This window comes from Stenotrophomonas sp. YJH_SMC_138, from assembly GCF_059369855.1.
This window is the reverse complement of sequence record NZ_JCAFTB010000001.1, coordinates 110,629-168,088: the sequence shown is the minus strand read 5'-3', so window position 1 is coordinate 168,088 and position 57,460 is coordinate 110,629. Positions and strand designations below refer to the sequence as shown.

Annotated in this window: 45 protein-coding genes and 1 riboswitch; of the genes, 27 read left to right on the top strand and 18 right to left on the bottom strand. The window is 66.8% G+C overall.

Going from position 1 to position 57,460, the window contains the following annotated elements; all coding sequences use genetic code 11:
* Nucleotides 1-77: 77 nt before the first annotated feature.
* From prpB to AC5P7I_RS00735, 7 genes are all read left to right on the top strand, one after another.
* The gene (gene prpB, locus AC5P7I_RS00765) at nt 78-971 is read left to right on the top strand and encodes a methylisocitrate lyase (RefSeq protein WP_262088046.1); all 894 of its coding nucleotides are present in this window, start codon (nt 78-80) and stop codon (nt 969-971) included.
* A gap of 35 nt (nt 972-1,006) precedes the next feature.
* Nucleotides 1,007-2,164 (top strand): bifunctional 2-methylcitrate synthase/citrate synthase, encoded by a 1,158-nt coding sequence (gene prpC, locus AC5P7I_RS00760; protein ID WP_005418357.1) that lies wholly within the window; start codon nt 1,007-1,009, stop codon nt 2,162-2,164.
* Nucleotides 2,165-2,261: 97 nt separating this feature from the next.
* On the top strand, nt 2,262-4,880 hold the full coding sequence (acnD, locus tag AC5P7I_RS00755; protein ID WP_262088045.1) for a Fe/S-dependent 2-methylisocitrate dehydratase AcnD: 2,619 nt from the start codon (nt 2,262-2,264) through the stop codon (nt 4,878-4,880).
* 100 nt (nt 4,881-4,980) lie between these two features.
* On the top strand, nt 4,981-5,238 hold the full coding sequence (locus AC5P7I_RS00750) for a type II toxin-antitoxin system ParD family antitoxin (protein WP_032957090.1): 258 nt from the start codon (nt 4,981-4,983) through the stop codon (nt 5,236-5,238).
* On the top strand, nt 5,225-5,551 hold the full coding sequence (locus AC5P7I_RS00745) for a type II toxin-antitoxin system RelE/ParE family toxin (protein WP_134809175.1): 327 nt from the start codon (nt 5,225-5,227) through the stop codon (nt 5,549-5,551). Before AC5P7I_RS00750 ends, AC5P7I_RS00745 begins: the two co-directional genes overlap by 14 nt.
* Before the next feature lie 23 nt (nt 5,552-5,574).
* Nucleotides 5,575-6,753 carry a 2-methylaconitate cis-trans isomerase PrpF gene (gene prpF / locus AC5P7I_RS00740; protein ID WP_046431995.1) on the top strand — a complete coding sequence of 393 codons (1,179 nt, stop codon included), beginning with the start codon at nt 5,575-5,577 and terminating at the stop codon, nt 6,751-6,753.
* A 146-nt stretch (nt 6,754-6,899) separates the two neighbouring features.
* Complete coding sequence (locus AC5P7I_RS00735) at nt 6,900-8,360, top strand: bifunctional 2-methylcitrate dehydratase/aconitate hydratase (RefSeq protein ID WP_180834797.1); 1,461 nt, start codon at nt 6,900-6,902, stop codon at nt 8,358-8,360.
* Nucleotides 8,361-8,546: 186 nt separating this feature from the next.
* Here AC5P7I_RS00735 and AC5P7I_RS00730 read toward each other — a convergent pair whose 3' ends face one another.
* A complete protein-coding gene (locus tag AC5P7I_RS00730) occupies nt 8,547-9,569 on the bottom strand; it encodes a WD40 repeat domain-containing protein (protein ID WP_180834798.1) in 1,023 nt (340 codons plus the stop codon).
* 504 nt (nt 9,570-10,073) lie between these two features.
* Between AC5P7I_RS00730 and AC5P7I_RS00725 the strand changes: the two genes are divergently transcribed.
* Both AC5P7I_RS00725 and pbpC read left to right on the top strand, forming a co-directional pair.
* The gene (locus tag AC5P7I_RS00725) at nt 10,074-14,981 is read left to right on the top strand and encodes an alpha-2-macroglobulin family protein (RefSeq protein ID WP_262088044.1); all 4,908 of its coding nucleotides are present in this window, start codon (nt 10,074-10,076) and stop codon (nt 14,979-14,981) included.
* Between the two features lie 49 nt (nt 14,982-15,030).
* Entirely contained in the window at nt 15,031-17,412 is a 2,382-nt protein-coding gene (gene pbpC / locus AC5P7I_RS00720; RefSeq protein ID WP_111206446.1) for a penicillin-binding protein 1C, read from the top strand.
* 116 nt (nt 17,413-17,528) lie between these two features.
* Here pbpC and AC5P7I_RS00715 read toward each other — a convergent pair whose 3' ends face one another.
* Complete coding sequence (locus AC5P7I_RS00715; protein ID WP_262088043.1) at nt 17,529-18,104, bottom strand: ferritin-like domain-containing protein; 576 nt, start codon at nt 18,102-18,104, stop codon at nt 17,529-17,531.
* Nucleotides 18,105-18,133: 29 nt separating this feature from the next.
* Nucleotides 18,134-18,616 (bottom strand): peroxiredoxin, encoded by a 483-nt coding sequence (locus AC5P7I_RS00710; RefSeq protein WP_142235294.1) that lies wholly within the window; start codon nt 18,614-18,616, stop codon nt 18,134-18,136.
* Between the two features lie 261 nt (nt 18,617-18,877).
* Between AC5P7I_RS00710 and AC5P7I_RS00705 the strand changes: the two genes are divergently transcribed.
* Complete coding sequence (locus AC5P7I_RS00705; RefSeq protein WP_012511838.1) at nt 18,878-19,765, top strand: DnaJ C-terminal domain-containing protein; 888 nt, start codon at nt 18,878-18,880, stop codon at nt 19,763-19,765.
* Between the two features lie 98 nt (nt 19,766-19,863).
* Here the strand turns inward: AC5P7I_RS00705 and pilH are convergent, their stop codons facing one another.
* Together pilH and AC5P7I_RS00695 are read right to left on the bottom strand one after the other, a co-directional pair.
* Complete coding sequence (gene pilH, locus AC5P7I_RS00700) at nt 19,864-20,235, bottom strand: twitching motility response regulator PilH (RefSeq protein WP_014648033.1); 372 nt, start codon at nt 20,233-20,235, stop codon at nt 19,864-19,866.
* 88 nt (nt 20,236-20,323) lie between these two features.
* Nucleotides 20,324-21,319: a YhdH/YhfP family quinone oxidoreductase gene (locus AC5P7I_RS00695; RefSeq protein WP_262088042.1), complete on the bottom strand. Its 996-nt coding sequence runs from the start codon at nt 21,317-21,319 to the stop codon at nt 20,324-20,326.
* A 154-nt stretch (nt 21,320-21,473) separates the two neighbouring features.
* Between AC5P7I_RS00695 and hflK the strand changes: the two genes are divergently transcribed.
* From hflK to AC5P7I_RS00670, 5 genes are all read left to right on the top strand, one after another.
* Complete coding sequence (gene hflK, locus AC5P7I_RS00690) at nt 21,474-22,607, top strand: FtsH protease activity modulator HflK (RefSeq protein ID WP_072168589.1); 1,134 nt, start codon at nt 21,474-21,476, stop codon at nt 22,605-22,607.
* Nucleotides 22,604-23,467 carry a protease modulator HflC gene (hflC, locus tag AC5P7I_RS00685; protein ID WP_019660037.1) on the top strand — a complete coding sequence of 288 codons (864 nt, stop codon included), beginning with the start codon at nt 22,604-22,606 and terminating at the stop codon, nt 23,465-23,467. Before hflK ends, hflC begins: the two co-directional genes overlap by 4 nt.
* 67 nt (nt 23,468-23,534) lie before the next feature.
* Complete coding sequence (locus AC5P7I_RS00680) at nt 23,535-23,720, top strand: DUF2065 domain-containing protein (RefSeq protein WP_005414170.1); 186 nt, start codon at nt 23,535-23,537, stop codon at nt 23,718-23,720.
* 511 nt (nt 23,721-24,231) lie between these two features.
* A complete protein-coding gene (locus AC5P7I_RS00675) occupies nt 24,232-25,524 on the top strand; it encodes an adenylosuccinate synthase (RefSeq protein WP_262088041.1) in 1,293 nt (430 codons plus the stop codon).
* Nucleotides 25,525-25,640: 116 nt separating this feature from the next.
* Nucleotides 25,641-26,303, top strand: coding sequence for a hypothetical protein (locus AC5P7I_RS00670; protein ID WP_049407584.1), 663 nt, complete (start codon nt 25,641-25,643; stop codon nt 26,301-26,303).
* Here the strand turns inward: AC5P7I_RS00670 and AC5P7I_RS00665 are convergent.
* Both AC5P7I_RS00665 and AC5P7I_RS00660 read right to left on the bottom strand, forming a co-directional pair.
* Complete coding sequence (locus AC5P7I_RS00665; protein ID WP_053495714.1) at nt 26,233-26,910, bottom strand: M23 family metallopeptidase; 678 nt, start codon at nt 26,908-26,910, stop codon at nt 26,233-26,235. The genes AC5P7I_RS00670 and AC5P7I_RS00665 overlap by 71 nt on opposite strands.
* Before the next feature lie 4 nt (nt 26,911-26,914).
* Entirely contained in the window at nt 26,915-27,877 is a 963-nt protein-coding gene (locus AC5P7I_RS00660; RefSeq protein WP_041863687.1) for a L,D-transpeptidase family protein, read from the bottom strand.
* 233 nt (nt 27,878-28,110) lie between these two features.
* Here AC5P7I_RS00660 and AC5P7I_RS00655 point away from each other — a divergent pair, with 233 nt between their 5' ends.
* Nucleotides 28,111-30,234 carry a methyl-accepting chemotaxis protein gene (locus AC5P7I_RS00655; protein ID WP_262088040.1) on the top strand — a complete coding sequence of 708 codons (2,124 nt, stop codon included), beginning with the start codon at nt 28,111-28,113 and terminating at the stop codon, nt 30,232-30,234.
* Between the two features lie 86 nt (nt 30,235-30,320).
* On the opposite strand, the gene AC5P7I_RS00650 is transcribed toward AC5P7I_RS00655, so the two are convergent.
* Nucleotides 30,321-30,608, bottom strand: a complete 288-nt coding sequence (locus tag AC5P7I_RS00650; protein WP_053495719.1) for a hypothetical protein — start codon at nt 30,606-30,608, stop codon at nt 30,321-30,323.
* 133 nt (nt 30,609-30,741) lie between these two features.
* On the opposite strand from AC5P7I_RS00650, the gene AC5P7I_RS00645 reads away from it, so the two are divergent.
* Nucleotides 30,742-31,443, top strand: a complete 702-nt coding sequence (locus AC5P7I_RS00645) for an alpha/beta fold hydrolase (protein WP_262093015.1) — start codon at nt 30,742-30,744, stop codon at nt 31,441-31,443.
* 8 nt (nt 31,444-31,451) lie between these two features.
* Here the strand turns inward: AC5P7I_RS00645 and AC5P7I_RS00640 are convergent, their stop codons facing one another.
* Together AC5P7I_RS00640 and AC5P7I_RS00635 are read right to left on the bottom strand one after the other, a co-directional pair.
* The gene (locus AC5P7I_RS00640; protein WP_262088038.1) at nt 31,452-31,940 is read right to left on the bottom strand and encodes a hypothetical protein; all 489 of its coding nucleotides are present in this window, start codon (nt 31,938-31,940) and stop codon (nt 31,452-31,454) included.
* A 22-nt stretch (nt 31,941-31,962) separates the two neighbouring features.
* Nucleotides 31,963-34,053 carry a catalase gene (locus AC5P7I_RS00635; RefSeq protein WP_049441934.1) on the bottom strand — a complete coding sequence of 697 codons (2,091 nt, stop codon included), beginning with the start codon at nt 34,051-34,053 and terminating at the stop codon, nt 31,963-31,965.
* A gap of 114 nt (nt 34,054-34,167) precedes the next feature.
* Between AC5P7I_RS00635 and AC5P7I_RS00630 the strand changes: the two genes are divergently transcribed.
* The 3 genes from AC5P7I_RS00630 to AC5P7I_RS00620 all read left to right on the top strand — a co-directional run bounded on the left by AC5P7I_RS00630 (nt 34,168) and on the right by AC5P7I_RS00620 (nt 36,889).
* Nucleotides 34,168-34,890, top strand: coding sequence for an AraC family transcriptional regulator (locus AC5P7I_RS00630; RefSeq protein ID WP_014038112.1), 723 nt, complete (start codon nt 34,168-34,170; stop codon nt 34,888-34,890).
* An 82-nt stretch (nt 34,891-34,972) separates the two neighbouring features.
* Entirely contained in the window at nt 34,973-36,340 is a 1,368-nt protein-coding gene (locus AC5P7I_RS00625; protein ID WP_014648020.1) for an amino acid permease, read from the top strand.
* A 138-nt stretch (nt 36,341-36,478) separates the two neighbouring features.
* Complete coding sequence (locus AC5P7I_RS00620) at nt 36,479-36,889, top strand: VOC family protein (RefSeq protein ID WP_005418291.1); 411 nt, start codon at nt 36,479-36,481, stop codon at nt 36,887-36,889.
* A 91-nt stretch (nt 36,890-36,980) separates the two neighbouring features.
* On the opposite strand, the gene gcvP is transcribed toward AC5P7I_RS00620, so the two are convergent.
* Complete coding sequence (gene gcvP, locus AC5P7I_RS00615) at nt 36,981-39,848, bottom strand: aminomethyl-transferring glycine dehydrogenase (RefSeq protein ID WP_014648019.1); 2,868 nt, start codon at nt 39,846-39,848, stop codon at nt 36,981-36,983.
* Nucleotides 39,849-39,910: 62 nt separating this feature from the next.
* A riboswitch (glycine riboswitch) is annotated at nt 39,911-40,013 on the bottom strand.
* 299 nt (nt 40,014-40,312) lie between these two features.
* On the opposite strand from gcvP, the gene AC5P7I_RS00610 reads away from it, so the two are divergent.
* The 3 genes from AC5P7I_RS00610 (at nt 40,313) to AC5P7I_RS00600 (ending at nt 43,034) form a co-directional block, all read left to right on the top strand.
* A complete protein-coding gene (locus AC5P7I_RS00610) occupies nt 40,313-41,539 on the top strand; it encodes a multidrug effflux MFS transporter (protein WP_032960036.1) in 1,227 nt (408 codons plus the stop codon).
* Nucleotides 41,540-41,679: 140 nt separating this feature from the next.
* Nucleotides 41,680-42,573 carry a siderophore-interacting protein gene (locus AC5P7I_RS00605; RefSeq protein WP_014648017.1) on the top strand — a complete coding sequence of 298 codons (894 nt, stop codon included), beginning with the start codon at nt 41,680-41,682 and terminating at the stop codon, nt 42,571-42,573.
* Between the two features lie 68 nt (nt 42,574-42,641).
* Nucleotides 42,642-43,034, top strand: coding sequence for a hypothetical protein (locus AC5P7I_RS00600; protein ID WP_014648016.1), 393 nt, complete (start codon nt 42,642-42,644; stop codon nt 43,032-43,034).
* Nucleotides 43,035-43,153: 119 nt separating this feature from the next.
* Here AC5P7I_RS00600 and AC5P7I_RS00595 read toward each other — a convergent pair whose 3' ends face one another.
* From AC5P7I_RS00595 to AC5P7I_RS00580, 4 genes are all read right to left on the bottom strand, one after another.
* Nucleotides 43,154-45,121, bottom strand: a complete 1,968-nt coding sequence (locus AC5P7I_RS00595) for a M2 family metallopeptidase (RefSeq protein WP_262088037.1) — start codon at nt 45,119-45,121, stop codon at nt 43,154-43,156.
* A gap of 597 nt (nt 45,122-45,718) precedes the next feature.
* Nucleotides 45,719-47,368, bottom strand: a complete 1,650-nt coding sequence (locus AC5P7I_RS00590) for a phosphoethanolamine transferase (RefSeq protein ID WP_197621824.1) — start codon at nt 47,366-47,368, stop codon at nt 45,719-45,721.
* Nucleotides 47,365-48,132, bottom strand: coding sequence for a phosphatase PAP2 family protein (locus AC5P7I_RS00585; RefSeq protein WP_069116217.1), 768 nt, complete (start codon nt 48,130-48,132; stop codon nt 47,365-47,367). Before AC5P7I_RS00585 ends, AC5P7I_RS00590 begins: the two co-directional genes overlap by 4 nt.
* A gap of 111 nt (nt 48,133-48,243) precedes the next feature.
* Entirely contained in the window at nt 48,244-49,947 is a 1,704-nt protein-coding gene (locus tag AC5P7I_RS00580; protein ID WP_050483544.1) for an ArnT family glycosyltransferase, read from the bottom strand.
* A 131-nt stretch (nt 49,948-50,078) separates the two neighbouring features.
* Here AC5P7I_RS00580 and AC5P7I_RS00575 point away from each other — a divergent pair, with 131 nt between their 5' ends.
* Both AC5P7I_RS00575 and AC5P7I_RS00570 read left to right on the top strand, forming a co-directional pair.
* Nucleotides 50,079-50,792, top strand: a complete 714-nt coding sequence (locus AC5P7I_RS00575; RefSeq protein WP_014648011.1) for a response regulator transcription factor — start codon at nt 50,079-50,081, stop codon at nt 50,790-50,792.
* The gene (locus AC5P7I_RS00570; RefSeq protein ID WP_014648010.1) at nt 50,779-52,065 is read left to right on the top strand and encodes a sensor histidine kinase; all 1,287 of its coding nucleotides are present in this window, start codon (nt 50,779-50,781) and stop codon (nt 52,063-52,065) included. Before AC5P7I_RS00575 ends, AC5P7I_RS00570 begins: the two co-directional genes overlap by 14 nt.
* A gap of 86 nt (nt 52,066-52,151) precedes the next feature.
* On the opposite strand, the gene AC5P7I_RS00565 is transcribed toward AC5P7I_RS00570, so the two are convergent.
* Nucleotides 52,152-52,541 carry a VOC family protein gene (locus AC5P7I_RS00565; protein ID WP_014648009.1) on the bottom strand — a complete coding sequence of 130 codons (390 nt, stop codon included), beginning with the start codon at nt 52,539-52,541 and terminating at the stop codon, nt 52,152-52,154.
* 158 nt (nt 52,542-52,699) lie between these two features.
* Between AC5P7I_RS00565 and AC5P7I_RS00560 the strand changes: the two genes are divergently transcribed.
* Nucleotides 52,700-53,950 (top strand): DUF819 family protein, encoded by a 1,251-nt coding sequence (locus AC5P7I_RS00560; protein ID WP_053496043.1) that lies wholly within the window; start codon nt 52,700-52,702, stop codon nt 53,948-53,950.
* Between the two features lie 117 nt (nt 53,951-54,067).
* Here AC5P7I_RS00560 and AC5P7I_RS00555 read toward each other — a convergent pair whose 3' ends face one another.
* Nucleotides 54,068-54,292, bottom strand: coding sequence for a YbdD/YjiX family protein (locus tag AC5P7I_RS00555; protein WP_032958992.1), 225 nt, complete (start codon nt 54,290-54,292; stop codon nt 54,068-54,070).
* A complete protein-coding gene (locus tag AC5P7I_RS00550; RefSeq protein WP_014648006.1) occupies nt 54,292-56,373 on the bottom strand; it encodes a carbon starvation CstA family protein in 2,082 nt (693 codons plus the stop codon). Before AC5P7I_RS00550 ends, AC5P7I_RS00555 begins: the two co-directional genes overlap by 1 nt.
* A 215-nt stretch (nt 56,374-56,588) precedes the next feature.
* Between AC5P7I_RS00550 and AC5P7I_RS00545 the strand changes: the two genes are divergently transcribed.
* Nucleotides 56,589-57,440: a pirin family protein gene (locus tag AC5P7I_RS00545; protein ID WP_014648005.1), complete on the top strand. Its 852-nt coding sequence runs from the start codon at nt 56,589-56,591 to the stop codon at nt 57,438-57,440.
* Nucleotides 57,441-57,460 lie beyond the last annotated feature (20 nt).

Below are 57,460 nucleotides of genomic sequence, written 5' to 3'. Positions count from 1 at the left end.
ATCCCCGTGAAATCAACCGCTTGCAGCTTGGCATGGTGCTTGCGCTTCCTTATCCGTACTTCAACCTGGATCGTCGCATGACCCCTTCTGCCCCTTTCTCCGCTGGTGCCCGCTTCCGTGAGGCGCTGGCTGCCGAATCGCCGCTGCAGGTGATCGGTGCGATCAACGCCAACCACGCCCTGCTGGCCAAGCGCGCCGGCTTCCGTGCCATTTACCTGTCCGGCGGCGGCGTTGCCGCAGGCTCGCTGGGCCTGCCGGACCTGGGCATCAACACCCTGGAAGACGTGCTGGTGGACGTGCGCCGCATCACCGATGTCTGCGACCTGCCCTTGATGGTCGACATCGACACCGGCTTCGGCCCGAGCGCGTTCAATATCGCGCGCACCGTGAAGTCGCTGATCAAGGCCGGCGCGGCCGCCTGCCACATCGAGGACCAGGTCGGTGCCAAGCGTTGCGGCCATCGTCCGGGCAAGGAGATCGTCTCGCAGGGTGAAATGGTCGACCGTGTGAAGGCCGCTGCCGATGCCAAGACCGATCCGGACTTCTTCCTGATCGCGCGCACCGACGCCATCCAGGTGGACGGCGTGGACAAGGCGATCGAGCGCGCCATCGCCTGTGTCGAGGCCGGTGCCGACGGCATCTTCGCCGAGGCCGCCTACGATCTGGATACCTACCGCCGCTTCGTCGACGCGGTGAAGGTGCCGGTGCTGGCCAACATCACCGAATTCGGCGCCACCCCGCTGTTCAGCCGCGATGAACTGGCCTCGGCCGGCGTCGCCATCCAGCTGTTCCCGCTGTCGGCGTTCCGTGCCGCCAACAAGGCCGCCGAGAACGTCTACCAGGCGGTGCGCCGCGATGGCCACCAGCGCAACGTGGTGGAAACCATGCAGACCCGCGAGGAACTCTACGACCGCATCGGCTATCACGCCTTCGAGCAGCAGCTCGATGCGCTGTTCGCCGCCAAGAAATAAGCAGTACCCTGCACCATCAAGTTTCGGAGGGAAACATGAACGATACGACCGCAACCCCGACCTTCAAGCCGAAGAAGTCCGTCGCCCTGTCCGGCACCGCGGCCGGCAACACCGCGCTGTGCAGCGTGGGCCGCAGCGGCAACGACCTGCACTACCGCGGCTATGACATCCTGGACCTGGCCAACACCAGCGAGTTCGAGGAAATCGCCTACCTGCTGGTGCACGGCAAGCTGCCGACCCGCGCCGAGCTGGTTTCGTACAAGGCCAAGCTGAAGTCGCTGCGTGGGATCCCCGCCGCGGTGAAGGCCGCGCTGGAAGAGCTGCCGCCGTCGGCGCACCCGATGGACGTGATGCGCACCGGCGTGTCCGTGCTCGGCTGCGTGGCACCGGAGAAGGACGACCACAACCACCCGGGCGCGCGCGACATCGCCGACAAGCTGATGGCCTGCCTCGGTTCGATGCTGCTGTACTGGTACCACTGGAGCCACAACGGCCGCGCCATCGATGTGGAAACCGACGATGATTCGATCGGCGGCCACTTCCTGCACCTGCTGCATGGCGAAAAGCCGCAGGATTCGTGGGTGAAGGCGATGCACACCTCGCTGATCCTGTACGCCGAGCACGAGTTCAACGCCTCGACCTTCACCTGCCGTGTCATCGCCGGTACCGGCAGCGACATGTACAGCGCGATCTGCGGTGGCATCGGTGCGCTGCGTGGCCCGAAACATGGCGGCGCCAACGAAGTGGCGTTCGAAGTGCAGAAGCGCTATGACAATCCGGATGAAGCCGAGGAGGACATCAAGGCGCGCGTCGAGCGCAAGGAAGTGGTGATCGGTTTCGGCCACCCGGTCTATACCGTCTCCGATCCGCGCAACAAGGTGATCAAGGACGTGGCCCGCGAGCTGTCCGAGGAACAGTCGAGCATGAAGATGTACGACATCGCCGAGCGCCTGGAATCGGTGATGTGGGACATCAAGAAGATGTTCCCGAACCTGGACTGGTTCAGTGCGGTCAGCTACCACATGATGGGCGTGCCGACCGCGATGTTCACCCCGCTGTTCGTGATCGCGCGCACCGCCGGCTGGAGCGCGCACATCATCGAGCAGCGCATCGACGGCAAGATCATCCGCCCGAGCGCCAATTACATCGGTCCGGAAGACCGCGACTTCGTCGCCATCGACAAGCGCGTCTGATCCCCCTGCTGTCCCCATCCGGCCGGCCGCATGCCGGCCGGGTGCTTTCGCCGCCGCACCGCCGGCACCCGGCCCGCCCCAAGCACTCCGCCAGCCCATGAATACCGATTACCGCAAGAACCTCCCCGGCAGCGCGCTGGACTATTTCGACGCGCGCGCCGCTGTCGATGCGATCCAGCCCGGCGCCTATGCCACCCTGCCGTACACCTCGCGCGTGCTGGCCGAGAACCTGGTGCGCCGCTGCAATCCGGCCACGCTCGGCGATTCGCTGAAGCAGCTGATCGAGCGCCGTCGCGACCTCGACTTCCCGTGGTTCCCGGCACGCGTGGTGTGCCACGACATCCTCGGCCAGACCGCGCTGGTGGACCTGGCCGGCCTGCGTGATGCGATCGCCGACAAGGGCGGCGACCCGGCCAAGGTCAATCCGGTGGTGCCGGTGCAGTTGATCGTCGATCACTCGCTGGCGGTGGAATGCGGTGGCTACGATCCGCAGGCGTTCGAGAAGAACCGCGCCATCGAGGATCGCCGCAACGAAGACCGTTTCCACTTCATCGACTGGACCAAGCAGGCGTTCCAGAACGTGGACGTGATTCCGCCGGGCAACGGCATCATGCACCAGATCAACCTGGAGAAGATGTCGCCGGTGATCTACGTGCAGGACGGCGTAGCCTTCCCGGATACCTGCGTGGGCACCGACAGCCACACCCCGCACGTGGACGCGCTGGGCGTGATCGCGATTGGTGTTGGCGGCCTGGAAGCGGAGAACGTGATGCTGGGCCGCGCGTCGTGGATGCGCCTGCCGGATATCATCGGCGTCGAGCTGACCGGCAGGCCGCAGCCGGGCATCACCGCCACCGACGTGGTGCTGGCACTGACCGAGTTCCTGCGCAAGGAACGCGTGGTGGGTGCGTATCTTGAATTCTTCGGCGAGGGGGCGTCGGCACTGACCATCGGTGACCGCGCCACCATCTCCAACATGTGCCCCGAATACGGCGCCACCGCCGCGATGTTCTATATCGACGGGCAGACCATCGATTACCTGCGCCTGACCGGCCGCGAGGAATTGCAGGTGGCGCTGGTGGAGAACTATGCGCGCACCACCGGCCTGTGGGCCGATGACCTGGCCACCGCGCAGTACGAGCGCGTGCTGCGCTTCGACTTGTCCAGCGTGGTGCGCAACATGGCTGGCCCGTCCAACCCGCACAAGCGCGTGGCCACCGCCGAGCTGGCCGAGCGCGGCATCGCCGACGAAGCCAAGCTGGCAGCGGGCAGGGCCGAGCAGGCGCAGGGCCTGATGCCCGATGGCGCGGTGATCATCGCCGCCATCACCAGCTGCACCAACACCTCCAACCCGCGCAACGTGATCGCTGCCGCACTGCTGGCGCGCAAGGCCAACGAACGTGGCCTGCTGCGCAAGCCGTGGGTGAAGTCGTCGCTGGCGCCGGGCTCGAAGGCGGTGCAGCTGTACCTGGAAGAATCCGGCCTGCTGCCGGACCTGGAAAAGCTCGGCTTCGGCATCGTCGCCTTCGCCTGCACCACCTGCAACGGCATGAGCGGCGCGCTGGATCCGGCCATCCAGCAGGAGATCATCGATCGCGACCTGTACGCCACGGCCGTGCTGTCGGGCAACCGCAACTTCGATGGCCGCATCCACCCGTATGCGAAGCAGGCCTTCCTGGCGTCGCCGCCGCTGGTGATCGCCTATGCCATCGCCGGCACCGTGCGCTTCGACATCGAGAAGGACGTGCTGGGCGTGGATGCCGAGGGCAACGAGGTGCGCCTGAAGGACATCTGGCCGAGCGATGCCGAGATCGACGCGGTGGTGAAGGCCTCGGTGAAGCCCGAGCAGTTCCGCCGCGTCTACAACCCGATGTTCAACGTGCGCGTGGAGCATGGCGCGGCGGTCAGCCCGCTGTACGACTGGCGCCCGCAGAGCACCTACATCCGCCGTCCGCCGTACTGGGAGGGCGCACTGGCCGGTGAGCGCACACTGTCGGGCATGCGTGCGCTGGCGGTGCTGCCGGACAACATCACCACCGACCACCTGTCGCCGTCCAACGCGATCCTGGCGTCCAGTGCCGCCGGCGAATACCTGGCGAAGATGGGCCTGCCGGAAGAGGACTTCAATTCCTACGCCACCCACCGCGGTGACCACCTGACCGCACAGCGCGCCACCTTCGCCAACCCGAAGCTGTTCAATGAAATGGTGCGCAACGACGATGGCAGCGTGAAGCAGGGTTCGCTGGCGCGCGTGGAGCCGGAAGGCAAGGTGATGCGCATGTGGGAAGCGATCGAGACCTACATGGACCGCAAGCAGCCGCTGATCATCATCGCCGGTGCCGACTATGGCCAGGGCAGCTCGCGTGACTGGGCCGCCAAGGGCGTGCGCCTGGCCGGTGTGGAAGCGATCGTGGCCGAAGGCTTCGAACGCATCCACCGCACCAACCTGATCGGCATGGGCGTGCTGCCGCTGGAGTTCAAGCCGGGCACCACCCGCCTGACCCTGGGCATCGACGGTACCGAGACCTTCGACGTGATCGGCGAGCGCACCCCGCGCGCCGACCTGACCCTGGTCATCCACCGCCGTGACGGCCAGGACGTGATCGTGCCAGTGACCTGCCGCCTGGACAGCGACGAGGAAGTGGCGATCTACGAAGCCGGTGGCGTGCTGCAGCGTTTCGCCCAGGACTTCCTGGAAGGGGCCAAGGTGGCGTGATACCGGCCTGAATGCCTGCCCCCGGAGGCCGGGGGCGGGCTTGTCCGACACCAGGGCGGGGCGCAGACTAACTTGGCAAAAACTGCCAAAGGAGAGTTTCATGGCCACCATGAACATTTCGCTGACCGACCCGCTCAAGCAGTTCGTGGACGAGGAAGTGCGTGAAGGCGGCTACTCCAGTACGTCGGACTACGTGCGTGACCTGATCCGCCAGCGCCAGCGCAGCAAGGCCGAAGAGCTGCTCAAGCAGTTGATAGCCGAGGGGCTGGCTTCTGGTCCAGGCGTCGCGGTGACGGCCGACACATTCGAGCGCATGCGTCGCGAACTGACCGAAAGGATGGAGCGTGAAGGCGATTGAATGGCGGCCAAGGGCCGAAGCCGACGCAGCCGATGCCGCGCTGTGGTTTGCACGGCAAGGTGGGCTGGTACTGGGTCGGCGCTTTCTCGCCGAGTTGGAGGCCACGCTTCAACGCATCGCGGTGTTTCCAGGCTCGGATTCCACCCGGCACGCCGACCTCGCAGCACAGCTGCCGGTGCCGTTGCGGTTCATGCTGGTTCCGGGCTTCGAACGCTACCTCGTCTATTACCTCGATCTACCGGACCGCGTGGACATCATGCGTGTGTGGTGCGTTGATCGTGGTCTTGACGCACTGATGCAAGACATTTCCTGAAATTCAAACGCGTGGATTCGACGATGACCTTCCTCCCGCAACTCCGTATTCCCGCCACCTACATGCGCGGCGGCACCAGCAAGGGCGTGTTCTTCCGCCTGCAGGACCTGCCCGAAGCCGCTCAGGTGCCGGGCGCCGCGCGCGATGCGCTGCTGATGCGCGTGATCGGCTCGCCCGATCCGTATGGCAAGCAGACCGACGGCATGGGCGGTGCCACCTCCAGCACCAGCAAGTGCGTGATCATCTCCACCGCCTCGGTGCCGGACCACGATGTGGACTACCTGTACGGCCAGGTCTCGATCGACACCGCCTTCGTCGATTGGAGCGGCAACTGCGGCAACCTCAGTACGGCAGTGGGTCCGTTCGCGATCGCCAATGGGCTGATCGATCCGGCCCGGGTGCCGCGCGATGGCCTGTGCACCGTGCGCATCTGGCAGGCCAACATCGGCAAGACCATCATCGCCCACGTGCCGATGCGCGATGGCGAAGTGCAGGAGATCGGCGATTTCGAGCTGGATGGCGTGACCTTCCCGGCCGCCGAGATCCAGCTGGAGTTCATCGATCCGTCCGATGACGGCGATGCGGGCGCGATGTTCCCGACCGGCAACCTGGTCGACACCCTGGACGTGCCGGGCGTCGGCAGTTTTGAGGTGACCATGATCACCGCCGGCATTCCGACCATCTTCCTCAATGCGGCCGACCTGGGCTACACCGGCACCGAACTGCAGCCTGCGATCAACGAGGACAAGGGGGCGCTGGAGCGCTTCGAGAAGATCCGCGCCTACGGCGCCTTGCGCATGGGTCTGATCAGGAACCTGGAAGATGCGGCCACCCGCCAGCACACGCCGAAGGTGGCCTTCGTGGCGCCGGCACGGGACTACGTGTCCTCCAGCGGCAAGGCCATTCCGGCCTCGGCCATCGACCTGCACGCGCGGGCGTTGTCGATGGGCAAGCTGCACCACGCGATGATGGGCACCGCCGCCGTGGCGATCGGCACTGCGGCGGCGATTCCGGGCACGCTGGTCAATCGCGCGGCCGGTGGTGGTGAACGCGAAGCGGTGACCTTCGGCCACCCTTCCGGCACGCTGCGCGTGGGTGCGCAGGCCGGCCTCGTTGACGGCCAGTGGACAGTGACCAAGGCCATCATGAGCCGCAGCGCCCGCGTATTGATGGAAGGCAAGGTGCGGGTGCCGGCCGAATAACCAGCCGGTCGGCGCTGGCATCACATGCTTCGGTAGATGCCAACCTTGGTTGGCATGGCATTGGCACCGCCCGGGCAACGTCCAGCGCCAACCAAGGTTGGCGACTACCGGGAGGCGCGGCCTGAGCTCTGAAGAGGAGATCGACGATGTCTGACAGCCACACCCCATCCAACGAGCGTGCAGCGTGGGATGCGCTGCTGGTGGACATCGTCGATTACGTACGCGACGCGCGCATCGACTCCCCCCTGGCCTTCCAGACCGCGCACTACTGCCTGCTCGACACGCTGGGCTGCGGGCTGGAAGCGCTGTCCTTCCCGGCCTGCAGCAAGCTGCTCGGTCCGCTGGTGCCGGGTATCAGCGTGGTCAACGGGGCGCGCGTGCCGGGTACGCACTACGTGCTGGACCCGGTGCAGGCCGCCTTCAACCTGGGCGCGATGGTGCGCTGGCTGGATTTCAACGATACCTGGCTGGCCGCCGAGTGGGGCCACCCGTCGGACAACCTGGGCGGCATCCTGTCTGTCTGCGATTGGCTGGGGCGCAACGCGCAGGCCCTGCATCGCCCAGCGCCGACCCTGCATGACGTGCTGCTGGCGATGATCAAGGCACACGAGATCCAGGGCGTGCTGGCCCTGCAGAATTCCTTCAACCGGGTCGGGCTGGACCACGTGGTGCTGGTCAAGGTGGCCACCACCGCGGTGGTCGCGCAGTTGCTCGGCCTGGATCGCGAACGCATGCTCAATGCACTGTCGCTGGCCTGGGTCGATGGCCAGGCGCTGCGCACCTACCGGCACGCGCCCAACACCGGCTCGCGCAAGAGCTGGGCGGCCGGCGATGCGACCAGCCGTGGCGTGCGCCTGGCGCTGATGGCGGCCAGTGGCGAGATGGGCTATCCCAGTGTGTTGAGCGCGCCGACCTGGGGTTTTGAAGCGGTATCGATGCAGGGCAAGGCGCTGACGCTGGAGCGACCGCTGGGCAGCTACGTGATGGAAAACGTGCTGTTCAAGATCAGCTACCCGGCCGAGTTCCATGGCCAGACCGCGGTGGAGGCGGCGATCACGCTGCACCAGCAGCTGCGTGCGGTGGGGCGGCGGGTCGAGGACATCGCGCACATCGCCATCCGCACCCAGGAAGCCTGCATCCGCATCATCGACAAGCAGGGCCCACTGCATAACCCGGCCGACCGCGACCACTGCGTGCAGTACATGGTCGCCATCGCATTGCTGCATGGGCGGCTGGTGGCCCAGGACTACGAGGACGATGTGGCGGCGGATCCGCGCATCGATGCGCTGCGCGCGAAGATGACCTGCCATGAAGACCCGCAGCTCAGCGCCGATTACCTGGACCCTGACAAGCGCAGCATCGCCAACGGCCTGAGCGTGCGCTTCACCGATGGCACCGAGCTGCCCGAAGTACTGGTGGAATACCCGCTGGGCCACGCGCGCCGTCGCGAGGAAGGCATTCCGCTGCTGATGGACAAGTTCCGCCGGCACCTGGCCCATCGCTTCCCGACCACCCAGCAGCAGCGCATCCTGGCCGCATCGCTGGATCCGGTGGCGCTGGCGGCGATGCCGGTGACCGACTATGTGGACCTGTACCTGCCGGGGTAGGGGCGCTTCACCGGATCTGACACCACGCCTGCTTGCCCGGCACATGGCTCGACCCGCTTGGGTAGGTGCCAACCTTGGTTGGCACGGCCGACGCCAACCAAGGTTGGCGGCTACCGAGGCGGCTTTGGTCCACACCGCTGTTGGCGGAGGCTCCTCAAAAACAGCGCAACTAAATAGCGAGCCTGATCAAACTACATACGTGGAAAGGCATCCATAGTCGGTACGCACCGAAATGGCATTGTCTCCCGTCCATGCAATATGCGCGGTACGGACCACATGATCTACGGGAAAGCGTCGAATTTCCCTCATATCCGTGAAGTCATGAAGGGCAATATGTCCACGGTGCAGGATGGCGAGTCGCTTGCTATCGCTATCCAGCGCAAAGTCAGTTCGTGTCATGTCAGCGAACTTCGGCCACCCGGGACGGCATTCTCCCGTTGCCGCATCCAGGCACAACAGACGCCATTTTCCATATTGCTCCAATGCCAGCAGCCAACGCCCGTCGGCACTCCACTCCATCTTGGTGATCATTTCGAAGTCACTTCGATGTCGGCGGACAGTATCCGCTTGAGCAATATCGATGCACTCGATCTCACCGGGAGTGGCGCAGCAGGCAAGCGTCGTGGCATCCGGAGAGAGCGCGCCCATCATCTGCCTCGAATGCCCACCCACCATCGCTGGGGTACGTGCCAACTGCAGGAAGCGCTGTCCATCGGCGAGTCTCATTACCGTTACATGATCACCGTCATGCCACGCGACGTATCCGTTTGAGGTTGTCAGGAACGGCGATGACATCACCGTTGCATCGCTGATCCGCTGGGGAGTACGGCCATCGGATGGCCAAAGGTAAATGCCGGAGTCGAGTCGGATCAGGAACCCTTTGCCGTCATCTGCAGGGAGTGCCGACCATGCAAGGTCCGTTTTGCCGGGTCGCCAATCATGGAGGATCCCGGCGTCGTCACCAACGAGCAGCAGCATGTCGGTCGCTGCACCAGACGCATCCTCATCCTGATAACGGTTGGTCACCATCCTGCCATGGCACCCGGCAATCGTCAGTGCCCCCGTATAGCCACCGCCGATGTACCTGTGCATGCTCGGTTGCCCAGCCTCGGCGACAGGGTTTACCAGTACGAAGCCCTTTTTCAGCCGCGACCACTCCTGTTTGATGGCCCATTTCAGTGCCTCGTCGGGACTCGGGAAGTCTTTCAACTGTGACTTCAGCTTCCCTGGGCTTCCGGAGGTGACTTCGACAGCCCCTCGGTCACATCGCGTACCCCAGACCTTACCGGTCGTTGGATCCTGAATCATGCGTACTCGTGTCATTGCAATGTTCACTACTTTCCAGAAGGCCTGATGCCGATGCTACAGCGGCGACTGAAGGCCGATTGGGAAGTCGCTCAATCGAGGGTTGAACCCGTCACTTTGGGGCGGCTTCGGTCTTCTCTCCGCCGGGACATTACGCACCACGATTGGGGGAGCGCCCGATCCCAAGCCAGACAGGTTGCCGGCATCGGCCTGTGCCTGGCGCGACGGGGGAGGGGCGCTTGGGTAGGTGCCAACCTTGGTTGGCACGGCCGACGCCAACCAAGGTTGGCGGCTACCGAGACTGCCGGCCAGCGGCCGGCACTACCCGCACCGCGGCAATTGCCGGATTTGCGTCAACACCTTGACGTGGCCTGCCTATAATGGCCGCCTCGATCAAGGAGTGACGACATGAGCGGTCCGGCACGGCGGAAGCGGTGGGGGTGGGCGGCGGCCGTACTGGCAGGAGGCCTGTTGCTGGGGCTGGCCGGCTGCCGCAATGACAGCGGGCAGCTGCCCAAGGCCAGTGGTGAAGCCATCACCACCAAGGCCGAGCAGGTGAAGGAATTCACCCTGCTGCGTGCCTACCCGGACCAGAAGAATGACGGCCTGTCGCTGGCGCTGGAGTTCTCGCGCCCGCTGGTCGGCACCCAGGATTTCGACAAACTGGTTCGCTTCGAAGAGAAGGTCGGCACCGAGGACAGCAGCTGGACCCTGTCCGATGACGGCCTGACCCTGCGTTACCCGTTCGTCGAGGCCGGCAAGGAGTTCAGCCTGGTGGTCTCGCCGGACCTGCTGGCCGCCGACGGCAGCCGGCTGGGCAAGGAACTGAAGCAGAAGGTGTTCAGCGGCGAGCTGAAGCCGGTGGTCGGTTTCGCCTCGCAGGGCAGCGTGCTGCCGGCCAAGGACAGCCGCGGCTTGCCGGTGGTCTCGGTGAACGTGCCGGAGGTCGATGTCGAGTTCCTGCGCGTGCGCGAGAAGGACCTGCCGACCTTCTTCAGCCAGTACCAGCGCGGCGGCCGCCGTGGCAGCTGGGAGCTCAGCAGCGACTACGAGCGCAGCCCGATCAACAAGCTGGCCGAGCCGGTCTACGTCAACCGCTTCATCCTGGGTGGCAAACAGAACGAGCGGGTGCTGACCTACCTGCCGACCCAGGACATCAAGGAACTGCAGGAGCCGGGCCTGTACTTCGCCCTGCTCAAGCGCACCGGTGACTACGAGGGCGAGTTCGATACCGCGTTCTTCTCGGTCAGCGACATCGGCCTGCATACCCGTGCCTACAAGGACAAGCTGTTCGTGCACACCGCCGGCCTCAAGGACGGTGCGCCGCTGAAGGGCATCGACCTGCGCGTGCTCGACGCCAAGGGTGAGGTGGTGCTGAAGGGCAGCACCGACGGCAACGGCAATGCGCTGCTGAACTACACCCTGGATGCCACCCACGTGCTGGTCGCCAGCAGTGGCAAGGACACCACCTTCCTGCCGTTCAACCAGCCGGCGCTGGACCTGAGTGAGTTCGCCGTGGCCGGTCGTGACAACGCCTGGTTCGACGTCTACGCCTGGTCCGGCCGCGACCTGTACCGCCCGGGCGAGACCGTGCGCCTGTCCGCGCTGCTGCGCGACAACGACGGCAAGCCGGTCAAGGCACAACCGGTGTTCCTGCGCCTGAAGCAGCCCGACGGCAAGACCTTCCGCGAGACCCGCCTGCAGCCGGGCGACCAGGGCTACATCAACTTCGAGCAGGTGATCCCCGCCGAGGCGCCGACCGGGCGCTGGCAGGTCGAGTTCCGCACCGACCCGGCCAGCAAGGAAGCGATCCAGGGCATGACCCTGCGCATCGAGGAGTTCCTGCCCGAGCGCATGAAGCTGGACCTGGACAGCGCGCAGAAGACGCTGAAGCCGGGCGAGGACCTGCGCCTGCAGGCCAACGGCGCCTATCTGTACGGCGCGCCGGCCGATGGCAACCGCTTCACTGCGCGCATGGCGGTGGCTGCCGAGCAGAAGCCGGTGGAGGGCCTGCCGGGCTATTTCTTCGGTGACCCGACCCTGCAGCTGCCGCGCGAGGCCAAGGACGTGATCGATACCACGCTGCCGGCCAATGGCCAGCTGCGTGAGGATGTGGCGTTGCCGGAAGAGGCGGCCAAGGCCAAGGCACCGATCGCCGTGGTGTTGTCCGGCAGCCTGTATGAAACCGGTGGCCGCACGGTCACCCGTACCCTGAAACGGGTGATGTGGCCGGCCAACGCGCTGGTCGGCGTGCGGCCGCTGTTCAACCCCGACGATGGTGCTGATTCCAACGGCAACGCACGCTTCGAACTGATGCGCGTGGATGCCGCCGGCACACCGCAGCCAGCCAAGGGCCTGAAGATCACCCTGGTGCGGGAACTGCGCGACTACCACTGGACCTTCAACGACAACCGCTGGGATTACGATTTCACCCGCCGTTTCGAGAACAAGGAAACCCGCACCGTCGATGCCGGCAGCAGTGCGGTTGCCTTTGATTTCCCGGTGGAGTGGGGCGAGTACCGGGTGGACGTGTTCGATCCGTCCACCGGACTGACCAGCCGCTACCCGTTCCGTGCGGGCTGGAGCTGGGGCGATGACAACCGTGGCCTGGATGCACGCCCGGACAAGGTCAAGCTGGGCCTGGACAAGACCGGCTACAAGGCCGGTGACACCCTGGAAGTGACGGTGACCCCGCCGCACGCCGGCAAGGGCATCCTGATGGTCGAGACCGACCGCATGCTGTATGTGCAGGACATCGAGGCCAAGCCGGGCTCGACCTTCAAGATCCCGGTCACCGCCGACTGGGAACGCCACGACGTCTACATCACCGCGCTGGTGTTCCGCGGCGGCAGTGCGCCGAGCAAGATCACCCCGGCCCGCGCCGTGGGCGTGGTGCATGTGCCGATGGACCGCAAGGGCCGAACCGTGGCCGTTGGCCTGGTCGCGCCCAAGCAGATGCGGCCGGAACAGGACCTGCCGGTAACGGTCAGCGCACCGCAGCTGGCCGGCAGGGCCGCGCACGTGACCGTCTCGGCGGTGGACGTGGGCATCCTCAACATCACCCGTTTCCCGGTGCCCGACGCCGGCGCGCACTTCTTCGCCCAGCGTCGCCTCGGTATCGATGCCTATGACATCTACAGCCGGGTGATCGAGAGCTTCGATGGTGGCAGCGGCAAGCTGAAGTTCGGCGGCGACATGGCGCTGCAGGCACTGCCGCAGGCCAAGCGCCCGACCGCGCGCGTGCAGACCGTGGACCTGTTCTCCGGCCCGGTGCAGCTCGATGCCAAGGGCAATGCCCGCATCCGCCTGAAGGTGCCGGACTTCAACGGCACTCTGCGCGTGTCGGCGCTGGTCTACAGCGATGACCAGTACGGCAAGCGTGACGTGGAAACCATCGTGCGCGCCCCGATCCTGGCCGAAGCCAGCATGCCGCGCGTGCTGGCCCCGGGCGACCGCAGCACCGTGACCCTGGACGTGCAGAACTTCACCGGCAAGCCGGGGCAGTTCACCGTGAAGGTGGAAAGCGAGGGTCCGCTGAACCTGGGTGAGGGCAGCCGCAGCGTGCAGTTGAACGCCGATGCCAAGACCACGCTGAGCTTCCCGTTGTCGGCTCGCGAGGGCCACAGCGTGGCCAAGGTGCGGGTGCGGGTGGACGGCAACGGCTTCAAGGCTGATCGCCGCTACGACCTGCCGGTGCGTGCGGCGTGGCCGCAGGTGCTGCGTTCGCAGGTGCGCACACTCGATCCGCTGGCCGCGGTCAGCCTCGACAACAGCCTGACCGATGGCCTGATGGCAGAGTCGGTAAATGCACGCCTGCTGGTCAGCCCGCTGCCGCCGATCCCGTTCGCCAGTGCACTGCAGGGCGCGCTGAACTACCCGTATGGCTGTGCCGAGCAGACCACCAGCAAGGGCTATGCCGCGCTGATCCTGGACCAGGCGACGTCGTCGATGCTCGGTGCCGACGGCCTGGATGCCAAGACCCGTAGAGAGCGCATGGAAGGTGCGTTCGGTCGCCTGGCGTCGATGCAGGTGGCCAATGGCAACTTCTCGATGTGGGGTGACGACGGCTACGTCAATCCGTGGCTGACCCCGTACATCACCGAATTCCTGCTTGATGCCAAGGACGCCGGCTTCGCCGTGCCCGACAACGTGCTGCAGAAGGCGCTCAACCGGCTCAGCGAGGATCTGCTGTCCGGCGGCAATCAGTTCTATGGCCAGGAGGATCGCGAGAAGCTGAAGTTCGCCAACCAGGCGTATTCGGGTTACGTGCTGGCCCGGGTCAACCGTGCACCGCTGGGTACCCTGCGCACGCTGTACGACAACGAGCGCAGCAAGGCGGTCGGTGGCCTGTCGCTGGTCCACCTGGGCGTGGCGCTGTCGCTGCAGGGTGATGCCAAGCGTGGCCAGGCCGCGCTGGCGGCGGCCTTCGCCAAGTCCAGCAGTGAACGTCCGTCGTACTTCGGCGACTACGGCAGTGCGATCCGCGACGATGCACTGATGATCGCGCTGACCCACGAGAACAAGCTGGCCAAGCCCGCCTGGGATGCGCGTGCGGTGGATCTCGGCCGTGGCCTGGATGCGCGCCGCAATGCCGGCTGGATGTGGCTGAGCACGCAGGAACAGGTGGCGATTGCCCGCCTTGGCAAGGCCCTGGCCGCCAACCAGAAGGCGCTGGTGGCCGGTGAGCTGGTGATCGGTGGCAGCACCGAAGCCATCGGCGAGCGCAAGCTGTTCGGCCGCAACTTCAGCGCCAGTGAGCTGGCCAGCGGCGTGCGCTTCACCCCGCAGGGGCAGCCGCCGATGTTCGCCAGCATTGATGTGGCCGGCATCCCGCGCAGCGCACCGGCACCGGACAACAGCGTGCTGGGCGTCGAGCGCAGTTACTACGGCACCGATGGCAAGCCGTGGTCGCCGCGCCCGCTGAAGGAAGGCGAAGCACTGATCGTGCGCGTCACCGTCACCGCTGACACCACGATGCCCGATGCACTGCTGACCGACCTGCTGCCGGCGGGCCTGGAGATCGAGAACTTCAACCTGGGCGATGCCAAGCAGTGGGCCGACGTGGTGGTCGATGGCATCACCATCAGCGACCGTGGTGAGGCCGCCGACACCAAGCACGAGGAGTTCCGCGATGACCGCTATGTGGCCGCGCTGAAGCTCTCGCGTGGCAGCAAGGCCAACGTGTTCTACCTGGTGCGCGCGGTGACGCCGGGAACCTACTCGGTGCCGCCGCCGCTGGTGGAGGACATGTACCGGCCGCAGCTGCGCGGCGTCGGCCGCAGCAACCCGACCACGATCACGGTGGTACAGCCGTGACCGCGCGGACGGGCCGCGACGGCGCGGCCCGTCCTGCTGGCAACCTGCAATGAACAACACGATGTCGATCCGGCTGGCGGCCCTGCGCCGCCGGCTGCAGCCGCTGTGGCCCTGGCTGCGCTGGGGTACGGCCGCCACGCTGGCGCTGCTGCTGGTGCTGGATTTCGCCTTCCCGCCACCGCTGCCGAAGCAGCGTGATACCAGCACCCTGGTGGTGGCTGCCGACGGCACGCCGCTGCGTGCATTCGCCGACGCCGAGGGTGTGTGGCGCTACCCGGCTTCGATCAACAGCGTCTCGCCGCTGTACCTGCAGGCGTTGCTGACCTACGAAGACCGCTGGTTCTGGCGGCATCCGGGCATCAACCCGCTGGCGATCCTGCGTGCCAGCGGCCAGCTGCTGCGTGGCGGCCGCATCGTTTCCGGTGGCTCGACCCTGACCATGCAGGTCGCCCGCATCCTCGATCCGCATACGCGCACGCCGTGGGGCAAGCTCAAGCAGATGCTGCGCGCGGTGCAGCTGGAAGTGCACCTGAGCAAGCAGCAGATCCTGGCCCTGTATCTGGAGCGCGCGCCCTACGGCGGCACCATCGAGGGGGTGGAAGCGGCCAGCTGGGCCTACCTGGGCAAGCCGGCGGCGCAGCTGTCGCATGCCGAGGCCGCGTTGCTGGCGGTGCTGCCGCAGGCGCCGAGCCGGCTGCGCCCGGACCGTCATCCGGAAGCGGCGCAGAAGGCGCGCGACAAGGTGCTGTCCCGCATGAACGAGCTGGGCGTGTGGACGGCAGACGAAGTGGAAGACGCGCGCATCGAGAACGTGGTGGCGCGCTCGCTGCGCCCGCCGCTGCACGCCGCGCTGCTGGCGCAGCGCCTGCACTCGGCGCATCCGGGCCAGGCACGCATCCAGAGCAGCATCGACATCGGCCTGCAGCGCACGCTGGAAGAACGCGTGGCCAGCTATTTCTCGACGCTGCCGGAACGCACCTCGGCCGCCCTGCTGGTGGTCGACAACCAGACCCTGCAGGCGCGTGCCTATGTCGGCACGCTGGCGTTCGGTGACCGGCAGCGGCTGGGCCACGTGGACATGGTGCAGGCCTGGCGGTCGCCGGGCTCCACGCTCAAACCGTTCCTGTATGCCATGGCGCTGGACGATGGCCTGATCCATTCGGAAAGCCTGCTGGTCGATGCGCCGCAGAGTTTCGGCAGCTACCGCCCCGGCAACTTCGACATGGCTTTCAATGGGCCGATTGGTGCCTCCAGCGCGCTGCGGCTGTCACTCAACGTGCCCTCGGTGGACCTGCTGCAGCGGGTCGGTCCGGCGCGCTTCGCCGCACGCCTGTCGCACTCCGGCATCCAGCTGCGCTTCCCGCCGGGCAGTACACCCAATCTGTCGCTGATCCTGGGCGGCACCGGTGCGCGGCTGGAAGATCTGGTCGGTGCGTTCGCAGCGCTCAACCGCAACGGCATCGCCGGGCGCGTGCGCTACACCGATGACGAACCGATGATCGAGCGTCGCCTGGCCTCGCCGGGCGCCAGCTGGATCGTGCGCGAGATGCTGGAATCGAATCCGCGGCCGGGGTATAGCGTCGGGACATTCGATGTCGGTGGCCGCCCGCGCGTGGCGTGGAAGACCGGCACCAGTTACGGGTACCGCGATGCGTGGGCGATCGGCAGCACCCGCCACTACACCGTGGGCGTGTGGGTGGGGCGGCCGGACGGTACCCCGCTACCGGGCCAGTACGGCGCGGTGACCGCGCTGCCGCTGATGTTCGAGGTGGTGGACAGCCTGCCGCGCCAGCGCGGTGATTCAGCTGCTGCACCGATGCCGGCCAGTGTCAGCCAGGAGGACGTCTGCTGGCCCACCGGCGAACGTGCCGAGGGCCTGCCAGCGGCGCTGTGCCAGCGGCGGATGTCGGCCTATCTGCTGGACGGTGCGGCACCGCCGACCTTCCCCGAGCGCGAGGCGCGGCGCTGGCAGCCGGGGCGGCAGCGTTACCTGGCCGACGCGCGGACCGGTCTGCGTGTATCCGCTGATTGCCGTTTGCCGCATCAGGAAGTCGCGCGGGAGATCGCGCGTTGGCCGGCGTTGTTGTCGCCGTGGCTGCCGAAGGCCACGCGCGAGGCTTCGCAGCTGCCGGCGCTGTCGCCGGACTGCCGCGACGACGGGCGTGAGGCCAGCGTCGCGCTGCACGTGGACGGGCTCAATGACGGCGCCACGCTGGCGCGCGCGCCGAATTCCGAGCACGGCGTGCGCCTGCAGCTGCGCGCGCTGGGCAGCGAGCAGGCGGTGGACTGGCTGCTGGATGGACGCTGGATTGCACAGACCCACGGCGCGCAGCTGATGCAGCGCGAGTTCGCCGATCCGGGCGCACACACCCTGACCGCGCTGGCAGCCGACGGCGCGTGGACGCAGGTGCGGTTCAACGTCCTGCGATAGGTGCTGGGAATGGCCCGTCGACCCGACGCATCCGTGCTCTGGTAGGTGCCAACCTTGGTTGGCACGCGATGAATGCGCCCGCCAAGGTGGGCATCTACCGAGCGTTTGCGGGGCCGCTATTCCCCGATCCACCCGTCCAGCAGGTCGGCGAACTCGTCGGCGTGTTCTTCCTCCTGCGCCAGGATCTCTTCAAGGATGCGCTTGGTGGTGGTATCGCGGTCGCCGATGAAGTTGATCATCTCGCGGTAGCTGTCGATGGCGATCCGTTCAGCCACCAGGTTCTCGCGCACCATGTCGCGCAGGTCGCTGCCTTCCTTGTATTCGGCATGCGAGCGCGTGGTCAGCGTATCCGGGTTCAGGTCCGGCTCGCCGCCAAGCTGGACGATGCGCTCGGCCAGCTTGCCGGCGTGCGCCTGTTCCTGCTGCGCATGCTCGAGGAACTCGGCCTTGACCGCGTCGGCCAGCATGCCCTTGGCCATGAAATAGTGCCGGTAGTAGCGCAGCACGCACACGTACTCGGTGGCGAGGGCATCGTTGAGCAGCTTGATCACCACCTTGCGGTCGGCGCTGTAGCTGTCGGTGATCGCGCCGTCTTCGATGTTGTGCTGGGCACGCTCGCGCAGGGTCTGACGGTCACTGATGCCGGGAATCCCGGCGGCGGGCTTGCTGGCTTTGGCTGGCTTGCTGGACATTGCTGGCCGTTTCCTTCTGCGGTGGGGAATCAGGTAGGCAGGTGCTCCAGCACGTACTCGGCGGAAGACACCTCGAACTGGCCCGGCTGCTCGATCCAGGCCGCACGCACCACGCCATCGACCACGTACAGCGCGAAGCGGCGCGAGCGCATGCCCATGCCCGAGGCGCTGGCATCCAGCTCCAGGCCGAGCGCGCGGGTCAGCTCGGCGTTGCCGTCGGACAGCATCAGCAGGCCGTCGGGCACCTTCTGGTCGGCGGCCCAGGCTTTCATCACGAACGGGTCGTTGACCGCCATGCAGTAGACATCGATGCCGCGCTGGCGGAAGGCCTCGAATTTTTCGACGTAGCCGGGCAGGTGGCGGGCCGAGCAGGTGGGGGTGAACGCGCCGGGCACCGCAAACAGGACGACCTTGCGGGCGTCGAACAGCGAATGCGTATCAAGCGTTTCGATGCCCTCGCGGATGCGCTTGAGGGTCACTTCCGGAATGTGGTCGCCGACATGGATGGTCATGGGGAACTCCTTGCTGGGGCAGGCTAGTGGGCCGGATGGGACAGGGGCGTCAAGACATTGGAAAACCCGTGTGCAGGCCCCATCTTCAGGCGTCGCGGCGGGGGCTTCCAGCCACAGCCTGGGGCATCGGGATGGCAGCGGCATTGCGCAGGATCAGTCGGCCTCACCGGGGCCGCACGAGGGGCGGCGTAGCATCGCCGGCGCGTAGAATGAACCCGGGGCGGCGCCACCGGCGCGGCCGAAGCAGATCGAGGTAGCTGGATGGAATTCAAGGATTACTACGCCACCCTGGGGGTGGAACCGAGCGCGGGCGAGGCGGAGATCAAGACCGCCTACCGCCGGTTGGCACGCAAGTACCACCCGGACGTCAGCAAGGAGGCCGGGGCCGAAGACAAGTTCAAGGCGGTCAACGAGGCCTACGAGGCGCTGCGCGATCCGGAAAAGCGCGCAGCCTACGACCAGCTGCGCGCGCAGGGCTATCGCCCGGGCGAGGAGTTCAACGTGCCGCCGAACTACGGCGGCGCCGGCGGGTTCAATTTCGAGGAAGTATTCGGTGGTGGTGGCCCCAACGGCGGCTTCAGCGACTTCTTCGAAAGCCTGTTCGCGCGCCAGCGTGGCGGTGCCGGTCCGGGCCCGGGCTTCAGCAGCCAGGGCCACGCACCCAACCGCGACACCCGCGCCAAGCTGTCGGTCCCGCTGGAAGCGGCCTACAGCGGCGACAGCCTGCGCATCACCGTCAACGGCAAGCAGCTGGACGTGCGCGTGCCCAAGGGCATCCGTCCGGGCCAGGTGATCCGCCTGGCAGGGCAGGGCAACCATGGCGGCAACCTGCTGCTGGAAGTGGAGTACGCCGCGCATCCGCAGTTCGAGGTCGACGGCCGCAACATCCTCTATACGTTGCCGGTCACGCCCTGGCAGGCAGCGTTGGGTACCAGCATCAGCGTGCCGACCCTGGGCGGTGCGGTGGAGCTGAAGATCCCCGCCGACTCCGATGCCGGCCGCAAACTGCGCCTGCGTGGCCGCGGCCTGCCGGGCAGCCCGGACGGCGACCAGATCGTTGAAATCGAGATCGTGGCCCCGGCCGCGACCGACGAGGCGCAGAAGAAGGCCTACCGCAATCTGGCCAAGGCCTTCGGCGAGTCGATCTGAGCACGCCTTGCGGTCGTGCCGGCCGCAGGCCGGCAATTTCATGCCCTGGGACGGTGACGCGTGGTTGCCGGCCAGCGGCCGGCACGACCACGCGCGTCTCAGCCCTGGCCGGCGAACACCCGCTCCAGCACCTCGGACAGCTCGTCTTCCGAGAACGGCTTGGTGATGTAGGCCTTGGCGCCCTGGCGCATGCCCCACATGCGATCGGTGTCCTGGTCCTTGGTGGTCACCAGGATCACCGGGATATGCCGGGTCGCCTCGTCGCGGGCGAGGGTACGGGTGGCCTGGAAGCCGTTGAGATTGGGCATCACCACGTCCATCAAAACCAGGTCGGGCAGCTCGGCCCTGGCGGTTTCGACCCCGGCGGCGCCATCGGTGGCGGTCAGGATCTGGTGCCCGAGCTTCTCGACGATGCGCTGTATCCCCAACAGCTGCGACGGTGAGTCGTCGACGATCAGAATGCGTGCCATGTTGTTCCCCATGTAATGCCCGCAGTGTAGTGCGGGCTCATTACCGGCGGGAGGGGGGCACCTGCCGTCCGTCGCCTGCCTGCGACGTTCAGTCGATCCGCACCACCGTGCGGCCCAGCGATCCACCCGCCAGCATCCGCTCGAACACTGCCCGGAGGCCATCAAGGCCGACCTCGGCGGTGCAGATGCGGTCCAGGTGCTGCGGCTTCCACTCACCGCCCAGGCGCGACCACACCTCTTCGCGCAGCCGGCGCGGCGCATTGGCCGAAGACACGCCGAGCAGCGACACACCGCGCAGGATGAAGGGCATCACCGTCATGTCCAGCGTCGGCCTGGCCGCCAGGCCGGCGCTGACCACGCTGCCGTAGGGCACCGTCTGCGCCAGCAGGCTGGCGAGCATGGCGCCGCCGGCATTGTCCAGGCCCCCGCCGAAGCGCGCCGACTGCAGCGGGCCGGTGTCGGCCAGCGCCTCGCGCGGCAGCACCTCGCTGGCACCGATGGCGTGCAGGAAACCGGTCTGGTCGGGTTTGCCGCTGATCGCATGCACCGTATAGCCGGCGCGGCTGAAGATCGACAGTGCCAGCGCGCCGACGCCGCCACTGGCGCCGGTGACCGCCAGCGGTCCAAGCTCCGGGCTCTGCCGGTTGTCCTGCATGCGCAGCAGCGCCAGCGCCGCGGTGAATCCGGCGGTGCCCAGCACCATCGCCTCGCGCGGGCTCAGCCCGGCCGGCTGTGCAATCACCGCACGCGACTCCAGCCGCACATACTGGCTGTAGCCGCCGTCACGGGTCTCGCTGAGGCCGCAGCCGGTGGCCAGCACCGCGTCGCCTTCACGCCAGGCCGGGTCGGTGCTGGCGACCACGGTGCCGGCCACGTCGATGCCGCCGACCAGCGGGAAGCGGCGCAGGATCTTCCCCTTGCCGGTGCCGGCCAGGGCATCCTTGTAGTTGACCGAGGACCAGTGGGCGCGGATCAGCACCTGCCCGGGGTTGAGGTCGTCGACACCGAGCCGGGTCAGGCCGCTGCGATAGCCGGCGTCGTCGTTTTCGATGCGGAAGGCGGTGAACGGGGTCGTGGGGGCCATCGGCATTGCCTGACTTCGAGGAAAACGCCACCTTACCCCGTTGCCCCCCCTTTCGATCCTGCCGATCCGCCCCATCTTGTATGATCGGTAATGGTTTCACGGCTGGCGCCGCGGGAAGGGCCCGCGCCGCAGCCCACATCTTGATGGAGCGTGCATGGCCTGGAATACACCCGGCGGCAACAAGGGCGGACAAGGCCCCGAGGACAATCGACGCGGGCCGTTCGGGTCGCGCGGCGGTGGCAATGGTGGTGGCTGGGGCGGATTGCCCGGGCCGCTGAAGGACCTGTTCGACGGCGGCATCGTGCGTTGGGTGGTGGCGGCCGTGGTGCTGCTGGTGCTGTTCTCCAGCTTCCAGCTGATCGGTGAACAGCAGCGTGGCGTGGTCCTGCGCTTCGGCCAGTTCTCGCGCATCCTGCAGCCCGGTCCGAACTTCAAGTTGCCGTGGCCGATCGAGTCGGTCACCAAGGTCAACGCTACCGAGATCAAGACGTTCTCGATCCAGGTGCCGGTGCTGACCCGCGACGAGAACATCGTCAACGTCTCGCTGAACGTCCAGTACCGCATCGACGATCCGCAGCAGTACCTGTTCGGCACGGTCGATGCCAACCAGGTGCTGGAGCAGTCGGCGCAGAGCGCGGTGCGCGAGGAAGTCGGCCGTGCCGACCTCAACGCTGTACTGAACAATCGTGGCCCGCTGGCCGTGGCTGCCGAGGAGCGCCTGCAGGCGCTGCTGAAGGCGTTCAAGACCGGCCTGACCGTGACCGGCCTGACCCTGCAGGACGCCCGTCCGCCGGAAGAAGTGAAGCCGGCCTTCGACGAGGTCAACGGTGCCCAGCAGGTCAAGGAACGCCTGATCAACGAAGCCCAGGCCTACGCTGCCAAGGTCGTGCCGGAAGCCCGAGGCCAGGCCTCGCGCGCCCGTACCACCGCCGAAGGCTACAAGCAGGCCGCGGTGTCCAAGGCCGAGGGTGACGCGCAGCGCTTCAGCCTGTTGCAGGCCCAGTACAAGGACGCCCCGGAAGTGACCCGCAAGCGCCTGTGGCTGGAAACCGTGCAGCAGGTGTTGAGCGAGAACCGCAAGGTGATCGGCGGCGATGGCCGCCAGCTGATCTACGTGCCGATGACCGGCGATACCCGTCCCACCACCTCGGCCCCGGCCGCAGTGGCGAACCCGGACGTGGTGATGCCATCGCTGCCGGGTGCAGCGGTGGAAGCTTCCCGTGATCCGGGCCGGCCGGTGGGCCGCCCGACCGGGCGACCGAGCGGCCGTGAGGAGGGCAGCCGATGAAGAGTCCTATCTGGATCGCCGTGATCGTGGCGGTGGTGCTGGGCCTGCTCGGCTCGGTGTACGTGGTTCGTGAGGACCAGACCGCCATGGTGCTGAATCTGGGCAAGGTGGTGCGTTCGGACATCAAGCCGGGCCTGCACTTCAAGGTGCCGGTGGTGGAAACGGTGAAGGTTTTCGACCGCCGCTTCCAGGTGCTCGACACCGCGCCTGCGCGCTACTTCACCGCCGAGCAGAAGGACGTCAGCGTCGACTTCTTCGCCATCGGCTACATCTCCAACGTAGGTGACTACTTCCGTGCCACCGGCGGCGACCCGCGTGTGGCCAACGCCCGCCTGGCGCCGATCATCACCGACTCGCTGCGCAACCAGATCAACTCGCGCACCCTGCAGCAGCTGGTGTCCGGCGACCGCAGCGAGCTGATCGCCGAGCAGCTGAAGGGGATCAACGAGGCGGTGGCCGGCCTCGGCATGCAGATGATCGACCTGCGCATCAAGCAGGTGGACCTGCCGACCGACAGCCAGGTGATCAACGACGTGTACGAGCGCATGCGCGCCCAGCGCAAGCAGGAAGCGGCCAAGCTGCGTGCGGAGGGCGAGGAGCAGTCGCTGACCATCCGTGCCCAGGCCGACCGCGACAGCACCGTGCTGATCGCCGAGGCCGAGCGTGATGCACAGCGCCTGCGCGGTGAAGGCGATGCCGAGGCGGCCCGCATCTACGGCAAGGCCGGCTCGGCTGATCCGTCGTTCTACGCCTTCTACCGCAGCCTGGAGGCCTACCGTGGCTCCATGACCGACGGCAATGGCGTGATCGTGCTCGACAAGAACGACCCGTTCCTGCAGTACCTGAAGAACGACCGCTGAGGTCGCAGGGCATTACCCCACGGGGCCCGGCCAACTGCCGGGCCCCGTGCTTTTTCCGGAGTTCCCGATGAAAGATCTGTTCGCCGCCGTCTGCCTGGTCGCGGTGCTGGAAGGCCTGTTCCTGTTCGTCGCGCCGTTCGCCTGGAAGCGCATGGCCGAACGCCTGCTGGACCTGCCCAGCCCGGCCCTGCGCAGCTTCGGCGGACTGGTGCTGCTGGCCGGCCTGAGCCTGCTGTGGTGGGTGCGGCACTAGACGCCCCGGCGCGGCCGCCTGCGACTACGTGCGTGGCCTGGCCTTGGTAGCTGCCAACCTTGGTTGGCATTGCCGGCCAGCGGCCGGCACTACCGGGTGGGGCAGCTGACCGACCTGCACCTGCGTGGCCAGGCTCTGGTAGATGCCAACCCTGGTTGGCATTGCCGGCCAGCGGCCGGCACGACCGGGCGGGGCGGCTGACCGGCCTGCACCTGCGTGGCCAGGCTCTGGTAGCTGCCAACCTTGGTTGGCATTGCCGGCCAGCGGCCGGCACGACCGGGCGGGGCGGCTGACCGGCCGGTGAAGCCGTCCGTCGGAAAGGTGGCAGCGGACCCCGGAAACCCGGATAATGCACAAAAGCCGGACGGGCCTCCCCGTTCGGCTTTTTCCGTGTCTGGGCCCTCCATCGCCGGCCGCTCCCCGTTTGGAGCCGCCCTCCAGGTGCTGGCCAGCCCCGCCACGGTTTACCCGTCCGCGGCCCCGATGGCCGCAACAAACCGAGGAGCCCGTCATGGGTCAGTCTGTCGTAGTGTTGGGTGCCCAGTGGGGCGATGAAGGCAAGGGCAAGATCGTCGATCTGCTCACTGAGGAAATCGGCGCCGTCGTGCGCTTCCAGGGCGGCCACAATGCCGGCCACACCCTGGTCATCAACGGTAAGAAGACCGTCCTGCACCTGATCCCGTCGGGCATCCTGCGTGACGATGCGCTGTGCCTGATCGGCAACGGCGTGGTGATCTCGCCGGCCGCGCTGCAGAAGGAAATCGCCGAGCTGGAAGCCTCCGGCGTGGAAGTGCGTTCGCGCCTGAAGATCTCCCCGGCCGCGCCGCTGATCATGCCGTACCACATCGCCCTGGACCAGGCGCGCGAGCGCGCAGCCGGTGGCAAGGCGATCGGCACCACCGGCCGTGGCATCGGCCCGGCCTACGAAGACAAGGTGGCGCGTCGCGGCATCCGCATCGCCGACCTGCATTACCCGAAGCAGCTGGAAGAACTGCTGCGCACCGCGCTGGATTACCACAACTTCGTGCTGACCAAGTATCTGAACACCGATGCGATCGACTTCCAGAAGACCTTCGACGAAGCACTGGCCTTCGGCGAATACGTGCAGCCGATGAAGTCCGACGTGGCCGGCATCCTGCACGACCTGCGCAAGCAGGGTAAGCGCGTGCTGTTCGAAGGTGCGCAGGGCGCGCTGCTGGACATCGACCACGGCACCTACCCGTACGTCACCAGCTCCAACACCACCGTCGGTGGTGCGCTGGCCGGTTCCGGCGTCGGCGCTGATTCGATCGACTACGTGCTGGGCATCGCCAAGGCCTACGCCACCCGCGTAGGCGGTGGCCCGTTCCCGACCGAGCTGGACGACGAAGTCGGCCAGGGCATTCGTGACCGCGGCGCCGAGTACGGTGCGTCGACCGGCCGTCCGCGTCGTTGTGGCTGGATGGACATCGTCGCGCTGAAGCGCGCCGTGGCCATCAACGGCATCAGCGGCCTGTGCATCACCAAGCTGGACGTGCTCGATGGCATGGAAAAGCTGAAGGTCTGCATCGCCTACGAATACAACGGTAAGCGCACCGAGTACGCGCCGCTGGACGCGCAGGGCTGGGAAGAATGCACCCCGGTGTACCTGGAGTTCCCGGGCTGGAGCGAGAACACCCACGGCATCACCCAGTGGGACGATCTGCCGCCGGCCGCACGCGCCTACCTGCGTTCGCTGGAAGAGCTGGCCGGCTGCCCGATCAGCATCGTCTCCACCGGCCCGGACCGCGACCACACCATGGTCCTGCAGGATCCGTTCGCCTGAGGTGGCGCCGGGCCATGCCCGGCGTTGGTGACAGGAAAAGCCCCGCGCACGCGGGGCTTTTTCGTTACTGTGTGGCCAGGCCAGCGGGGAAGCGACGCGATGACCAGGATGTCAGCGTGAAAGGCGGGACGGTAGTGCGGGTCACCCTGTGGGTGTCGTGGAGCCTGTGGTGCATGGCCGGCCTGGTACTTGTGTTGGGTGCAGCCGCCAATGCCCTGGCTTCGCGCACGCAGACGGTGCCGCTGGTGCTGCGCCCTGGCGCAACCGCCCAGATCACCGTCTACCGCCTCATCGATGACCAGCTTCGGCTGCGCCTGCGCTATGCCGCGGACGGTACAGAGGCTGACCCTGAAGTGCTGCTGCGCATCGAGACTCCCACCGAACATGGAGACTTCCGCGCAGGGGAGCGTTGGGGAGTGGCCGGGCAGGGCATCGACCGCGCGCTGGTATCGGTTGAGTCCAGCGGCCTCATGGCCTCCTACTTTGGTTACGGTCGCGGCGACGCATTGCCACGCGGCCGCTCATGGCTGCGGGTAACCGTGCTGGAGGTGGATCCGGCGCTGGCGGGACGCACTGCAGACATCGAGCTGCAGCCGCCGCTGGGTCTGCTGAAGCTGACCGACCTGGACTACCTCTGGCTGTGGCCGTTCTTTTTCTGGAAGATGGCGGCGCTGTTCCTGCTGATTCCGGGGGCTGCGTTGACTGTCTTCACTGTGGCGTTGCGGCGCCAGCAGCGCCGGGCATCGGTGCCGCCGACTTCAGCAAGGGATAGGGATTGATCGACTCTCCCTTCCACCACTGCTTCTCCGGCCCCAAGACATGCACTTCGAAGTGCAGGTGCGGGGCCTCGGCGCTGGCATTGCCGGTGCTGCCGACGTAGCCGATCACATCCCCGCGCTTGATCGCCTGTTTCTCGGCCAGGCCATCGGCATAGCGCTGCAGGTGCGCGTAGTAGTAGCACCAGCGTCCGCTGGGCTCGAACTGGTAGATAGTCAGCCCGCCGCGTTTGCTGTCGAACAGTTTTTCCACCGTGCCATCAGCCACCGCGAGTACGGGAGTACCTGCATCGGCCATGATGTCGATGGCATCGTGCACGCGGCCTTCGCTGCGTGCATCGGTGAAGGTATCGCGCAGCTGCGAGGCCAGGATGCCCTGCACCGGCAGCAGCAGGCCGGACGGTGCATCCGCAGCCTGCGCGGCCGGCGGCGCGGTGGTGGCGGGTGGGGCCGTTGCGCGTGGCGCTGGTTCGACCACCGGCGCGGCGGACACCGCCGATGGCGCTGCCGGCAGCGAGGCGGCTACCGGCTCACTCCCATCGCGACGCAGCCACCAACCTGCCCCCAGTCCCAGCAGTACGCCCAATACGATCAGCTGCGAAAGACGCATGGGCTTACTCCTGCATCACCACGGGCACCGAAGTATCCACTGCGTCGGCCACACGCACCGCATCCCAGTTGGTCATGCGTACGCAGCCATGCGATTCGGTCTTGCCCACGTGGCTGGGTTCGGGTGTGCCATGCAGGCCGTAGTGCGGCTTGGACAGGTCGATCCAGACCCGGCCGACCGGGTTGTTCGGGCCCGGCGGCAGCGTCGCCTTCTTTTCGCCCTTGCGCGCATCCCAGAACAACTTCGGGTTGTAGTGGAACGGCGGGTCGCGATACACGCCCAGGATCTTCCATTCGCCGATCGGCAACGGGTCGTGCTGGCTGCCCGACGACACCGGCACCTGCGCGATCAGCTTGCCCTGCGCATCCAGCAACTGCAGGGTGGAGTCGGATTTGTCGACCACGATCTTCGCCGCCTTCGGCAATGCCGCTGGTGCGATGTTGGGCACTTGGATGCGGCTGCCAGCCTTGGTCAGATCCACGCCGGGATTGAGCACCTTCAGCAACTCCGGCGAGGCGTGGAAGCGCTCGCCCAGGGCTTCTTCCACACTGCTGAAACCCAGCGATTTCAGTTTGGCCTGTGCGGCAGGTCCTTTCGGTATGGGCTGGAACGGGCCGGCGACATCCTCGGCAGTCAGCGTGTAGCTGGCCAGCGGCCCCACCGTATCAGCCTGCAGAGCCTTCCAGGTGGCGTCGTCCAGCTCACCCGTCACGGTCAGCCCATGCGCGGCCTGGAAGCCCGCCACCGCGCGTCGCTGGTTGCTGCCCACTTCGCCATCGATCTGGCCAGGCGAGAAATTCGCGCGATCCAGCAGCACTTGGGCATGCAGTGCGGAGCGCACTGCGGTGTCCGGGTCGGCCTTCTCGGCAATGGGGGCGGGCAGGTTGGGCGGCGGCACCTGCGCGAAGGCCGGCGACGCCAGCAGCGAGAGTGCGAGCAGGGTGGATCGGGACACAGATGAGGGCATTGGGATCTCCAGCAGGTACGCCGCCACCTTGCCCGCAGACAGCGCCGAGCCGCCGTGAAAGGGATCTGATGCCCGCATGAGCAGGCATGTCATTGCGGCCGATTGCCAGCGGCAGGTGCCGCTGGGACGGGGACTCACCAAGGTGAACCGTGGCCGAAGCCACCGATGGAGGGCGATCAAGATTGCCTGCCGTGCCGCCGATAAGGCCACATCCCCCCGTATTGGATACCCCCATGAACTACTTGAGGAACGTCAGGGTTGCCTGGCGTCTTGGGCTGGGCTTTGGCCTGTTGCTGCTGCTGGTCGCCGCCGTGGTGGCCACCGGCGCCACTGCCAGTGTCGTGCAGAAGCGCGCGATGCAGCAGGTGGTCGACGTCAGCGTGGCCAAGGTGCGCCTGCTGTCGCAGATGCTCGATGCCAACAACCAGATGATGGTCGTGCGCCGCGAAATGCTGATCCGTCAGGGCGAAGACCGCGGCAGCGACGAGAAGCGCATCGCCGACCTGGTCAAGCGCTATGAGGCCAGCTGGACCGCCTACCAGGCGCTGCCCAGCGATGCCCAGGGCAAGACCATCGCGGAAACCATCGCGGCCAAGCGTGCCGTTGCGCGCCCGCTCAACAAGCAGACCAGCGAACTGATGGAGCAGGGCGATTATCCCGGCGCCGTGGCGCTGACCCTGGGCGCGGTGCAGGAAGCGGCCAACGGCTGGAACAAGGCGCTGTCCGATGGCGTGGACTTCGAGGAGAAGGAAAGCCGTGAAGCTGCCGCCGAAGCGATCCGCCTGGGCGAACGCAGCCTGCTGCAGCTGCTGGTGCTGGGCGGCGTCGCGCTGCTTGCCGGCATCGGCGCCTCGGTGATGATCGGCCGCAGCCTGACCGGCCCGCTGGCGCGCGCGGTGAACCTGGCCGAGCGGCTGTCCAAGGGCCAGCTGGACCAGGAGTTCCGCCTCGGTGGCCGGGATGAGCTGACCCAGCTGGGCGAGGCGATGGCCAGCGTGCGGCAGAGCGTGCAGGCGGCGATCGGCGCACAGCTGCAGATGGCTGAGCAGCACGAAGCGGGTGCGATCCGCTATCGCATGGACGACAGTGCCTTCCCCGGTGATTTCGGCCGCATGGTGCAGGCCACCAACAGCCTGGTCGAATCGCACGTGCAGGTGGAGCTGCTGATGGCCGAAGTGATGCAGCGTTACGCGATCGGCGACCTCAGCCGTGACCTGCCGGACTACCCGGGCGAGAAGGGCACGCTGACCCGCACTCTGGCCGCGGTAAAGCAGAGCCTGATGGCGATCAACGCGCAGATCGATGAACTGGCCCAGGCGGCTCGCGCCGGCGACTTCAGCATGCGTGGCGATGCTGCTGCGTTCCAGTATCAGTTCAAGGCGATGGTCGAACACCTCAACGGCATGATGGCCAGTTCCCAGGCCAGCATTGCCGATGTTTCCGACGTGCTGCGCGCGATCTCGCACGGTGACCTGACCGCACGCATGGACGGTGAGTACGACGGCGTGTTCGCGCGCATGCGCGACGACGCCAATACCACCACCGCGCAGCTGACGGGCATTGTGCGGGGCATCCAGGTGGCTGCCGACAGCATCAACAACGCGGCCCAGGAACTGGCCGCCGGCAACAACGACCTGTCGCGCCGCACGGAGCAGCAGGCGGCCAACCTGGAGGAAGCTGCCGCGTCGATGGAGGAGCTGACCTCCACCGTGCGCCAGAACGCCGAGCTGGCGCGTCAGGCCGACAGCGAAGCGCATGCCGCCGGTGCCGCCGTACGCGAGACCGAGCAGGCGATGGCGCAGATGGCCTCGGTGATGGGTGAGATCGATCAGTCCTCGGCACGCATCTCGGAAATCTCCACCGTTATCGACGGCATCGCGTTCCAGACCAACATCCTGGCGCTGAACGCTGCGGTGGAAGCCGCGCGCGCGGGCGAGCAGGGCCGTGGTTTTGCCGTGGTCGCCAGCGAAGTACGCACGCTCGCGCAGCGCGCCGGCGTCGCGGCCAAGGAAATCAAGGAGCTGATCGAAGACGCCGCTGCCAAGGTGAAGAGTGGCCTGGCGGTGACCGTTGAATCGGAAGCAGCGATCGCACGCGTGGCCCAGGCCAGTTCGCGCACCACCCAGCTGATGAGCGACATCGCAGCGGCCAGCAAGGAACAGGCCGCCGGCATCGAGCAGGTCAACCAGGTGGTGGTGCAGATGGACCAGGTGACCCAGCAGAACGCGGCCCTGGTGGAAGAAGCCACCGCGGCGAGCCGCGCGTTGGAGGAGCAGGCACATGCGTTGACCACGTCGGTGGCGGTATTCAAGGTGGAAGGCGCAGGGGCTTCGGCCGTGCCGCGCCGTGCAGCCTGAGCAGGCTGCTGACCCCGTGACAGGAATACGGCCGCCTTGGGCGGCCGTATTTCCATCGCCCGCTCAGGCAGCAGGGAGGATCGCCCTCATTGCTCCAGGACGCTGCCGAGCATGGCCCCAAGCACGTACAGCACGCCAAGCGTGGGAGGAATCACCAGAAGGTAGACGGTGATCCAGGTCATTCCGGAAAGCCAGCGTCCCACGCCGATGACGTTGAGTGCTGCGGTCTGCAGCATCACCGGCAGTTGCATGAGGATGTAGGCGCTCTTGGGGTCGCTGTTGGACCGGGCATCGAGCACCAGCCAGGCGGTCAGCGCGAGATAGAGCGCGCATAGGGCAATGCCGGTCCAGCTGAGCCAGCGTGGCTTGCGCATGCCGCCTTCCTCGTCTGTCCGGGGCCATCAGGGTAGCGCCGCGACCAGCGGCGTGCACTTCCCTGGGTCGAGCCGATAAGCGAAGCTGCGCGGCAGCGAGTCGTGCGAAGGGACCTGAGAAGTGAGCAATGTGATGAACGCCGTGATGCTCCCGATCGTGATGCTGCCCGGGCTGGATGGCAGCGGCCTGCTGTCGACATGCTTCGTGGAAGCGATGCAGGACCACGGGGTTACCGTGCAGGTGCTGCCGCTGCCCATGCACGGGCCACAGGACTACGTCACATTGGCGTCGATCCTGCGCGCGCAGCTTCCCATCTCTCCCTTTGTGCTGCTGGCTGAATCGTTTGCCGGGCCGCTGGCTATCGAACTGGCGGTGGCTTCACCGCCGGGGTTGCGCGGATTGATACTGAGTACGACCTTCGCGCGGCGACCGGTGCCGCTGCCAGCGGCGAGCGCACGCTTGCTTGCCCCTGCATGGCCACCGCCGCCGCTGGCGTTGCTGGCCCGGCTTCTGCTGGGGCATTGGCGGACACGCATGAACCTTCGCGAGCTGCGACATGCGATCGCTGCGGTACCGACCGCGATCCTGCGGCAGCGCGCTGCGGCGACACTGCAGATCGATGTCCGCGCGCAGTTGCCGAAGCTCACGCTGCCGACGTTATGCCTGCATGCACGACAGGACCACCTGTTGTGGCCGCCCAGCGTGGCCGAGCTGCAGGTCTTGTTGCCCGATGCCCGGCACGTATCGCTGGAAGGGCCGCATCTACTGCTGCAGGCCCGTGCCGAGGCAGCCGCAGCCGAAGTTGCCGCATGGATGAGGGCGCTCCCCTCCTGATCGAAGACTCAGCCGCGTGCACGCGTGCGCGCGGCTTTCTTCGCCGCCGCCTTGCGCACGGTCTTCTTCGCGGCCCGCGTCTTGGCTGCCTTCTTCGCGGCGGCGCTCCGCGCGGCGGCCGTACCCGCCTTCTTTACCGCTGCCTTCTTCGCCGTCTTCTTTGCGGCCTTCTTTGTCACGGTCTTGCGAGCCGGTGCCTTCTTCGCCACCGCCTTCTTCGCAGGTGCCTTCTTCGCCGCCGTCCTCTTGGTTGCGGCCTTCTTTGTGGCCGATTTCCTGGCAGGCGCCTTCTTGGCAGCCTTCTTGCTGGTCGCCTTCTTCGCGCCCTTGCGGGCACTGCCGGCGCGCTTGCCGCCGCCGTCCTGCTTGTTCACGGTGGCCCAGGCAATGCGCTCGGCGGTGCCTTCACTCGCGCCGCGATCACGTTCGCTTTCCTCGATGTGCTCGGCCTGTCGCTTCTGCTTTTCGGTGTATGCGGATTTGTCACCACGGGGCATGACGATTCTCCTGTCGTTGTGGTCAGGCCAGCAGGCGCAGCTTGGGCTCGCGCGCCCACTGGCGGGTGGCGGCCGCCGCCAGGAATGCCTTGGCGTCTTCTGCTTCGACGATGCCGGGGTCGTTGCCGACGCGCGCCGCCTTCAGCAGCACCTGGCCGCCCGCGTCGCTGGCGATGGCCTTCAGGTGTGCCCACGCCTGGCTGACGAATTCGACGGCTGCACTCTCTTTCGACAAGGCCTTCGCGGCTTCAAGGCTGAGCACCACGGCTACTGCATCGAACACGGCTGACGGGGTACCCGCCAGCTGCCCATCTGCCGCCTGCAATGCGCCATCGCTCAGCGTGGCGCCTCCCACTTTTGGCGCGACCAGCTTCACGTCTGCACCTGCCTTCCGGGCGGCCTTGCTCAGGCTGGCAATCACGCGCGCGTCGGAGCCTTCGTCGAACAGGATGCCGATGCAGCGACCCTGCAGGGTGGGCTTGTTACGCCCGATCACGCGCACCTCGGGAGCGGGTGGCATGTCCCGCACCGGCGTGGCGGTTGGGGCCGGGTCGGGCAGCGCAGGCAGGGCCAGGCCATCGGCCACGCGCTGCGCCAGCGCGTCATCGATGTTGCGCAGGTGGCTGACGGTGCGCACCCGCACCTTCAGCGTTTCCACCTTGGACAACTCGAACACCAGCGCCGATGCCAGGTGCGCCTGCTCCGGCTTTTCCAGGCTGCGGAAGAACATCCGGGCTTGGCTGTAGTGGTCGGCGAAACTCTCCGCGCGGGTGCGGCCCTTGCGGCCATCGTCGGCGCTGGCATGGCTGCGGAATCCGGCAGGCGTCTCGCGCGGGGTGTCGTCCTGCAGCGAGCTGGGATCGTAGGCGACGCGGCCCTTGGGCACCTGCATCTGCATATGGCCGTCGCGCTGATGATTGGCAAACGGACACTTCGGTGCATTCACCGGGATCTGGTGGAAGTTCGGGCCGCCCAGGCGCAGCAGCTGGGTGTCCAGGTAGGAGAACAGGCGGCCCTGCAGCAGCGGGTCGTTGCTGAAGTCGATGCCGGGCGGCACGTTGGCCGGGCAGAACGCCACCTGCTCGGTCTCTGCGAAGAAGTTGTCGGGCCAGCGGTCCAGTACCATGCGCCCGATCACCTGCAACGGCACCAGCGATTCGGGAATGATCTTGGTTGGATCCAGGTGGTCGAACGGGAATGCGTCGGCGTCTTCTTCGGTGAACAGCTGCACCGCCAGCTCCCATTCGGGAAAGTCGCCGCGCTGGATGGCCTCGAACAGGTCGCGGCGATGGAAGTCATTGTCGGCCGATTGCAGTTTCAACGCTTCGTCCCAGACCGTGGACTGAATGCCCAGCTTGGGCCGCCAGTGGAACTTGACGAACGTCGACTCGCCGGCCTCGTTCAGCAGGCGGAAGCTGTGCACACCGAAGCCTTCGATCATCCGCAGCGAACGCGGGATGGCGCGGTCGCTCATCGCCCACATGATCATGTGCATCGATTCGGGCATCAGCGAAATGAAGTCCCAGAACGTGTCATGGGCCGACGCGGCCTGCGGGAAGGCGCGGTCCGGCTCCATCTTCACTGCGTGCACCAGATCCGGAAACTTCATCGCGTCCTGGATGAAGAACACCGGGATGTTGTTGCCGACCAGATCCCAGTTGCCTTCCTTGGTGTAGAACTTGACCGCAAAGCCGCGCACGTCGCGCGGGGTATCCACCGAGCCTGCGCCACCGGCCACGGTCGAGAAGCGGGTGAATACCGGCGTCTTCACGCCGACCTCGGTCAGGATGCGTGCGCGGGTATGGGCTGCCAGTGATCGGGTCAGCTCGAAGTAGCCGTGTGCTGCGCTGCCACGTGCGTGCACGATGCGCTCGGGAATGCGTTCGTGATCGAAGTGGGTGATCTTCTCGCGCAGGATGAAGTCCTCCAGCAGCGTGGGCCCCCGAGGACCCTGCCGCAGGGAGTTCTGGTTGTCCGCCACCGGAATGCCCTGGTCGGTGGTCATTGCCGGATGGCTACCCCCGGCCTGCTGGTGCAGTTCATCGCCATCGCCCCGGCGGTGGCTTTCGGCAGGGACGGTTGCGCGCTTGCCGGTCGGCTTGCTGGCGGCCATGGACGTTTGCTCCGGATCATCAAAAGGAATCACGACACTGGAACCAGCCCCGTTAAACCACGGTCCGGCAAAGGTGAACGTACGGGCAAAAGCAGGCTCGGGTATGCTTGCCGCATGCGAGTCGAGCCCGCCGACATCGAAGCCCTGTTCGACGCCATCCCGGATGTGCTGTTCTTCATCAAGGACCGCCAGGGGCGTTACACCCACGTCAACCAGACCATGCTGCGGCGGCTGGGTCTGCGCGCGCGCAAGGACGTGATCGGGCGTACGGCGGCCGAAATCTACCCGACCGGCCTCAGTGCGGACTACGTTGACCAGGACGCCCGCGTGCTGTCCGGTGAGGTGATCGAGAACCTGATGGAGCTGCACCTGTTCGCCAACCGCGAACCGGGCTGGTGCCTGACCTGCAAGCGCCCGCTGGTGGTCGACGGGGCCATCGAGGGCCTGATCGGCATTTCCCGCGACCTTGGCCAGAAGGACAGCCTCGGCACCCAGTACGAGCAGCTGCGGCTGGCGCTGGCCCACCTCAACGCGCACTACGCCGAGAACGTGCGCATGCAGACCCTGCTGGACATCACCGGCTTTTCGCTGTCCAAGCTGGAGCGCAGCTTCCGCAAGGTGTTCCAGATGACCCCGCAGCAGGTGCTGACCCGGCTGCGGATCCAGATGGCCATGCATCTGCTGCATGGCGACGACAGCATCGCCTGCATCGGCCAGGCCTGCGGTTTCAGCGACCAGAGTGCCTTCACCCGCAAGTTCAAGGCTGAAACCGGTTTCTCGCCGCGTGCCTATCGTGCCCGTATCGGTGGGAACGTCGGCGAGCCGGCGCTGGCCTGAGCGGCCTGCTGCGCTGTGCCTATCCCCGTGGGCACGGGACAGGGTAAGGTGTCGCCCCTGTAGCCCGCCGCCAGCCCCGCCGATGCCCAACTCGATTCCGACCGCTTCGCCGTCCCGCCTCGGACATTCGCTCAAGCCCCGCCAGCTGATCATGATGGGCCTGGGCAGCGCCATCGGCGCCGGGCTGTTCCTCGGCTCGGGCGTGGGTGTGCAGGCGGCCGGTCCGGCGGTCCTGGTGTCGTATCTGGTCGCCGGAGCGCTGGTGATCATCGTGATGAACGCTCTGGGCGAGATGGCGGCGGCCAAACCGACCAGCGGCGCGTTCTCGGTGTATGCAGCCGACGCCATGGGCGCTACCGCCGGTGCCACCGTGGGCTGGCTGTGGTGGGTGCAGCTGGTGATCGTGATCGCCGCCGAAGCAGTGGGTGCGGCCGGGCTGCTGGCCACGGTCTGGCCGGCGATACCGGTACCGATGGCGGCGTTGGCGTTCATGCTGTTCTTCACCGCGATCAACCTGCTCGGAGTGAAGAACTTCGGCGAGTTCGAATTCTGGTTCGCCATCCTCAAAGTCGCGGCGATCCTGGCGTTCATCGCCATTGGCGTGGCGCTGCTGATGGGATGGCTGCCGCAGGTGACCTCCCCGGGCCTGAGCAACTTCACCGAACACGGTGGTTTTGCGCCGAAGGGCCTGGCCGGGATCGGCGCGGCGCTGCTGGTGGTGGTGTTCGCCTTCGGCGGCACCGAGATCGTGGCCGTGGCGGCGGCCGAAACCGAAGACCCCGAGCGCAGCATTGCCCGTGCCATCCGCACCGTGGCCTGGCGCATCCTGGTGTTCTACATCGGCTCGCTGAGCGTGATCATCGCCGTGGTGCCGTGGACCAGCGAGGCGCTGAAGTCGCCGTTCGCCGCCGTGCTGGACATCGCCCGCATCCCGGGCGCTGGTACCGCCATCACGCTGATCGCCGTGATCGCGCTGCTGTCGGCGCTCAATGCCAACCTCTACGGCGCCTCGCGCATGATGTATTCGCTGGCGCAGCGTCGCGAAGCGCCGGCCGTGCTTGGCTGGACCGACCCGCGCCAGGTGCCGGTGATCGCCGTGCTGGCCAGCGTGCTGTTCGGCTTTGCCGCCACGGTGATGGAACTGCTGTTCCCGGACCGGGTGCTGCCGGTGCTGCTGAACATCGTCGGTTCCACCTGCCTGCTGGTGTGGACGCTGTCGCTGGTCTCGCAGCTGGTGCTGCGTCGTCGCGCGGATCGTCTGGGTACCCGACTGCCGTTCCGCATGGCCGGTTTCCCGTGGCTGACCTGCTGTGCACTGGCGATCCTTGCGCTGATCTTCGGCCTGCTGCTGAGTGAGTCGCACACCCGCCTGCAGTTCCTGTCGATGGTGGCGTTGACCGCCACGATCGCCGCCAGCAGTGCCATCGCGCGGCGCATGCGCCAGGCGTGATTCTGTAGAGCCGACCCTGCGGTCGGCTGCTGTTTGCGCGATCGCCAGCCGAGCATGGGCTCGGCTCTACAACAGGCACACACTCCGCGTGGCACTGTGCAGGCAGGCCGTCATCGGCCCGTCGACCAGGAGTACCGCATGCTGCGCAGCCGTCCCTTCCTGATGTTCACCGGCCAGGCCGAGGCCGCGCTGGCCCTGTACGCCGAAGCCTTTGCCGATTTCCGGCTGCTGGCCCTGCAACGCCATCCCGAGGGGGCCGGCGCCGGCGTGCCGGGGCAGGTCCGCCAGGCCATCTTCCTGCTCGGTGGCACCCACTACCTGTGCTTCGACAGCCTGGACGTGCACGATTTCACCTTCTCGCCGTCGATCTCGCTGTTCGTCGAGTGTTCCGGTGCCGAGCAGTTCGAGCGCGCGGCACGCGTGCTGGGTGAGGGCGGCCATTGGTTGATGCCGGTGGGCGACTATGACTTCAGCAATCGCTACGGCTGGGTGCAGGACCGCTTTGGCGTGTCGTGGCAGTTGAGCCTGGGGCAGATGCCGGACCCGTGATCGGATGCTTGTGGGTGTGGGCCTTGGTCCACACGCCCCATGAAAACGGCCCGCTTGCGCGGGCCGTTTTCTTTACCGATGCAGTGAGGAATCACGCCTCGACTTCATCATCCTTGTAGGCATCGACCGGGATGCAGGCGCACATCACGTTCTTGTCGCCGTACACGTTGTCGACACGCGCCACCGGCGGCCAGTATTTGCTCTGCTTCAGGCTGGCCAGCGGGAAGGCGGCCAGTTCACGCGGGTAGGCGTGGGTCCACTCGCTGGCGGTCACTGCGGTGGCAGTGTGCGGCGCGTTCTTCAGCGGGTTGTCCTCGCGGTCGAGGCGGCCGTCTTCGATCGCGGTGATCTCCTCGCGGATCTGGATCATCGCGTTGATGAAGCGATCCAGTTCGTGCAGCGATTCGCTTTCGGTCGGCTCCACCATCAGCGTGCCGGCCACCGGGAAGCTCAGGGTCGGGGCATGGAAGCCGAAGTCGATCAGGCGCTTGGCCACGTCCTCGGCACCGATGCCGCTGGTCTTCTCCAGCGGGCGCACGTCCAGGATGCACTCGTGCGCCACCAGGCCGTTGCGGCCGGTGTACAGGGTCTTGAAGTGCGGGGCCAGGCGCTTGGCGATGTAGTTGGCGTTGAGCTGCGCGACCTGGGTGGCCTTGCGCAGGCCGTCGCGGCCCATCATCGCGATGTACATCCAGCTGATCGGCAGGATCGAGGCGCTGCCGAAGCTGGCCGCGCTGACCATGCCGACCGGGCCGTTGTCACCCAGCTTGCCCGGCAGGAACGGGGCCAGGTGCTCCTTGACCGCGCACGGGCCGACGCCCGGGCCGCCACCGCCGTGCGGGATGCAGAAGGTCTTGTGCAGATTCAGGTGCGAAACGTCCGACCCCCACTTGCCCGGCTTGGCCACGCCGACCAGGGCATTCATGTTGGCACCGTCGGTGTACACCTGGCCGCCGTGCTTGTGGATGATCTCGCAGATCTCCACCACCTCTTCCTCGAACACGCCGTGCGTGGACGGGTAGGTCATCATGATCGCGGCCAGGCGGTCGCTGTACTTCTCGGCGTTGAGGCGGATGTCCTCGACGTCGACGTTGCCGTTGGCATCGGTCTTGGTCACCACCACCTTCATGCCGCACATCTGCGCCGAGGCCGGGTTGGTGCCGTGCGCCGAATCCGGGATCAGGCAGATGTCGCGGTGGCCTTCGCCGCGCGAGCGGTGGTAGGCGCGGATCGCCAGCAGGCCGGCGTACTCGCCCTGCGCGCCGGAGTTCGGCTGCAGGCTGACCGCGTCATAGCCGGTGCATTCGACCAGCATCGCTTCCAGCGTGTCGATGAGTTCCTTGTAGCCCAGCGCCTGGTCGGCCGGCACCAGCGGGTGGATCTGCGAGAACTCCGGCCAGGTCACCGGGATCATCTCGGCGGTGGCGTTGAGCTTCATGGTGCACGAGCCCAGCGGGATCATCGTGCGGTCCATCGCCAGGTCCTTGTCGGCCAGCGAGCGCAGGTAGCGCAGCAGTTCGTGCTCGCTGTGGTGGGTGTTGAACACCGGATGGGTCAGGAACGCGGACTGGCGCAGCAGGCCGGCCGGCAGTGCGTCGGCGGTGCTGGCATCCAGCGCATCGATGTCGGCCTGCGCGCCGAACACGGCGGCCAGCGCGACCACGTCGCCGCGGGTGGCGGTCTCGTCCAGGCTGATGCCGACCGAGTCGCTGTCGATCGCACGCAGGTTGTAACCGGCGGCGCGGGCCTTGGCGTGAATCTCATCGGCATGCACGCCGGTGATGTGCAGCGTATCGAAGAAGTCGCCACCGACCTGCACGCCGGCCTCGCGCAGCGCGGCGGCCAGGATCGAGGCCAGGCGGTGGGTACGCCGGGCGATGCGGGTCAGGCCTTCCGGGCCGTGGTACACGGCATACATCGAGGCCATCACCGCCAGCAGCACCTGTGCGGTACAGATGTTGGAGGTGGCCTTCTCGCGGCGGATGTGCTGCTCGCGGGTCTGCAGGGTCAGGCGGTAGGCCGGGTTGCCCTGGGCATCGACCGAGACGCCGATCAGGCGGCCCGGCATCGAGCGCTTGTAGGCGTCGCGGCAGGCCATGAATGCGGCGTGCGGGCCGCCGAAGCCGAACGGCACGCCGAAACGCTGGCTGTTGCCGACCACGATGTCCGCACCCCATTCGCCCGGGGCGGCCAGCAGGGTCAGCGCCAGCAGGTCGGTGGCCACGGCCACCAGGCCGCCGCGCGCGTGCACGGCCTCGACCAGCGCCTTGTAGTCGCCGATCTGGCCGAAGGTGTCCGGGTACTGCAGCAGCAGGCCGAAGGCTTCTGCTTCCAGTGCCTCGGCCGGGGTGCCGACGCGCAGCACGATGCCCATGGGCTCGGCGCGGGTGCGCAGCAGTTCCAGGGTCTGCGGGTGCACGGCGTCGTGCACGAAGAAGGTGTCCGATTTCGACTTGGCCGAACGCTTGGCCAGGGTCATCGCTTCAGCTGCGGCGGTGGCTTCGTCCAGCAGCGAGGCGTTGGCGATTTCCATGCCGGTGAGGTCGGCGCACAGGGTCTGGAAGTTGATCAGCGCTTCCATGCGGCCCTGCGAGATCTCGGCCTGGTACGGGGTGTAGGCGGTGTACCAGGCCGGGTTTTCCAGGATGTTGCGCAGGATCACGTTCGGCGTGTGGGTACCGTAGTAGCCCTGGCCGATGAAGCTGCGCAGCACGGTGTTCTTGTCGGCGATCGCACGGATCTTCGCCAGTGCCTGCACTTCGGTCATCGATTCCGGCAGTGCCAGCGGCGCCGGCGACTTGATCTTGGCCGGTACGATGGCATCGGTCATCGCATCCAGCGACGCGTGGCCGACGACGTCGAGCATCTGCGCGATCTCGGCATCGTTGGGGCCGATGTGGCGCTCGACGAACGCATTGTGGTGCTCGAGCTCACGCAGGGAAGGGGTGTTCTGGGACATGGCGAAGGATCCGTCAGGAAAGGGCACACGCACGGGCACAAGCCGCCGGTCGGCGGTCTGCGGGGCGCCCCTCTGTCCTTTTGCCTGAGAGTTTGGAAGCGCGGAAAACCGCGGCTTCGTGCCCCTTCGGCGCCGGATCGAACCGGTCTCTCCAGAGTTGTGTTACGGGTGGTATCGGGCCTGAGCGATTACGGGCGTTGCGCCTTCGGCAGCGGTGTTCCGCTTCTCCCACCGTGTTGCCTGCCGATTATAGCCCGTTGCGGGCGCGCCAGCCGCCTGCGGGCCCGGCCGCGGCGCCTGAATGGCCGATGGCCCGCCCGTGCGTTTTGTGCACTGCTGCATGGCATCAGGCGCAATCCCCACCTATGATGGGCGGATACCCGAATTCATCTGGCGCCGTCCCTGCTGCAGGGGACTGGCGCCCGCCGTGCGTGCCGCGCATGGCCCTGCCGGACGCCTTCTCCATGACCGCCGCTGTTGCTCCTTCCACCCGCCGCATGGCCCTGCTGCTCGCCGGCCTGGCCATGTTCGGTCCGTTCTCGATCGACACCATCTTCCCCGCGTTCCCGCAGCTGGCCCAGCGCCTGGCGGTGGACGAGGTGGCGGTGCAGCAGACCATCAGCGTGTACCTGCTGTTCTACGGCCTGATGAGCCTGGCACACGGCCCGCTGTCCGATGCCTGGGGCCGCAAGCGGGTGATCCTCGGCGGCCTGGTGGTGTTCGTCGGCGCCTCGGTCGGCTGTGCGCTGTCCACCGATCTGACCACGCTGCTGGGGTTCCGCGCCCTGCAGGGCCTGTCCGCAGGCGTCGGCATGATCGTCGGCCGCGCGGTGATCCGCGACCTGTACCACGGTCACGACGCGCAGCGGCTGATGAGCCAGGTGTCGATGCTGTTCGGCATCGCCCCGGCGATCGCGCCGATCATCGGTGGCTGGATCCTGCTCAGCGGTGCTGGCTGGCCGCTGATCTTCTGGTTCCTGGTGGTGTTCGCACTGGTTCTGCTGGCGGCCACCGCCCGCTACCTGCCGGAGACCCATCCGCTCGAAGCGCGCGTTCCGTTGTCGCCGCGGGTGCTGATGCGTGATTACGTGCGCATCGGTTTCAATCCGCGCTTCCTGCGCCTGGCGCTGGCCGGCAGCATCGGTTTCGGTGGCATCTTCCTGTACATCTCCTCGGCACCGGTGTTCGTGATGCAGCACCTGCACCTGGGCGAGGGCGGTTTCGCCTGGCTGTTCATCCCCACCATCGGCGGCATGACCACCGGCTCGTTCCTGTCCGGGCGCATGGCCGGGCACACCACGCCCACCCGCCAGGTATCCATTGGTTTCGGCCTGTGCGCGCTGTCGGTGCTGCTGAACGTCGGCTACGTGGCGCTGGCGCCGCAGTTCGTGCTGCCGTGGGCGGTGCTGCCGATCTTCCTGGGTGGCATGGGCATGGCGCTGATCTTCCCGATCCTGGCGCTGGCGGTGCTGGACATGTACCCGCACCAGCGCGGCCTGGCCTCGTCGCTGCAGGCCTTCGTGCAGCTGATGATCAGCACCGTGGTGGCCGGCGTGGTGTCGCCGCTGCTCAGCGCCAGCCCGCTGCACCTGGCGTTGGGCCAGGCCGGGTTCTTCGGCGCCGGCTTCGTGTTCTGGTACTGGGAACACCGGCGCGAACGCGCGGCGCAGGCAGCCTGCACGGGTCACTGAGCAGCGCGCAGGGGTAGGGCGGGCCGTGGCGCCCGCAACGCTTGCGGCGGGAAACCGCCGGACTAGGCTGGGCACTCCAGCCAGCCGGTGCACAGGTGCACGACAGCCAGCCGATCCACTGTCGTTGCATGAGGTTCCCCATGGCTGCGCAGCAGACCTACCGCCTGTTCGAGGTGGCGCTGAAGGAGCGCCGCGTTCTTTCCCCTTCCCTGGACCGCATGGTGTTCACCGGTGCCGACGTGGCGCGGATGACGACCGGAGGGCCGGACCAGCGCATCAAGGTGTTCTTCCCCTTGCCCGGCCAGGAGGCGCCGCAGGTCCCCAGCGGCGAGGACTGGTACCCACGCTATCGGGCCCTGCCGGACGATCAGCGCCCGCCGATGCGCACCTACACCCTCCGCCAGCTGCGTGCAGAGCAGGGCGAGGTCGATGTTGATTTCGTGCTGCATGGCGAGACCGGGCCGGCCTCGCGATGGGCCATCCATGCACGGCCGGGCGACCGCGTGGTGCTGCTGGCCCCGGATGCCGACTGCGCCGACAGCAGCGAGGGCTGGGAATGGAAGCCGCCGGCCGGCGTTGGCCAGGTGCTGCTGGTGGCTGACGAGACCGCGCTGCCGGCAGTGGCCGGCATTCTTGAGGAACTGGCGGCCAGGGTGGATCCGCCGCGTACGCTGGCCCTGCTGGAAGTGGCGCAGGCCGGTGATGCGGTTCGCCTGAAGGCGCCGGCCACGGCCGAGCTGGTCTGGTTGCCGCGCGGGCGGGCGGCGTACGGGGCGCCTCTGTTGCAGGCGGTGCAGGCGCGCCTGGCCGCCTCGAGCGTGGTCGCTGGCGAAGAACTGGAAGAGATCGACGTCGACGCGCAGATCCTCTGGGAACAGGCCGATGCCAGCGTGGCCGGGCCGCTGTATGCCTGGGTGGCAGGCGAGGCGGGAGCGGTGATGGCGATCCGTCGCCATCTGGTCCGCGAGTGCGGGCTGGACCGCCGCACGATCACCTTCATGGGTTACTGGCGGCACGGGAAAGTGTTGGACTGAGGGGGTGTGAAGCGGTGTGGCGGGCGGGGTGCGCTATCCTTGCGCCCCCCTCGCAGCGGTACCGCACCATGTCCACCAGCTCCAAGACCCGCCGCGACCAGCGCCGTCGCCAGGAAAAGCAGGCCGCCAACAAGGCCGCTGCCCAGGCCTCGCCGGTGGAGCCGCATGCGGAACTGCGCGACGCGCAGCGCACCCTGCTGGCCGGTGTCGTGCGCCGCGATGGCGAATGGGTGCTGGGCATGGACGGCCGTATCGCCGGCCACAGTGACTCCGCCGCGCAGGTACTGGCGCTGATCATGCAGGCCGGTGAACTGCACGAGCGCAACGGCACGCCGGTGCGCCTGATGTACTCCGATGCGCTGCGCGACGCCGCACAGGCCGAAGCGAAGGAAAAGGGCCAGACCTTCGAGGAGTTCAAGGCGGACCTGGCCGCGGCGATGGCGGCGAAGAAGGACAGCTGACAGGCATTCCGGTAGAGCCGGCCGCTGGCCGGCTGCCCGCGGGGTCTTCATCGCGTAGTTGCCGGCCAGCGGCCGGCACTACCAGGAAGGGGCGGATCCTTGCGGACCCGCCCCTTTTCTCATTTCGCCGCCGGTGCCGCGTTGGCCTGCCAGCCGCACATCTGGCCTTCGTTCTGCTGCTTCAGCCACTCGTTGACCGGCGTGAAGTACTCGATCATCGGGCCGGCATCGAGCTTGTCGGTGCCGGTCAGCTCCTTCAGCGTGGCCTGCCACGGCTGGCTGGCACCCTTGCTCAGCATCGCCCAGTATTTCTGGCCGGCTTCCTTGTTGCCGTAGAAGGTGCACTCATGCAGCGGGCCCTTGTAGCCGGCCGCGTCGCACAGGCCCTTGTAGAACTGGAACTGCAGGATGCGCGCCAGGAAGTAGCGGGTGTACGGGGTGTTGCCTGGCACGTGGTACTTCGCGCCCGGATCGAAGAACTCCTCGCCACGGGTACTGGCAGGCGCCACGCCCTGGTACTTGGCCTTCAGGTCCCACCATGCCTTGTTGTAGTTGTCGGCGGTGATCGAACCATCGAACACACCCCAGCGCCAGCGGTCGATCATCAGCCCGAACGGCAGGAACGACACGCCCGACAGCGCCATGCGCATCTGGTTGTTGATGACCGCTTCGCGGCTTTCGGTCGGCGTATCGACCAGGCCGATCGAGCTGAGGTACTTGGGGGTCATCGCCAGCACGATGGTGTCGCCGATCGCTTCATGGAACCCATCGTTGGCACCGCCCTGGAACAGCGGCGGCAGCGGGTTGTAGGCCAGGTCGTAATAGATGTGGCCCAGCTCGTGGTAGATGGTGGTGAAGTTCTCTTCGTTCGGCTTGATGCACATCTTGGTGCGCACGTCGCCTTCCATGTTCATGTCCCAGGCGCTGGCGTGGCAGACCACATCGCGGTCATCGGGCTTGATGAACTGGGTGCGTTCCCAGTACGACTGCGGCAGCGACGGCATGCCCAGCGATACGTAGAAGTCCTGCGCGCGTTCGGTCATCTGCTTGGCGGTGCGCAGTTCGGCCTCGCGCTGCGCCTTGTACTGCGCGGCCACGTTGGCATCCTTGCCGGCCTTGGCCAGCGCCGCGCTCAGGTTGGTCTGGTATTGCTTCTCCAGCGCCGCGGTGATGTCCAGGCTGCCGGCGCCCGGGTACGGTTCCAGCTGGTCCCACAGGTTCGACCAGTCCTGCTGCCACATGTTGCCCAGCAGGTGCGCGGCGATCAGGCCGTTGCCCACTTCGGCCTTGTCCTTGCCGTAGGTCTTGTCCAGCTTGCCGCGTGCGTAGCAGTGCAGCTGCTCGTACATCGGCTTGACCTGTTCCCACAGGCGGTCGGTTTCCGGGCCGATCTGCTCCGGCGGCATGTCATAGCCGCTGCGCCACATCTGGCCGGCATCGGTGAAGCCCATGCCCTTGGCGCCTTCGTTCACCAGGCCGACGAACTTCTGGTAGTCGCCGCGCATGTTCTTGGTGGTGCTGTGCCAGCCCTGCCAGGCGTCGAGCTGCTTGTCATAGTCGCGGCTGCGTGCCAGCACCTGCTCCAGCTCGCCCAGCTGGCGGCAGGAGTTCGGATCGTTGGCATCGGTGCAGTACTTGCCGGCGCCATAGCTGCCTTCCATGCGGGTGGCGATCTGGGTCAGCTCGGCCAGCTTGGCCGGGTCGCGCGGTGCCGGCATCGACGACATCAGCTTCAGCAGGTGGATCGCGCGCTTGCTGTCCTCGCTCATCGGCTTGCCGTCGAACTTCGCAGCCTGTTCGATCCAGCTGTTGAGCTGGGTCAGCGAGCGCTCGTTGGCCTTGGCCGCGATGCGTTCCGAATCACTGTTGATGTAGGTGGAGGACAGCCACTGCGCCGAGGTCATCTCCGGGTAGGCGGCCTTGAACTCGGCATTGATGCGGGCCACGAACTGGTCGGCGGTTTCGCCGGCCGGGGCGCTGCTGCTGCTGGCGGTATCGGTGCCTGGGGCAGCTTCCTTCTTGCAGGCGGCCAGGGCCAGCGTGGCGGCGGCGATTGCCGAGGCCAGCAGGAGATGACGGTGTTTCACGGGCGGTCCTTGGGTGGTGAACGACGGCCGAAGGCTAGTGGGCAGCCGCTGCCACCGCAAGTGGCGGAAGTCGGCCGGGCGGCGCCCGGCACCCGCAGAGGCCAGAGCACAAGCAACAGCAACCGCCGAAGCAACCGCAACAGCGGGGTATCCGTGGGATGGCGCGGCGGTGTGGGCTTGCAGGACACGCCGTAAACCCATCCATGGGGGCTCGATGGCGCCATCCATGGCGCCAACGGTCCTGCAAGCCCACACCGCCCCACCTCTGACAGATCGTGGCGGCTGTTGGTAGGTGTCGACCTTGGTCGACACATCTGTCAGGTATCGACAATCAAAATGGGGTCAGATCCGTTTTCCTCCGGAAAACGGATCTGACCACAAGATCGTTCCAACAGATCGCGGAAAACTGTCGAAGGCGGGGTGGGTCCGGTGGCGGGAGTGTCCGCGGCATGGATGCCGCGGCCAAGCCCCCAAGGATGGGTTTACGGCGTCTCCCGCCACCGGACCCACCCCACCATCCCACGGAATGCACGCTGTTGCTGTTGCTTCGGCCGTTGCCCCTGCAGGTGCAGGGCTGCAAGCCCTGCCGAACACCCCTCAACTCTCGCAGTTGGCGAACACGTCGCGGTCGCGTTCGTACAGCGAGGTCTTCACCTGCATCAGGCCCAGCACCGACGGGAACAGGTTGTCATGGTCGGTATACGCCGCCGAACGCTTGCGCACGCACTGCAGGTCCAGCCCACGGCTGCTGGCGAAGCCTGGCGAGAACCACATCGTCATCGGTACCCGGGTCTGCTCGGCCGGGGCGATGGCGTAGGGCACGCCGTGCAGGAACAGGCCCTTCTCGCCCAGCGACTCGCCGTGGTCGGACAGGTAGATCATCGCCGTGTCGTAATCCTGCATGCCCTGCAGCGTGCCGATGGTCTTTGTCAGGAAGTGATCGCTGTACAGCACGGCATTGTCGTAGCTGTTGGTGATCTCTTCGCGCGAGCAACGGCCAATGTCACGGGTATCGCAGGTCGGGGTGAAACGGCGGAATGCGGGCGGATAGCGCTCGAAGTAGGCCGGACCGTGGTTGCCCAGCTGGTGCAGCACCACCACCCGGTCGCCGGGCCTGGCGCGTACCTGGGTGGCCAGGTCCTGCAGCAGGATCTCGTCCATGCAGCGGCCATCGGCGCACAGGCCCGGCGTGGTGGCATCGGACAGCGACTGGAAGTCCAGGCCTTCGCACACGCCCTTGCAGCCGGACTGGTTGTCACGCCACAACGGTGCGATGCCGGCACGGTTCAATACGTGCAGCAGCGACTGGTGCGCGCGGATCTTCTTCTCGTCGTAGTCATGGCGGCCCCACGGCGAGAACAGGCACGGCAACGAAACCTCGGTGCTGGTGCCGCACGAATGCATGTCCGGGAAATTGATCACGCTGGCCTGCGCCAGTTCCGGGGTGGTGTTGCGGCCACCGTTGAGCCCCCAGTTCTGCGCACGCACGGTCTCGCCCATGACGATCACCAGCAGGCGCGGCTTGCTGGCCGGCGCGCGCGGGGTCGCCTTGGCATCGGTGCCGATCGGCAGCTTCGGCGCGCGCTGCACCGGATTGTCGCCACGCAATGCCCGCGGCATGCCCAACAGGACATTGGCCGGTGTCGCGAGATAGCGCACTTCACGCTGGTTGCGCATCAGTGCCGAGACATCCTGGAACGAGATCAACGCGCCGCCGACAGCCGTCACTGCCGCCACCACCAGGAAGCCGACGCGCCAGAGCAGGCTGCGGCCCCAGCTGCGGCGGCGCAGCTGCACGCGCCACAGCACCACCATCGGCAGCACTGCCAGCAGCAGTACCGGCCACAGCAGCGATACCGTCATCAGCTCGCGGCTTTCCTTGGGGTCGGTCGCCAGCACGTTGCGCAGCATGTCCGCATCCAGGTAGATGTGGTAGCGGCTCATGTAGTGTGCGGCGAATGCGGTCACCAGCAGCAGCAGGCTGATCACCACTTTGGCGTTCCAGCGCCAGACCAGGATGCCCAGCAGCACGCCGTGCGCACCCAGCAGCAACAGCAGCAGCGACAGCGCGTAGCGCAGGCTGCCCGGATGGCTGGCCATCGCGCTGTGCCAGAACAGGCCGTTGCCGGCCACCGCGAAGAACAGGCTGGTGAACGCGATCAGTGCTTCGGTGGACAGCTGTGGCCGCCAGTGGCGAAGACCCGCCAGCGCAGAAGCGCGGGCGGGGCGTTGGACCGATGCACTCATGCGTTTGCCTCCTGGCGGTTGGGACGGTCCAGCTGACGGCGGATCAGGATGCCTTTGACGATCAGGTACAGGCCGAGTGACAGCAGCCAACATATCAACGCGGTGGCAACGTCATGCGAAAGGAAATGCGCGCCGCGCAGCTGCTGGCTGATGCCGAACACCAGGCCGGTGCCGAGGCCGATCCACAAGCCTGCCCAGCGCCACGACGGGCGCCACAGCAGGGCGAAATAGTACAGGCACAGCCACGCATAGCCTGCGCTGGCGTGGCCGGCAGGGAAGCAGGCCTGTGCGGCCATGCCGGCCGGGCGCTGCGTGAAAAGCCCGATATAGGGCTGATGGCCACCGTAGCGCAGCAGGTCCCAGGGACATTCCATCGGCACCAGGGTCTTCAGCAGGGAGATCACGCCCGTACCCAGCGCCATGCCAATTACGACATAAAGCAGCGCCCATCGCAGGGTGCGATCGCCCCCCTTGCGCCAGTGGTGCACGCACAACAGGATCGCGACCAGCGCCGCCGACGTGCTCAGCCACTTGCCGGCCTTGTGCACCACCGTGCGGGTGACCCAGGCGTCCTGCAACGCCCAGTGGCCACCTTCGAGGCGGAACAGGTGATCGGCCACCCATTGATCACCGCCGAAACCCATCAGCAGCGTAAACACGGGCAGACCGATTGCGACAGGCAGCCAGAAGTGAGTTACGGCGAATCTTGACGCCAGTGGTGATGTCGCAAGCGGCGCTGCCGCATCAATGGGACGAACGGGCATGCTGGGAAGGGGCGGTTCGGGAATCCGCGCTCATGCTCGTCACCTCGATGTCGGAGAAGGGTCGGACGCTCGTTCGTGCCGGGTTAATGTTTGCCCATAACGTGTCAACGTTCAGTCTTCTTCGGCGGTCGATCCGGTCCGCTCGGCGTGGCACTTCGGGTCCCAGGCCGTACCGGGAAGCAGTTGCCAACGATTCCTGTTGGCAATGCCGATGTCGATCACCTTCGCCGGGTCCACGCAGGGGCTCATCGCATCGTCCAGCACCAGCACCCAGCGCTTGCCCGGCGCCTCGGCCAGCCACGGGCCGGCGTCATGCCATTGTTCGGCCCAGGGGCGCTTGAAGCCGAACTCGCGCACCGGCCGATCTGCCTGCAGCAGGTTCTGTTCGCGCCAGGCGACCAGTGCCAGCTCCGCGTCCGGGCCGATCCGCGCGCCCACCCGGCGCATCACCGCCGACGCTGATGCGTACGGATCCAGCGCCGGGATCAGCACCAGGCCGTAGAGCATCCACAGCATGCCGTGGGTCAGCAACACCAGCGTTGCGGCACGTCGCACCCGCAGCCACACGATCAACGTGGCCAGGGCAATGGCAAAGGTCAGCAGGCCATCTCCCAGCACCGGCAGCAGCGAATCGGGCATCGCCCGCCGTTCCAGCTGCGCCAGGGCCCACGGATGTTCGGTCATCAGCATCACGCCGAGCACACCGGTGGCCAGCATCAGCACCACGGTGTAGCCGAACAGGTAGCGCCGCACGCAAAGCCGTCGCAGCAGGCCAGGCAACAGCGGGGCCACCGCCAGCGCCATCGCCGGCAGCATTGGCAGCACATAGACCTCGCGCTTGCCGGGGCTGGCACTGAAGAACACCAGCACCAGCAGCGCCCAGCCCAACAGCAGCCATTGCCGGCAGTCACCACGGCGGATGCGGCGCCACCAGGGTTTGAACAGCATCGGCAGCAACAGGCTGCCCGGCAGCCACAAGGTCAGGATCACCTGCAGGTAGTACCAGACCGGCTGGCGGTGGTGCCAGGCGTTGGCGTAGCGGGTGCCGGTCTGCTTGAACAGCAGTTCGTGGGCGTAGGACTGCAGGGACGCGCTGGGCTCATGCAGCAATGCCCAGCCCAGCGGGGCAAGCCACACCGCCACGCCCAGCAGGAAGGCCGGGATCAGCCACAGCAGCGTTGCCGGGTGCGGACCGTCCACGCTGCGCCCGCGGCGGCGCTGGTACAGCCACCAGCCGAACCACGGCAGCACCATCAGCAGCGGCAGGAACCCCACGCCCTTGGTCACCGTGCCGAGGCCAGCGGCGAAACCGGCCAGCCACAGCGCGGGCAGGTTGCGGCGCTCGCACAGGTGGCGCATCAATCCCCACAGGGCCACCGTGGTCATGCCGACCAGCACCATGTCGATCTGCGCGCGCTTGGCCATCAGGCCGAACTGCAGGGTGCAGAACAGCGCCGCCAGGGCGTACAGGGAATGCCGCGGCGACCACAGCCGCCGTGCCAGGTCCGACACCAGCCACAGGCTGAGCAGGGCGCCCAGCAGCGACGGCAGCAGGAACGACCATTGCCAGCTGCCGACCACCTCGTAAGCGGCCGCCTGCAGCCACATGAAGACCGGCGGCTTCTCCGCGTACAGCTCCACGCCCCGGTGCGGCAGCAGCCATTCCCCACTTTCGACCATGGTACGGGCCGCCAGCACGAAGCGCGGCTCGTCCGGCGGCTGCGGCTGGCGCAGGCCGATACCGGCGGCCAACGCGGCGATGATCAGCAGCCACAACAGGGGCAGGCGCCAACGGCGGGGCAGGGCTACGGGCACGGCAGGCTCCGGGAGCAAAACCGCCACTCTGACGTGGCTGGGGTAGGAAAGGCGTCGGAGCGGGCGCAGGGCGACCGCATTCCGACATGGTCGGCGCTACCATGGTACGAACTTCCGTGGATCTTTCGTGCATGCGTCTGTTGGTGATCGAGGACAACCGCCAGCTGGTGGCCAACCTGTTCGACTATTTCGAGTCGCGCGGGCACGTGCTCGACGTGGCCCCGGATGGCATCACCGGCCTGCACCTGGCAGGCAGCCACCCCTACGATGCGGTGATCCTGGACTGGATGCTGCCGCGCATGGAGGGGCCGGAGGTGCTGCGTCGCCTGCGCGCCGAGCACGCGTCGGAGGTGCCGGTGATCATGCTGACCGCGCGCGACGAGCTGCCGGACAAGATCGCCGGCTTCCGCGCCGGTGCCGACGACTACCTGACCAAGCCGTTCGCCCTGCCCGAGCTGGAAGTGCGGCTGGAGGCGCTGCTGCTGCGCGCGCAGGGCCGCAATCCGCGCAAGCGCCTGCAGGTGGGCGACCTGGTGCTGGACCTGGCGACCCTGGAAGCCCAGCGTGGTGGCCAGGTGCTGCACCTGTACCCGGCCTGCCGCAAGCTGCTGGAAGTGCTGATGCGCGCCAGCCCCGGTGCGGTCACCCGCCAGCAGCTGGAGTTCGCCCTGTGGGGCGACGAGCCACCGGATGGCGATCTGCTGCGCTCGCATGTCTACGAGCTGCGCCGCAGCGTCGACGGCCCGTTTGCCGACAAGCTGATCCATACGCTGCCGCGGGTGGGCTATCGGTTGGCGCTGATGGACGCTGCCGACGCAGGCAGGAATGCTGATGAGGGCGCGTAAGCCGGGGCCGCTGTACCGGCGGGTGGTGTGGTGGTTGCTCGGGTACCTGGCGCTGCTGTCGATTGCAGTGTTCAGTGTCGGCAACTACGTGCACGAACACGCCGAGCACGCCGCGTGGCGCGCGCTGCTCAATTCCGAACTGGACAGCATCGTCGAGCATGTCGAGCACGAACCTCACTATCGCTGGCAGGACTCGGACACGCTGAGCCTGTACCGCTTTGACGCGGTCAATCTGCCAGAGAGCCTGCGCTCCCTGCATCCGGGGTTGCATGACGGAGTGATGGTCAAGGGCCGCGAGACGGCGGTGATGGTCCGTGAAACGCAGTCGATGGGACGGGTGGCGCTGGCGCTGGACATCTCCGATTTCCATGACCTGGAACAGTTCGCCACGCGCTGGGTGATGCTGGCCGGGGTGATCATGATCTTCGTCACCGTGCTGATGGCGTCGTTCGGCATGGAGCGGATGGTGCGTCCGTTGAGCCTGCTGGCACAGCACATTGCCGGGCTGCGGCCGGGCGTGCAGGGCCAGCGTATCGAAGTCGATCCGCGCGGCAGCGCCGAGCTGCATACCATCGCCGGTGCGTTGAACGACTACCTGGACCGCAACGAGCAGTTCGTCGAGCGCGAGCGGGTCTTCATCAGCACCGCCAGCCACGAACTGCGCACGCCGATCGCGGTGATGACCGGTGCTGCCGAGCTCGCGCTGGAGCAACCGGGCCTGCCCGAGCGCGCCCGCCAGCAGATGCAGCGGGTGTTGCGCACAGCGCAGAGCGTGGAGCAGCTGATCGAGCTGCTGCTGGTGCTGGCGCGTGATCCGGCACGCCTGGCCGCGCGTGCCGAGCGCATCGCCCTGGACCAGCTGCTGCCGGAGATCGTCGACGACCATCGCCACCTGCTCGGTGACAAGGACCTGAGCATCGGCATCCAGGCGGCGCCGGTGGATATCGTTGCGCCGATGGCAGTGGTGCAGGCGGCGATCGGCAACCTGCTGCGCAATGCCATCGAGAACAGCGGCCGCGGCCATATCGAGCTGCAGTTGAGTGCGTCGGCGGTGCTGACGCTGCAGGACCCAGGGCATGGCATGAGCCCGGAGGAGATTGCCGCCATCCACGCGCGCATGGCCCGTGGCGGACGCGCCGATCGTGGCGGCGGCATCGGCCTGGACCTGATCGCGCGGTTGTGCGAGCACCTGGGCTGGACCCTGCAGCTGCAGCCCTGCGAGCCGCGCGGAACGCGTGTCACGCTCGATTTCAGTGCCTCGCGCCCGGCCTGATCCGGCCGTCCTGGTAGATGCCAACCTTGGTTGGCATGCGGCCCGTCGACCAAGGTCGACGCCTACCCACGCAATGGCTGTTCGCATTACCGCCCGTTCGGCCGCGCCACGTGCTGGTCGATCAGGATCACGTTGCCGTCGGGATCGGCCAGCTGCAGGTAGCCGGTCCCCTGGCCATCGGGGTCAGTGCGGACTGCCAGTTCGATGCCCTTGGCATCCAGTTCCGCCTGCAGTTCACGCACATCCTGGAAGTGGGGCAGCTCCTGCCTGTGCTGGTCCCAGCCGGGGTTGAAGGTCAGCAGGTTGCCCTCGAACATGCCCTGGAACAGCCCGATGACCGTGCCGTTGCTGCGCATTACCAGCCAGTTCTGCGTGGGATCGCCACCGGTGACCGAGAACCCGAGGGCTTCGTGGAACGCGCGGGAGGCGGCCAGGTCCTTCACGGACAGGCTGACAGAGAACGCACCAAGCTGCATGGGCCTGCTCCACAACGGTGATGCCGCAATCGTCGTCAATGCAGGGGAAGGCGACAAGCAGCGCAGCATGACCAGGCGTGAAGACAATGTTAATCTCGACCTGCGCCGCTTCATGCGGCGCTTTTTTTTCTCCGCTCTTTCGATCGACAGAGGATCCCATGCCGACCGAACCCGCTACCGCCCTGATCAGCAACGACATCGTTGGACTGGGCCTGATTGCCGCCACCCTGGCCCTGATCTTCTGGGCCGCCAGTGGTCCGACCCCGTTGTTGAAGAAGATCTTCGCCTGGGTGCCGGCACTGCTGCTGTGCTACTTCATCCCCGCCATCTACAACACCGCCGGTGTCATCGATGGCCACAACACCTCGCTGTACAACCCGGTCGCGCGCGACGTGCTGCTGCCCGCTGCGCTGGTCCTGCTGACACTGTCGATCGACCTGAAAGGCGTCATCAAGCTCGGCCCAAAGCTGCTGATCGTGTTCTGCGCCGGTACCGCCGGCATCATGCTCGGCGCCATCGTCTCGTTCCAGCTGATGAAGCTGATCCATCCGGAAACGGTGGCCGGTGATACCTGGGCCGGCATGGCCGCGCTGGCCGGCAGCTGGATCGGTGGCGGCGCCAACATGGTGGCCATGCGCGAGGTGTTCGGCACCGATGCCACCACCTTTGGCCAGTTCGCGGTGGTCGACGTGGCCTGCGCCAGCCTGTGGATGGCGATCCTGCTGTTTTTGGCCAACCGCGCGCAGCAGATCGATACCCGCAACGGTGCCGACACCCGCGCCATCGACGAGATGAAGGCACGCATCAGCGCCTACGAGGCACAGAACGCGCGCATTCCCAGCATGACCGACCTGATGGTGATCGTTGGCGTGGCATTGGGTGGCGTCGGCCTGGCCCATGCCATCGCCGCGCCGTTGTCGGGCTGGTTCAAGGCCAATGTCAGCTGGGCCAGCCAGTTCAGCCTCGACAGCCAGTTCGTCTGGGTGATCCTGCTGTCCACGGCGATGGGCCTGGGCCTGAGCTTCACCCGTGCGCGCCGGCTGGAAGCCGCAGGCGCTTCGCGGCTGGGCACGGTGTTCCTGTACTTCCTGATCGCCTGCATCGGCATGCAGATGAACCTGCTGTCGCTGCTGGATCGGCCGTGGCTGTTCCTGCTTGGCGCGATCTGGATGGCCACGCACGTGCTGGTGCTGTGGGGGGTAGCCAAGCTGCTGCGCGCGCCGCTGTTCTTCTTCGCGATCGGTTCGCAGGGCAACATCGGCGCGGCCGCCTCGGCCCCCGTGGTGGCCGCAGCCTTCCATCCGACGCTGGCGCCGGTGGGCGTGCTGCTGGGTACGGTGGGCTATGCCACCGGCACCGGGCTGGCGTATGTCACCGGCCTGATCCTGAAGTGGATGGCCGGCGCCTGAGTCCTGGCCGGACGATCCTGTTGCGGGTTCGCGGCGTGCGCCGCGAACCCGCTCTGCCCGTGTAGAGCCGAGCCCGCGCTCGGCTTTCTTTTGCCTGCTGAAAGGCAGGCCTGGCCCTCAGCAGCAGCGCCCGCCGTTGCGCCCGCCGTAACGCGCTTCCTGGCGCTCGCGGAAGAACGTCTTGTAGTCCATCGGCTCCTGGTCCGGGTGCTTATCCAGCATGTGCCGGACGTAATTGTCGTAATCAGGAATGCCACAGCACAGTCGTGCGGTCTGCACCAGGCGCCGCCAGATGCGGCGGTGCGCCTGGTACTGGCCGGCGGGAACCAGTTGCGTGCTCATCACAGATCCACCATTTCATGCGGCTTCAGCGCCACGTACGGGGTCTCGCGGTCGCTGCGCTGCGGGTTGCGGCGTGCCGCCAGGATGGTCTTGATCGAATACACCAGCACCGCGCCGACCACCAGCAGGAACAGCGCGGTCAGGCCGGTGTTGACGTAGGCGTTGACCACGATCTGCTTCATCTGCGCCACCGACTTGGCCGGTGCAGTGATCGTATCGCTGGCGAGCGCGGCCTGGAACTTGTGTGCCTGCGCCAGGAAACCCTGCGCCGGGTTGCTGTCGAAGATCTTGATGAAGCCGGCGTAGGTGGTGCAGATCAGCAGCCACACCGCCGGTACCGCAGTGACCCACGCATAGCGGTCACGCTTCATCTTGAACAGCACCACCGTGCCCAGCATCAGCGCGATGCCAGCCAGCATCTGGTTGGAGATGCCGAACAGCGGCCACAGCGTCTGGATGCCGCCGAACGGATCGACCACGCCGGTGTAGAGCAGGTAGCCCCACAGCGCCACGCAGCCGGCGGTACCGATGATGTTGGCGGTCCACGACTCGGTCTTCTTCAGGGCCGGCACGAAGTTGCCCAGCAGGTCCTGCAGCATGAAGCGCCCGGCGCGGGTACCGGCGTCCACCGCGGTCAGGATGAACAAGGCTTCGAACAGGATCGCGAAGTGGTACCAGAACGCCATCATCGCGTCGCTGCCACTGGGAATCGCTTCGTGCAGGATCTGCGCGATGCCTACCGCCAGCGTCGGTGCACCACCGGCGCGGTGCAGGATGGTCGGTTCACCAATGGCGGCCGCGGTCGCGGTCAACTGCTCGGGGGTAATGGTGAAGCCCCAGGTGTTGGTGATGTAGTGCGCCGCCGAGGCTGCATCGGCACCGATCACGGCGGCCGGGCTGTTCATCGCGAAGTAGATGCCCGGATCGATGATCGAGGCCGCCACCAGCGCCATCACCGCCACGAACGATTCCATCAGCATGCCGCCGTAGCCGATGTAGCGCATGTGCGCTTCATTGGCCAGCAGCTTGGGCGTGGTGCCGGAGGAGATCAGTGCGTGGAAACCGGAGACCGCACCGCAGGCGATGGTGATGAACAGGAAGGGGAACATGCCGCCCTTCCACACCGGGCCATCACCGCTGGCGGCGAACTGGGTCAGCGCCGGCATCTTCAGTTCCGGCATCACCACCAGGATGCCGATGGCCAGCGCGATGATGGTGCCGATCTTGAGGAAGGTCGACAGGTAGTCGCGCGGGGCCAGCAGCAGCCACACCGGCAGCACCGAGGCGACGAAGCCGTAGCCGATCAGCATCCAGGTGATCTGGGTGCCGGTGAAGGTGAACGCCGGCCCCCACACCGGGTCGGCGGCGACCTTGCCGCCGTACCAGATCGCGGCCAGCAGCAGGATCAGGCCAACCACCGAAATCTCGCCGATCCTGCCGGGGCGGATGTAGCGCATGTACACGCCCATCAGGATCGCGATGGGCATCGTCGCGATCACCGTGAACATGCCCCACGGGCTTTCGGCCAGCGCCTTGACCACCACCATCGCCAGCACCGCCAGGATGATGATCATGATCAGGAACGCACCGAACAGGGCGATGGTGCCGGGTACCTGGCCCATCTCCTCGCGCACCAGGTCACCCAGCGAGCGGCCGTTGCGACGGCTGGACAGGAACAGCACCATGAAGTCCTGCACTGCGCCGGCCAGCACCACGCCCACCACCAGCCACAGCAGGCCGGGCAGGTAGCCCATCTGCGCGGCCAGCACCGGGCCGACCAGCGGGCCGGCGCCGGCAATGGCGGCGAAGTGGTGGCCGAACAGCACGTGCTTGTTGGTCGGCACGTAGTCCAGGCCATCGTTGTTGATCACCGCCGGGGTGGCCCGGGTCGGATCCAGCTGCATCACCTTGTTGGCGATGAACAGGCTGTAGAAGCGGTAGGCGACCAGGTACAGCGAGACCGCGGCCACCACGATCCACAGTGCGTTGATGTGCTCGCCGCGGCGCAGGGCGACGGTGCCCAGACAGAATGCGCCGAGCAGGGCGAGTGCCGCCCAGCCCAGTTTGGAAAACCCTTTCATGAGGTGCTCTCTCCCGGAAAGACAGTCAAAGAGTCCTGCTTGCCCACGACAGGGTCAATTGGCACAGGACGAATCGGCGGTAGTACTTTGGTCGTACGACGGTGGCGCTGACGTGCAGCCAACATCAGGGATGGAACAATTGGTTGCGGTGCCATCCATTGGCGTACGGCCATGTGGCGTCCATCTTCAGGGGCATCCATCCCACAGGAGTCGCCATGAGCCTTCCCGAACCGGTCCGCGTGCTGCGCACCATCCGTGGCATGCCCACCTCCGACGGTGCCGGCGTGCGCCTGACCCGCGTCATCGGCGGCCCGACGCTGCCGGACCTGGACCCGTTCCTGCTGCTCGATGAATTCGGCACCGACCGGGCCGAGGACTACATCGCCGGCTTCCCGGAACACCCGCACCGCGGTTTCGAGACCGTCACCTACATGCTCGACGGACGCATGCGGCATCGCGACAACCATGGCAACGAAGGCCTGTTGACCCCGGGCAGCGTGCAGTGGATGACCGCTGGCCGCGGCCTGGTGCACTCGGAGATGCCCGAGCAGGAAAGCGGGCAGATGCGTGGATTCCAGCTGTGGGTGAACCTGCCGGCGAAGGAGAAGATGACCGAGCCGAAGTACCAGGAGTTCGCGCCCGAGCGCATTCCCGTGGTGCAGCCGGCAGCCGGCGTGGAAGTGAAGGTGATCGCCGGCTCGGTCGACGGCACCCGCGGCCCGATCGTGCAGCCGGCCACCGAGCCGCTGTATCTCGACATCACGTTGGCGCCCGACCGGGCCTGGACTTACACGCTGCCGGAAGGCCACAACGCCTTTGCCTATGTATTTGAAGGCGGACTGACGGTGGGTGAACAGGACGCCGCCCGTGATGTTGCGCGCCAGGAGCTGGCGGTGCTGGGCGGCGGCGAACAGCTGCATGTTTCGGCTGGCAGCGAAGGCGCGCGGCTGATCCTGGTGGCCGGCCGTCCGTTGCGCGAGCCGGTGATGCGGCACGGCCCGTTCGTGATGAACACGCGGCAGGAACTGATGCAGGCCTTCGTCGATTTCCAGGAAGGCAGGTTCTGAGGTAGTGCCGGCCGCCGGCC

What these genes read in the sequence shown, in the direction of transcription:
- prpF (WP_046431995.1), top strand. Translation starts at nt 5,575, where the DNA reads ATGACCTTCCTCCCGCAACTCCGTATTCCCGCCACCTACATGCGCGGC.
- prpB (WP_262088046.1), top strand. Translation starts at nt 78, where the DNA reads ATGACCCCTTCTGCCCCTTTCTCCGCTGGTGCCCGCTTCCGTGAGGCG.
- AC5P7I_RS00570 (WP_014648010.1), top strand. Translation starts at nt 50,779, where the DNA reads ATGAGGGCGCGTAAGCCGGGGCCGCTGTACCGGCGGGTGGTGTGGTGG.
- AC5P7I_RS00635 (WP_049441934.1), bottom strand. Translation starts at nt 34,053, where the DNA reads ATGGCCGCCAGCAAGCCGACCGGCAAGCGCGCAACCGTCCCTGCCGAA.
- AC5P7I_RS00630 (WP_014038112.1), top strand. Translation starts at nt 34,168, where the DNA reads ATGCGAGTCGAGCCCGCCGACATCGAAGCCCTGTTCGACGCCATCCCG.
- AC5P7I_RS00715 (WP_262088043.1), bottom strand. Translation starts at nt 18,104, where the DNA reads ATGTCCAGCAAGCCAGCCAAAGCCAGCAAGCCCGCCGCCGGGATTCCC.
- AC5P7I_RS00735 (WP_180834797.1), top strand. Translation starts at nt 6,900, where the DNA reads ATGTCTGACAGCCACACCCCATCCAACGAGCGTGCAGCGTGGGATGCG.
- AC5P7I_RS00665 (WP_053495714.1), bottom strand. Translation starts at nt 26,910, where the DNA reads ATGCGTCTTTCGCAGCTGATCGTATTGGGCGTACTGCTGGGACTGGGG.
- AC5P7I_RS00605 (WP_014648017.1), top strand. Translation starts at nt 41,680, where the DNA reads ATGGCTGCGCAGCAGACCTACCGCCTGTTCGAGGTGGCGCTGAAGGAG.
- AC5P7I_RS00725 (WP_262088044.1), top strand. Translation starts at nt 10,074, where the DNA reads ATGAGCGGTCCGGCACGGCGGAAGCGGTGGGGGTGGGCGGCGGCCGTA.
- AC5P7I_RS00565 (WP_014648009.1), bottom strand. Translation starts at nt 52,541, where the DNA reads ATGCAGCTTGGTGCGTTCTCTGTCAGCCTGTCCGTGAAGGACCTGGCC.
- AC5P7I_RS00660 (WP_041863687.1), bottom strand. Translation starts at nt 27,877, where the DNA reads ATGCCCTCATCTGTGTCCCGATCCACCCTGCTCGCACTCTCGCTGCTG.
- AC5P7I_RS00610 (WP_032960036.1), top strand. Translation starts at nt 40,313, where the DNA reads ATGACCGCCGCTGTTGCTCCTTCCACCCGCCGCATGGCCCTGCTGCTC.
- AC5P7I_RS00590 (WP_197621824.1), bottom strand. Translation starts at nt 47,368, where the DNA reads ATGAGTGCATCGGTCCAACGCCCCGCCCGCGCTTCTGCGCTGGCGGGT.
- hflK (WP_072168589.1), top strand. Translation starts at nt 21,474, where the DNA reads ATGGCCTGGAATACACCCGGCGGCAACAAGGGCGGACAAGGCCCCGAG.
- AC5P7I_RS00675 (WP_262088041.1), top strand. Translation starts at nt 24,232, where the DNA reads ATGGGTCAGTCTGTCGTAGTGTTGGGTGCCCAGTGGGGCGATGAAGGC.
- AC5P7I_RS00545 (WP_014648005.1), top strand. Translation starts at nt 56,589, where the DNA reads ATGAGCCTTCCCGAACCGGTCCGCGTGCTGCGCACCATCCGTGGCATG.
- AC5P7I_RS00600 (WP_014648016.1), top strand. Translation starts at nt 42,642, where the DNA reads ATGTCCACCAGCTCCAAGACCCGCCGCGACCAGCGCCGTCGCCAGGAA.
- pbpC (WP_111206446.1), top strand. Translation starts at nt 15,031, where the DNA reads ATGAACAACACGATGTCGATCCGGCTGGCGGCCCTGCGCCGCCGGCTG.
- acnD (WP_262088045.1), top strand. Translation starts at nt 2,262, where the DNA reads ATGAATACCGATTACCGCAAGAACCTCCCCGGCAGCGCGCTGGACTAT.
- AC5P7I_RS00560 (WP_053496043.1), top strand. Translation starts at nt 52,700, where the DNA reads ATGCCGACCGAACCCGCTACCGCCCTGATCAGCAACGACATCGTTGGA.
- AC5P7I_RS00705 (WP_012511838.1), top strand. Translation starts at nt 18,878, where the DNA reads ATGGAATTCAAGGATTACTACGCCACCCTGGGGGTGGAACCGAGCGCG.
- AC5P7I_RS00575 (WP_014648011.1), top strand. Translation starts at nt 50,079, where the DNA reads ATGCGTCTGTTGGTGATCGAGGACAACCGCCAGCTGGTGGCCAACCTG.
- gcvP (WP_014648019.1), bottom strand. Translation starts at nt 39,848, where the DNA reads ATGTCCCAGAACACCCCTTCCCTGCGTGAGCTCGAGCACCACAATGCG.
- AC5P7I_RS00585 (WP_069116217.1), bottom strand. Translation starts at nt 48,132, where the DNA reads ATGCCCGTTCGTCCCATTGATGCGGCAGCGCCGCTTGCGACATCACCA.
- AC5P7I_RS00710 (WP_142235294.1), bottom strand. Translation starts at nt 18,616, where the DNA reads ATGACCATCCATGTCGGCGACCACATTCCGGAAGTGACCCTCAAGCGC.
- AC5P7I_RS00680 (WP_005414170.1), top strand. Translation starts at nt 23,535, where the DNA reads ATGAAAGATCTGTTCGCCGCCGTCTGCCTGGTCGCGGTGCTGGAAGGC.
- AC5P7I_RS00655 (WP_262088040.1), top strand. Translation starts at nt 28,111, where the DNA reads ATGAACTACTTGAGGAACGTCAGGGTTGCCTGGCGTCTTGGGCTGGGC.
- AC5P7I_RS00620 (WP_005418291.1), top strand. Translation starts at nt 36,479, where the DNA reads ATGCTGCGCAGCCGTCCCTTCCTGATGTTCACCGGCCAGGCCGAGGCC.
- AC5P7I_RS00695 (WP_262088042.1), bottom strand. Translation starts at nt 21,319, where the DNA reads ATGGCCCCCACGACCCCGTTCACCGCCTTCCGCATCGAAAACGACGAC.
- AC5P7I_RS00550 (WP_014648006.1), bottom strand. Translation starts at nt 56,373, where the DNA reads ATGAAAGGGTTTTCCAAACTGGGCTGGGCGGCACTCGCCCTGCTCGGC.
- pilH (WP_014648033.1), bottom strand. Translation starts at nt 20,235, where the DNA reads ATGGCACGCATTCTGATCGTCGACGACTCACCGTCGCAGCTGTTGGGG.
- AC5P7I_RS00625 (WP_014648020.1), top strand. Translation starts at nt 34,973, where the DNA reads ATGCCCAACTCGATTCCGACCGCTTCGCCGTCCCGCCTCGGACATTCG.
- AC5P7I_RS00750 (WP_032957090.1), top strand. Translation starts at nt 4,981, where the DNA reads ATGGCCACCATGAACATTTCGCTGACCGACCCGCTCAAGCAGTTCGTG.
- AC5P7I_RS00555 (WP_032958992.1), bottom strand. Translation starts at nt 54,292, where the DNA reads ATGAGCACGCAACTGGTTCCCGCCGGCCAGTACCAGGCGCACCGCCGC.
- AC5P7I_RS00650 (WP_053495719.1), bottom strand. Translation starts at nt 30,608, where the DNA reads ATGCGCAAGCCACGCTGGCTCAGCTGGACCGGCATTGCCCTATGCGCG.
- AC5P7I_RS00640 (WP_262088038.1), bottom strand. Translation starts at nt 31,940, where the DNA reads ATGCCCCGTGGTGACAAATCCGCATACACCGAAAAGCAGAAGCGACAG.
- prpC (WP_005418357.1), top strand. Translation starts at nt 1,007, where the DNA reads ATGAACGATACGACCGCAACCCCGACCTTCAAGCCGAAGAAGTCCGTC.
- hflC (WP_019660037.1), top strand. Translation starts at nt 22,604, where the DNA reads ATGAAGAGTCCTATCTGGATCGCCGTGATCGTGGCGGTGGTGCTGGGC.
- AC5P7I_RS00645 (WP_262093015.1), top strand. Translation starts at nt 30,742, where the DNA reads ATGAACGCCGTGATGCTCCCGATCGTGATGCTGCCCGGGCTGGATGGC.